This window comes from Hymenobacter armeniacus (assembly GCF_014699055.1).
Lineage (GTDB): Bacteria > Bacteroidota > Bacteroidia > Cytophagales > Hymenobacteraceae > Hymenobacter > Hymenobacter armeniacus.
The window spans coordinates 400,962-458,632 of the sequence record NZ_JACXAC010000004.1 but is presented as its reverse complement, the minus strand read 5'-3'; the positions used below and the strand labels follow the sequence as shown (position 1 = coordinate 458,632).

General features: G+C 62.8%; 40 protein-coding genes and 2 tRNA genes (2 of these 42 cut by a window edge). 13 read left to right on the top strand and 29 right to left on the bottom strand.

The features are described 5' to 3' along the window. The 7 genes from IC234_RS13395 to IC234_RS13365 form a co-directional block, all read right to left on the bottom strand. Positions 1-217: the start of a beta-mannosidase gene (locus IC234_RS13395; RefSeq protein ID WP_190925420.1), read on the bottom strand. It extends 2,636 nt beyond the left edge of the window; only the first 217 of its 2,853 coding nucleotides appear in the window; its start codon is at positions 215-217; its stop codon lies beyond the left edge, outside the window. Positions 218-362: 145 nt separating this feature from the next. After that, the gene (locus tag IC234_RS13390; RefSeq protein WP_190925418.1) at positions 363-2,456 is read right to left on the bottom strand and encodes a DUF4962 domain-containing protein; all 2,094 of its coding nucleotides are present in this window, start codon (positions 2,454-2,456) and stop codon (positions 363-365) included. A 30-nt stretch (positions 2,457-2,486) separates the two neighbouring features. Next, positions 2,487-4,295 (bottom strand): RagB/SusD family nutrient uptake outer membrane protein, encoded by a 1,809-nt coding sequence (locus IC234_RS13385; RefSeq protein WP_190925416.1) that lies wholly within the window; start codon positions 4,293-4,295, stop codon positions 2,487-2,489. A 35-nt stretch (positions 4,296-4,330) separates the two neighbouring features. Then, on the bottom strand, positions 4,331-7,231 hold the full coding sequence (locus IC234_RS13380) for a SusC/RagA family TonB-linked outer membrane protein (protein WP_190925414.1): 2,901 nt from the start codon (positions 7,229-7,231) through the stop codon (positions 4,331-4,333). 22 nt (positions 7,232-7,253) lie between these two features. Further along, positions 7,254-9,194: a RagB/SusD family nutrient uptake outer membrane protein gene (locus tag IC234_RS13375; RefSeq protein WP_190925412.1), complete on the bottom strand. Its 1,941-nt coding sequence runs from the start codon at positions 9,192-9,194 to the stop codon at positions 7,254-7,256. A 39-nt stretch (positions 9,195-9,233) separates the two neighbouring features. After that, complete coding sequence (locus IC234_RS13370; protein ID WP_190925410.1) at positions 9,234-12,428, bottom strand: SusC/RagA family TonB-linked outer membrane protein; 3,195 nt, start codon at positions 12,426-12,428, stop codon at positions 9,234-9,236. Positions 12,429-12,954: 526 nt separating this feature from the next. Continuing rightward, entirely contained in the window at positions 12,955-14,538 is a 1,584-nt protein-coding gene (locus tag IC234_RS13365; RefSeq protein ID WP_190925408.1) for a sodium:solute symporter, read from the bottom strand. Positions 14,539-14,676: 138 nt separating this feature from the next. Between IC234_RS13365 and IC234_RS13360 the strand changes: the two genes are divergently transcribed. Continuing rightward, positions 14,677-15,600, top strand: coding sequence for an AraC family transcriptional regulator (locus tag IC234_RS13360; RefSeq protein WP_190925406.1), 924 nt, complete (start codon positions 14,677-14,679; stop codon positions 15,598-15,600). A 197-nt stretch (positions 15,601-15,797) separates the two neighbouring features. Here the strand turns inward: IC234_RS13360 and IC234_RS13355 are convergent, their stop codons facing one another. From IC234_RS13355 to IC234_RS13285, 15 genes are all read right to left on the bottom strand, one after another. Continuing rightward, a complete protein-coding gene (locus IC234_RS13355) occupies positions 15,798-17,789 on the bottom strand; it encodes a hypothetical protein (protein ID WP_190925403.1) in 1,992 nt (663 codons plus the stop codon). A 62-nt stretch (positions 17,790-17,851) separates the two neighbouring features. Continuing rightward, a complete protein-coding gene (locus IC234_RS13350) occupies positions 17,852-19,648 on the bottom strand; it encodes a hypothetical protein (protein ID WP_223827669.1) in 1,797 nt (598 codons plus the stop codon). A 37-nt stretch (positions 19,649-19,685) separates the two neighbouring features. Continuing rightward, positions 19,686-20,186, bottom strand: a complete 501-nt coding sequence (locus tag IC234_RS13345; protein WP_190925401.1) for a cupin domain-containing protein — start codon at positions 20,184-20,186, stop codon at positions 19,686-19,688. 36 nt (positions 20,187-20,222) lie between these two features. Then, positions 20,223-21,152 carry an ROK family protein gene (locus IC234_RS13340; RefSeq protein ID WP_190925399.1) on the bottom strand — a complete coding sequence of 310 codons (930 nt, stop codon included), beginning with the start codon at positions 21,150-21,152 and terminating at the stop codon, positions 20,223-20,225. A gap of 37 nt (positions 21,153-21,189) precedes the next feature. Next, complete coding sequence (locus IC234_RS13335) at positions 21,190-22,482, bottom strand: sugar MFS transporter (RefSeq protein ID WP_190925397.1); 1,293 nt, start codon at positions 22,480-22,482, stop codon at positions 21,190-21,192. 162 nt (positions 22,483-22,644) lie between these two features. Beyond that, on the bottom strand, positions 22,645-23,442 hold the full coding sequence (locus tag IC234_RS13330; protein ID WP_190925395.1) for a hypothetical protein: 798 nt from the start codon (positions 23,440-23,442) through the stop codon (positions 22,645-22,647). 169 nt (positions 23,443-23,611) lie between these two features. Then, positions 23,612-24,880 carry a hypothetical protein gene (locus tag IC234_RS13325; protein ID WP_190925393.1) on the bottom strand — a complete coding sequence of 423 codons (1,269 nt, stop codon included), beginning with the start codon at positions 24,878-24,880 and terminating at the stop codon, positions 23,612-23,614. A gap of 49 nt (positions 24,881-24,929) precedes the next feature. Then, positions 24,930-26,894 carry a sialate O-acetylesterase gene (locus IC234_RS13320; protein WP_190925391.1) on the bottom strand — a complete coding sequence of 655 codons (1,965 nt, stop codon included), beginning with the start codon at positions 26,892-26,894 and terminating at the stop codon, positions 24,930-24,932. Between the two features lie 123 nt (positions 26,895-27,017). After that, positions 27,018-27,365, bottom strand: a complete 348-nt coding sequence (locus IC234_RS13315) for a hypothetical protein (RefSeq protein WP_190925389.1) — start codon at positions 27,363-27,365, stop codon at positions 27,018-27,020. Positions 27,366-27,650: 285 nt separating this feature from the next. Further along, entirely contained in the window at positions 27,651-28,205 is a 555-nt protein-coding gene (locus IC234_RS13310) for an RNA polymerase sigma factor (RefSeq protein ID WP_190925387.1), read from the bottom strand. 411 nt (positions 28,206-28,616) lie between these two features. Next, on the bottom strand, positions 28,617-29,828 hold the full coding sequence (locus tag IC234_RS13305) for a DUF4861 domain-containing protein (RefSeq protein ID WP_190925385.1): 1,212 nt from the start codon (positions 29,826-29,828) through the stop codon (positions 28,617-28,619). A gap of 12 nt (positions 29,829-29,840) precedes the next feature. Beyond that, a complete protein-coding gene (locus tag IC234_RS13300) occupies positions 29,841-30,611 on the bottom strand; it encodes an SDR family NAD(P)-dependent oxidoreductase (RefSeq protein ID WP_190925382.1) in 771 nt (256 codons plus the stop codon). An 18-nt stretch (positions 30,612-30,629) separates the two neighbouring features. Further along, the gene (locus IC234_RS13295; RefSeq protein WP_190925380.1) at positions 30,630-32,216 is read right to left on the bottom strand and encodes a carboxylesterase/lipase family protein; all 1,587 of its coding nucleotides are present in this window, start codon (positions 32,214-32,216) and stop codon (positions 30,630-30,632) included. 1,422 nt (positions 32,217-33,638) lie between these two features. Next, positions 33,639-33,713 (bottom strand) — tRNA-Val (locus IC234_RS13290). A 100-nt stretch (positions 33,714-33,813) separates the two neighbouring features. After that, a tRNA-Val gene (locus IC234_RS13285) sits at positions 33,814-33,888 on the bottom strand. Between the two features lie 239 nt (positions 33,889-34,127). Between IC234_RS13285 and IC234_RS13280 the strand changes: the two genes are divergently transcribed. Further along, entirely contained in the window at positions 34,128-35,021 is an 894-nt protein-coding gene (locus IC234_RS13280) for a TerB family tellurite resistance protein (protein WP_190925378.1), read from the top strand. Between the two features lie 171 nt (positions 35,022-35,192). Here IC234_RS13280 and IC234_RS13275 read toward each other — a convergent pair whose 3' ends face one another. Both IC234_RS13275 and IC234_RS13270 read right to left on the bottom strand, forming a co-directional pair. After that, positions 35,193-36,311, bottom strand: a complete 1,119-nt coding sequence (locus IC234_RS13275; protein WP_190925376.1) for a mechanosensitive ion channel family protein — start codon at positions 36,309-36,311, stop codon at positions 35,193-35,195. Between the two features lie 78 nt (positions 36,312-36,389). Beyond that, positions 36,390-37,649: an ABC transporter permease gene (locus tag IC234_RS13270; protein ID WP_190925374.1), complete on the bottom strand. Its 1,260-nt coding sequence runs from the start codon at positions 37,647-37,649 to the stop codon at positions 36,390-36,392. Positions 37,650-37,907: 258 nt separating this feature from the next. Between IC234_RS13270 and queA the strand changes: the two genes are divergently transcribed. The 3 genes from queA to IC234_RS13255 all read left to right on the top strand — a co-directional run bounded on the left by queA (position 37,908) and on the right by IC234_RS13255 (position 40,654). Further along, positions 37,908-38,957 (top strand): tRNA preQ1(34) S-adenosylmethionine ribosyltransferase-isomerase QueA, encoded by a 1,050-nt coding sequence (gene queA, locus IC234_RS13265; RefSeq protein ID WP_190925969.1) that lies wholly within the window; start codon positions 37,908-37,910, stop codon positions 38,955-38,957. An 84-nt stretch (positions 38,958-39,041) separates the two neighbouring features. Continuing rightward, complete coding sequence (locus tag IC234_RS13260) at positions 39,042-39,773, top strand: 2-C-methyl-D-erythritol 4-phosphate cytidylyltransferase (protein WP_190925372.1); 732 nt, start codon at positions 39,042-39,044, stop codon at positions 39,771-39,773. A gap of 80 nt (positions 39,774-39,853) precedes the next feature. Beyond that, positions 39,854-40,654, top strand: a complete 801-nt coding sequence (locus tag IC234_RS13255; protein ID WP_223827668.1) for an enoyl-CoA hydratase-related protein — start codon at positions 39,854-39,856, stop codon at positions 40,652-40,654. 60 nt (positions 40,655-40,714) lie between these two features. Here IC234_RS13255 and IC234_RS13250 read toward each other — a convergent pair whose 3' ends face one another. Both IC234_RS13250 and IC234_RS13245 read right to left on the bottom strand, forming a co-directional pair. After that, a complete protein-coding gene (locus tag IC234_RS13250; protein ID WP_190925368.1) occupies positions 40,715-43,462 on the bottom strand; it encodes a T9SS type A sorting domain-containing protein in 2,748 nt (915 codons plus the stop codon). Positions 43,463-44,355: 893 nt separating this feature from the next. After that, complete coding sequence (locus IC234_RS13245; protein ID WP_190925366.1) at positions 44,356-45,210, bottom strand: hypothetical protein; 855 nt, start codon at positions 45,208-45,210, stop codon at positions 44,356-44,358. A 192-nt stretch (positions 45,211-45,402) separates the two neighbouring features. On the opposite strand from IC234_RS13245, the gene IC234_RS13240 reads away from it, so the two are divergent. The 4 genes from IC234_RS13240 to IC234_RS13225 all read left to right on the top strand — a co-directional run bounded on the left by IC234_RS13240 (position 45,403) and on the right by IC234_RS13225 (position 48,429). Further along, on the top strand, positions 45,403-46,005 hold the full coding sequence (locus IC234_RS13240) for a DUF4142 domain-containing protein (protein WP_190925364.1): 603 nt from the start codon (positions 45,403-45,405) through the stop codon (positions 46,003-46,005). 74 nt (positions 46,006-46,079) lie between these two features. Next, complete coding sequence (locus tag IC234_RS13235) at positions 46,080-46,676, top strand: DUF4142 domain-containing protein (protein ID WP_190925362.1); 597 nt, start codon at positions 46,080-46,082, stop codon at positions 46,674-46,676. Between the two features lie 223 nt (positions 46,677-46,899). Further along, entirely contained in the window at positions 46,900-47,625 is a 726-nt protein-coding gene (locus IC234_RS13230) for a DUF4142 domain-containing protein (protein WP_190925359.1), read from the top strand. A gap of 117 nt (positions 47,626-47,742) precedes the next feature. Next, positions 47,743-48,429, top strand: coding sequence for a TMEM175 family protein (locus IC234_RS13225; RefSeq protein ID WP_190925357.1), 687 nt, complete (start codon positions 47,743-47,745; stop codon positions 48,427-48,429). A gap of 7 nt (positions 48,430-48,436) precedes the next feature. Here the strand turns inward: IC234_RS13225 and IC234_RS13220 are convergent, their stop codons facing one another. Both IC234_RS13220 and uvrA read right to left on the bottom strand, forming a co-directional pair. After that, the gene (locus IC234_RS13220) at positions 48,437-48,871 is read right to left on the bottom strand and encodes a hypothetical protein (RefSeq protein ID WP_190925355.1); all 435 of its coding nucleotides are present in this window, start codon (positions 48,869-48,871) and stop codon (positions 48,437-48,439) included. Positions 48,872-48,940: 69 nt separating this feature from the next. Then, positions 48,941-51,976 carry an excinuclease ABC subunit UvrA gene (gene uvrA, locus IC234_RS13215; RefSeq protein ID WP_223827667.1) on the bottom strand — a complete coding sequence of 1,012 codons (3,036 nt, stop codon included), beginning with the start codon at positions 51,974-51,976 and terminating at the stop codon, positions 48,941-48,943. Between the two features lie 262 nt (positions 51,977-52,238). Here uvrA and IC234_RS13210 point away from each other — a divergent pair, with 262 nt between their 5' ends. Together IC234_RS13210 and IC234_RS13205 are read left to right on the top strand one after the other, a co-directional pair. Then, on the top strand, positions 52,239-52,658 hold the full coding sequence (locus IC234_RS13210; protein WP_190925353.1) for a hypothetical protein: 420 nt from the start codon (positions 52,239-52,241) through the stop codon (positions 52,656-52,658). Positions 52,659-52,776: 118 nt separating this feature from the next. Further along, positions 52,777-53,247, top strand: a complete 471-nt coding sequence (locus tag IC234_RS13205) for a hypothetical protein (protein WP_190925351.1) — start codon at positions 52,777-52,779, stop codon at positions 53,245-53,247. Positions 53,248-53,315: 68 nt separating this feature from the next. On the opposite strand, the gene asnS is transcribed toward IC234_RS13205, so the two are convergent. Further along, complete coding sequence (gene asnS, locus IC234_RS13200) at positions 53,316-54,710, bottom strand: asparagine--tRNA ligase (RefSeq protein WP_190925349.1); 1,395 nt, start codon at positions 54,708-54,710, stop codon at positions 53,316-53,318. A 178-nt stretch (positions 54,711-54,888) separates the two neighbouring features. On the opposite strand from asnS, the gene rpoN reads away from it, so the two are divergent. Continuing rightward, on the top strand, positions 54,889-56,472 hold the full coding sequence (gene rpoN / locus IC234_RS13195; RefSeq protein WP_190925347.1) for an RNA polymerase factor sigma-54: 1,584 nt from the start codon (positions 54,889-54,891) through the stop codon (positions 56,470-56,472). Positions 56,473-56,530: 58 nt separating this feature from the next. After that, on the top strand, positions 56,531-57,671 hold the 5' end (the start) of the coding sequence (locus IC234_RS13190) for a response regulator (protein ID WP_190925345.1). Its footprint extends 1,610 nt past the window's final position; 1,141 of the gene's 2,751 nt are visible here — the first part of the coding sequence; it begins with the start codon at positions 56,531-56,533; its stop codon lies beyond the right edge, outside the window.

The following is a 57,671-nucleotide window of genomic DNA, read 5'->3' as shown; positions in this document are numbered from 1 at the left end:
CGTCCGGCGTGGGGGTCAGCGTGGGGCTCGGAGCTACTTTGGGCTTGCGGGTGGCGGTGGACAGCGGAGCCGCCGCCCGGGGCAGCAGGCTGGCTTCCTGGGGCTCTTTCAGGCCGTAATTCAACTTGTATTGGGCCTGGGCGTGGGGCCCGCTGCCCAGGCCGAAGGCCGACAGCAGCAGGACAACACGCAGACCGGAAGACTCGAAAAACTTCATTTACAGGTAGAATAAATTGCGCTACTAATTGTCATCGGCTGACCGAATACCGGCCCGTAGCAAGCGCACCCAAAACCGGTGCCTCTATCCCACCAGAGGGCACCCGACGCTTCGGGGCGCTTGCTTTAATCGGCCATAAGCAGGGTTAATTGGACGTGGTCCAGGAATTAAGGGCAGTGAGGGCGGGCGTGGTCGCCGTAGCGGCTTTCACGAAGTCGACCCGAATGGTGGTGGGCACGTTGGGCGCCAGGGCATCGAGCTTGATTTGGAGCTTGCCGTACCACTGGTTGGGCGTGTTTTCGCTGGCCATGATGCCGGCGAAGATGGGCGCCGTTTCGGGCAGGTAGTTGATGGTGCTGGTGGAGCGGTCGACTTTGGTGAACCGCGCCCCGGCCGGCGCCTTGATGACGGCGTAGTAGGTTTTGCCGTTTTTCGTCATGGTGGCCGTCTGGCCGTCGGTGCTGATGAGCAGGCCGTCGGTGGCGGGGCTGTGCATCAGCCAGTACACGGTGGAGCCGCGCACCGGCGTAAACTCGTCCTGCACGGTGACAATGCCGCTGCTGCGGTTGAGCTTGATGCCGCGCTTGTAGGCCGTCACGTCGCGGGTGTACACGTCAGCCAGGTTCAGCACGTAGAAGCCGCCGGTGTTATCGGCCTGCTGGGCGGCCACGGTGGCCACGCCGGTGGGGGTTTGCTCGGGCCGGGCGTCGGGGTTGAAAACCAGGCAGTTCTTGCCTTCGGTGCGCACCCGGTAGTAGTAGAAGCGGCCGCGTGTGCCAGCCACGGTGGTGGCGGGCGCAGTGTACGACGGGCCAGAATTAGTAAAGTAGTCGCGCGGATAAGGGTTTTCGGCCCCCAGGTTGCCCTGGGCCCAGGTTTCGCCCAACGCCTGCAGGTAGAACGAGCCGGCGTCGAGGTGGCCGTGGCTAGCGTTGTTGTCGCCGCCGTGCATGGCCACGTAGAGGGCTTGGTCGCTGGTGTTGTTTTCCTGCACGTACAGGTAGTCGATGCCGCGCACGTAGCCATTCAGCGGGAAGCTGGCGGCGCTGCCCTGGTTCACGAGCTGGCGGTCGTAGTAGAGCAGGTCGAGCCAGCCGTTCATTTTCACGGGGCGGCTGGCGTTGCGGGCCGAGGCGGCGTCGTACTGCGCCCGGGCCAGGCCGGGGTCATTGAGGTGCTTGGCAAACCAGAAGTACGAGAGGAACTTGTTGTCTTTGCCGCTGTAGATGTAGTCGTCGCCCATGGTGGCCGTGCCCACCGGGCCCGACACGTTGAACGGAAACCAGCCGGTTTTGCGGAAGCCGTTGCCATCGGTCAGGCCGTAGGTCGTGCTCAGGATGCGCTTCATGGCATCGAAGGCCAGCACCGTGTTCGACAGCCCGTAGCTCCAGTACGACATGCCCTCCTCGCTGGCCCCGTCGGGCTCCAGCGAATCCATGTATTTCTTGGTGCCGTTGGCGCAGATGGCCACCACCTGGCTCATGAACGCCGGGTCGGTTTCGTACATGGCCAGGGCCGCCGAAATCATGCCGCCGTGGCAGATGCCGTTCCAGTTGTCGTTGGTCAAATACCACTTGAAGCCGCCGGAGCTGGTTTCAATCTGGGTTTTGCCCGGCTCCAGCACGAAGGTGCGCACCGCCGTCACCAGCTGCGTGCGCTGGGCGGGCGTCAGGTAATCGTACAGTCCATCGTAGGCCATGGCCACGCCCTTGGCGGCAATGCCGGCGTCGAGGAAGTGGCGGTTGGCGCCCCAGTCCGGGAAGGCGCACATGCGGTCGAGCTGCTGCCAGCAGCGCAGGGCGTACTTGGGGTCTTTGGTGAACTGGTAGGCCAGCACCAGGTAGGGCAGCTGCTCGTTGCTGAAGGTGTGGATGTTGGTGATGCGCAGGCCGGCCCCGTCCAGCCCATAGCCCAGCAAGGGCGCGGTGAGCACGGCATCGGCCTTGGCCAGGACATCGTTGTAGGTGCCGGTGGCAAACGCGTCGCTCTGCCCGGTAGCCTTCACGCGGGCAATGTCGGCGGCCGTAAAAAACAGCCTCGGGTGCACGTCCTTCAGCCCGTTGCCCTGGAAGCACTGGTCCACCACGTCGCTCCGGATGGGCACCACCGCCGTGGAAACGAAGGGGCCGGTCGGGCCTCCTCCCCCACCCTTGCTCGGCGCGGGCGGGTTGTCGTTCGGCGACTCCTTGCACGAGAAGCACAGCGCGAACAGCAGGTATAAGAGGAAGTGCTTCTTCATGATGGATAATGCTTTAGCTGGTAGCCAGTGCTACCACCCCGGGTTTTGCGTGAGCGAGCCGTTGCTGTTGGCGATGTCGTTGTAGGGGAAGGGGTAGAGGTACATCTTGGGCCCCACGAACGTGCGCTGCTCCACCACGAAAGGCTGGTAGGTGAAGGTGGTAGCGCCGGTTTTGACGACGCGCATACCCAGCAGCGGCTGGTTTTCGGTCACGTCGGCAATTTTCCAGCGGCGCACGTCGAAGAAGCGGTGCTCCTCGAAGGCCAGCTCCACGCGGCGCTCGTTGCGCAGGCGGTCGCGGAAGGCGGCTTGGGCCAGGCCCAGCGGCAGGGCCGGCATGGTGGCGCGGGCCCGCACCAGGTTCACGGCCTCGCGGGCCGAATAGGTGGCGGCCACGCCGTTCAGGCTGGGCTTGGCGTCGGGGCCGTAGGCTTCGTTCATGGCTTCGGCGTAGTTGAGCAGCACCTCGGCGTAGCGCATCAGCACCCAGGCTTTGGGCTTGCTGTCGGCCTTGGTCACGTCGAAGTTGGTCACCACCATCTTACGCAGGTAGTAGCCCGTGGTGGTGGCGCCGGCCTTGGCCCCGATGGCGTCGGCCCCGCCCTCGTAGGACTGCGTCAGGCGGTTGGAGTTGTCGATGTTGCGGCCCATCACCGAGTTGGCCACCACCACCGTGAAGTCGAGGCGCGGGTCGCGGTTGAGGTAGGGCCGGGTGGGGTCGTAGCCGGAGCCCGCGGCCGCAATGGGCAGGCCGGTGGTTTTCATCTCAAAAGCATCCACCAGGTTTTGCGAGGGGGCCGTGACGCCCAGGCCGCCGTTGGTGATGCCCACCGGGTAGTTGGCCCGCTCAAACGTGTTGCCGTTTTTCTCGAAGGGTCGGGTGAGGATGATGCCGGAGTTGGCGCCTTTGCGGGGCGTGAGGTTGTTCACCGTGTTCTGGGCCGTGAACAGGTCCGGGAAGCTGGTATTGAGCACGCGCACCTGGGCGGTGTTGGGGTCGGAGAAGAACTGCTGGCCAGCGGCGGCGGCGGCTTCCCAGCGGCTGCGCAGGTTGCCGTCGTTCTGCAGCGGGCTGGCGGCGTAGAGCAGCGCCCGCAGCTTCAGGGCCAGGGCGGCGGGCTTTTCCACGCGGCCGAGGCGGGTGTTGTCGGTGCCGCCGTCGCCGCGCCCCACGCGGCTGCCGCTCGGCAGGCCGTAGTTGGTGTAGTGGTTGGTGAGCACGGGGTACACCTCGTCGCACTCCTTCACGATGAAGCTCACGCACTCCTGAAACGTGTTGCGGGCCACGCCCTTGGCGCTTTCCTCGGTCAGCACGGTGGTCACCAGCGGCACGCCGCCGTAGCGCTTTATCAGCTCCATGTAGTAGTAGGCCCGCAGGAAGCGCACTTCGGCCCGGAGCTTGGTGAAGTCGTCCAGGTTCTGCACGTAGATGGCCCTGTTGGCGGCGTTGATGGTGTCTTTGATAATCAACGTCTTGTAGTCCACCGTCTTTTCCAGGAACAGGTTGGCGTGCCGGATGGCCTTATAGTAGTCCCCGAACACGTCGTCGGGGTTGTCGAACGGGCCCCAGGCGCCGGTGTTGAAGCGCTGAATGGGGGTGGCGCGGGCAAAATCGGCCTCGTCGCTGGCGCCGGCCAGCAGGGCGTTCGAGCCGTAGCCGTTGAGCTGGGGCAGGTAGTTGTAGGTGCCCATCCCGAAGGCCTTCAGGTTGTCGAAGCCGGAGTTGATGAACAGCTCCTCGTCGTAGTTCTGCTGCAGGTTGGTGTCGAGGAAGTCCTTTTTGCAGCTCCCCAGCGCCACGGCCAGCAGGAGCGAAAGCACGGTCAGGTATTTTTTCATAAGGCGAAAAGTTCTGCGCGGTGAAAGGCCCGGGGCTACAGCTGCACCGAGAAGCCGAAATTGTAGCTCTTCAGCGAGGGGTGCACGAAGACGTTCATGATTTCCGGGTCCACGGTCAGCTCCTTGATGCGGTCCCAGGTGTAGAGGTTGTTGCCGCTCACGTACACCCGCACCGTCGAGAGCTTGAGGCGCGAGCTCACGCTCAGGGGCAGGGTGTAGCCCAGCTCCACGTTGCGCAGGCGGATAAAGGAGCCGTCGCGCTGCCAGAGCGTGGATGGCCGGTAGTTGTTCGGGTTGGCCTCGGTGGTGAGGCGCGGGAACTGCGCCGCGTTGCCGCGCTCGGGGGTCCAGTAGTTGTCGCGCACCCAGGGCGTGGGCTTCACGCCGCCGTTGAGGAAGGGCACCACGTTGTTGTTGTCGAGCAGCGACACGCTGCGGCTGGCCGCGCCCTGGAAGAACACGTTCAGGTCGAACCCTTTGAAATCGAAGCCCGTGCTGAAGCCGTAGTAGAAGTTCGGCACGGCGGTGTTGCCGATGGCCACCCGGTCCTTGTCGTCGATGAAGCCGTCGTTGTTCTGGTCCTTGTACTTCACGTCGCCGGGCCGCACCTCGCCGAAGAGTTGCTTGGGGCTCTGGTCAATTTCGGCCTGGTTCTGGAAAAAGCCGATGGACTCCAGAATAAAAGGCTGGTTGATGGAGCGGCCCTCGGCGCGCAGGTATTCTTCGGGCCGGTAGGGCTCCTCGATGTTGATAATCTTGTTCTTGGCGTAGGAGGCGTTGCCGCCCAGGCGGTAGCCCAGCGGGCCCACGGTGCCGCGGTACGAAAGCTCCACTTCGGCGCCCCGGTTCTGGGTTTCGCCGCGGTTCACGTTGTTGAACGTGGCCCCCACGATGGACGACACGAAACTGGAGGGATTGAGGAAGATGTCGGTGCGGCGCTCCTGAAACACGTCCACCGATACGCTCAGATTCTCGTAGAGCACGGCATCGAGGCCGACGTTGGCTTTGAGGGATTTTTCCCAGGTCACGGCGGGGTTGGCCAGGTTGCCCTGGCGGAAGGTGGCGGCCGTCACGTCGTAGTTGTTGCCCAGCAGGTAGCTGCCCGCGCCCAGGTAAAACTGGTTGTAGATGAAGCGGCCGGAGTTGCCGGCCCGGTCGTTGCCGAGCAGGCCCACCGAGCCGCGCAGCTTCAGGAAGCTCACGGCCTTGCTGCCGCTCAGGAAGCTTTCCTGGCTCAGCACCCAGCCGGCCGAGAGGCTGGGAAACACGCCGAAGCGGTGGCCCTTGGGGAAGTTCTCGGAGCCGCTCACGGAGTAGCCCAGCTCCGCGAAGTACTTCTCGCGGAAGTTGTAGCTCACCCGGCCCATGATGTTCTGCTTGGCGTAGGGAATCTCGTTGCCGGCCCCGTCGATGCGCTCCTGCAGGTACATGGCCGAGGCGTACACGGCGTGCGGCCCGAAGCTGCGGCTGTACTCGGTGCCGCCCACGAAGCTGGTCCGCGTGAGCTGGGTGCCCGTGCCCTGGGTGATGGCGAAGTTGCGGTCGGAGCTGCCCCGCACGGCGGCGTCGAACTGCAGGTCCTGGCCGGGCGCGGTGAGGTCGGGCCGGGCGGTGAGCTCCTGGTAGAGGTAGCCGCGGGTCTTGTTGTAGGTCGAGAAGTAGAAGTTGTTGAAGTTCACCTGCCCAAACACCGACAGCCCGCGCGTCAGGAAATCGAGCTTGCCAATGAGCTTCACGTTGGCATCCACCGTGCGGTCGTTGATGGAGTTGTAGCCCTTCTGGCGGATGGACGCGGCCGGGTTTTCGGCGTAGCCCTGGGCGCCGCCGTAGCTGCCGTCCGGCGTAAACAACGGGTAGGGGTTGAACAGGGCGATGTTGCGCCAGATGTCGGTTTCGGCCGCGTTCGGGAACGTCTTGTTCAGCATCGTGCCCCGCAGCTTGATTTCGGCGGTCAGAAACTTGGTGATTTCGGCGTCGAAGTTGGCGCGCAGGTTGAAGCGCTGCAGGTTGTAGTTGGAGCTGGTTTTGCGGTCCTTGTCGGTGTTGGCGTAGAGGCCGTTGTAGTCGGCATAGCCCAGGGCCACGAAGTACTTGGCGTCGGGCCGGCCGCCGCGCACCGTGAGGTTGTAGTCCTGGCTGGTGGTGCTGGGCCGGATGGTTTCGTCGTACCAGTTCACGTTGGGGTACAGGTACGGGTAAGCGCCCGACTTGAAGTTGTCGACAATCTGCGGGGTGCTGAAATAGCCCTGGCCGATGGTCTTGCCGTCGCTGAGCAGGCCCTGGTTGTAGAGGTCGGCATACTCGCCGTTCGACACAAATTCGGTTTTATAGGCCGGCGTCTGCACGCCGAAGCGCGAGCTGAACGTGATGGCGTTTTTGCCCGACGCCACGCCCCGCTTGGTGGTAATGAGCACCACGCCGTTGGCGCCGTCCAGGCCGTACACGGCCAGCGCCGCGGCATCCTTTAGCACCGTGATGCTCTCGATTTCCTCGGGCAGCAGCGTGGTGTAGTTGGTTTCGAAGCCGTCCACCAGCACCGTCACCGCGTTGTCCTGGAACGTTTGCACGCCCCGAATGGAGAGGGCCGGCGTGTCGTTGTTGCCCGGCGCGCTGCCGCGCTGCGCCACGTTCAGGCCGCTGAGCTGGCCCAGCAGGGTGTTGCCCAGGTTGGGCGTGTTGTAGCTTCGCAGCGGCCCGTTGCCGATGCTGGACAGGGCTGCGGTGGTGTTGCGGCGGCTGATGGTGGGCCCAAACGGCAAAGCCACCTGCTGCTCCAAAAAGCTGCCCGACTGCGCGGCAGCCCGCTGGCTACGCACCGAGTCCGAAGCCACGGCCCGGGTGGAGTCGGGGGTTTGGGCGGCGGCGGGCAGCGCCAGGGCGGCCAGAATGCCCGCCCAGACCGCGCCCGGCACGCGCTTGTGTACATACTGTTTCATGTCTCTCGCTTCGGTTAAGTAATTACCAGCCGGGGTTTTGCACCAGAAATCCCTTGTTCACTTCGGCTTGCGGGAAGGGGTAGAAATACATTTTGTCGTCCCACACCCGGGTTTCGAACTTCTCGATGCGGTAGGACAGCTTCTGGTCGTTGGCCAGGCGCTGGGCCGGCGTCATGGCGGGCGTGGGGTACACGTAGGAGCCTGTGCCGTTTTCGTGCAGGAAAATGCGGAAGAAGTCGCCTTTCATCACGCCGTCGTTGGCGGCAATCTTCCAGCGGCGCACGTCGAAAAAGCGGTGCTCCTCGCCGTAGAGCTCCACGGCCCGCTCCCGCTGGATGTAGGCCCGTATCCGGTCCTTGCTGCCCGCAATGCTGGCGTAGGTGGCGTTGCCGGGGGCCAGCAGCGGCAGGCCGGCCCGCGTCCGGATAGCGTTCAAGGACGTGAAAATGGCCGGGTCCGCGGGGTTCACTTCGTTCAGGGCCTCGGCGTGGTTGAGGTAGAACTCGGCCAGCCGGAAGATGGGCCAGTAGCCATCGAAGCGGCCATTGAGCGCGTTCACCAGGTTGATGAACTTCTTCTGGTGGATGCCGTTGGGCACGCCGTTGCCGAGCAGCTGGCCCGTGGTGGGCACCTGCTGGAAGGTACCGCTGGCGCTGCCCACTTTTATCAGGAATTTGGAGGTGTCGTTGCCGCCCACCGTGTTCATCAGGCCCGTGTTGGTGTACTGCGAGCCGGGCCACCAGGCCGTGGCATGAAAGCGCGGCTCCATGCGCCGCATGAGGTTCTTGAAGGCCGGAAACGAGCCGGTGGTGGGCAGGGTGATGTCGTTGCCGTTGCGGTCGCGGTAGGTTTTCTGGATGAAGTTCATCGGCAGCGCCATCACGCTGTTGCCCCAGGAGAAGTAGATGGGGCAGGCCCAGCGCACGATGTTGGCGCCGCCGGCCTGCTGGCCGTGGGTGTGGTCGAAGAACAGGATTTCCTTGTTTTTGGGGTCGAACACGGCCCCGGTGGCGTAGTTGTAGCTTTCGCTTTTGCCCAGGGTGGCGTCGTCGAGCAGGGCGTAGCCGTTCGAGGCGGCCCAGTCGAGCACGGCCTTGTTGGCCACCACGGCGTCCTGCCAGCGCTGCGGGTCGAAGCTTTGCATGCAGATGAGGCTGTCGGCGCCGAAGGACAGGTAGGGCGTGGCCGTGTTGTAGAGCGGGCTGGCCGCGTAGAGCAGCGTACGGGCCTTCAGGGCCATGGCGGCGCCCTTGGTGAGGCGGCCCAGGTCGGAGCTGGGGTAGCTGTTGGGCAGGTCGGCGATGGCCTCGTCGCAGCTGCGCACAATGAAGGCGATGGTGCGTTTCAGGCTCTGGCGGTTGGCCGAGGGCGTCACTTCGGCCTTGTTGATGCCGCCCACGTTCTTGATGACCACCTTGGGCACTTCCGAAATGATGGGAATGCCCCCGAAACGGCTCATCATGTCGAAGTGCATCAGGGCGCGCAGCACCTTGGCTTCGGCAATGGTCTGGGCCTTGAGCTGCGGCGTCCAGTTGTACTGGCCGGTGCTGATGAAGGGCACCTTGTCCACGTTTTCCAGAAACACGCAGGCGTTGCGCATGCCCTGGGTCACGCGCTGGATGCTGTACTCGTTCTGGTTGCTGGGGCCCCAGGTGCCGTCGTTGAAGCTGTTGGCCACGCCGCCGGTGCCCACCTGGTCGCCTTCGTCGGAGGCGGCCAGCAGCAGGCCGTCGTTGGTGCCGGCGTCGGAGCGGCCGTTGCTGCCGTCGCCGGTGATGAACCCGTTTATCTGGCAGGTGGCGTACACGTTGTACAGGGACTGCATGGCGTTGTCTGGGGTGCTGAACACCTGGTCGGCGGTAATCACCGCGTCGTCGGGCTGCTCCAGAATGTCCTTGCAGGCTGGGCTCACGAAGAGGCAGCTCGTAGCCAGGGCGGCTTTCAGATAGGAAAAGCGTTTCATGGGTGGGATGTTAGCGGTTGGCGGGAAGCGGCGGGCGGCTTAGAAGCGCAGGTTGGCGCCCACGTTGAACACCCGCACCATGGGGTACACCGACCCGTTGGAGTTGGCTATCTCGGGGTCGAAATATTTCATCTTCGTCCAGGTGTAGAGGTTTTGCCCGTTCACGTAGAGGCGGGCGCCCTTCAGGCCAATCAGGCGGACGAGGTTGGGGTTGAAGTTGTAGCCCAGCTCCAGGTTTTTGAGGCGCACGTAGGAGGCATCCTGCAGCCAGAACGACGACATGCGGTAGTTGTGCTTGTTGGCCTCGGGGCTGGCCGTCAGGCGGGGCAGCGAGATGGGCTGGCCGCTTTCGTAGCGCTGCTGCGACCAGCTTTCCTTGGCGTTTTCAAAGGCCGTTTTGGTGCCGGCCACGAACGGCCAGACGCTCTCACCAGTCAGGTACGTCGACACGTTGGCCGTGCCCTGAAACAGCACCGACAGCTCAAACCCCTTGAAATTCACCCCGAACGAGGTGCCGTAAATGATTTCCGGCACGTTGGGGTTGCCGATGTTCACCTGGTCGTTGTTGTTGATGATGCCGTCGCCGTTCACGTCCACGTAGCGGATGTCGCCGGGCTTCAGGTTGGGCTGCCACTCCGAGCGCAGCACGCTGGGCGAGGGAATTTCCTCCACCGTGTTGTAGATGCCATCGGCCAGCAGGCCCTTCAGCTGGCCAATGCGGCTGCCGGTGTAGGCCAGGCCCGGGTAGGGCTGCGGCGTTTCGTCCTGGTACACAATCTTGTTGCGGGCAAAGGAGTAGTTGGCGTTCACCCAGTAGCCCAGGCCACTGGTGCCCACTTTGTCCTGGTAGTTCAGGTCCAGCTCGAAGCCGTGATTTTCGGCCTTGCCGATGTTGTAGGGCGCCACCAGGTTAGGGTCACCGAAAGTCACGGGCAGGTTCAGGAAGTACAGAATGTCGTTCCGCACCTCTTTAAAGACGTCGCCCGACACGGAGAGCTTGTCCTTGAAGAACTTCAGGTCGGCCCCGATATTCCACTTCACGGCCCGCTCCCAGGTCACGTCGGGGTTGCCGAGCAGGCTCTCGGTGTAGCCGTTCTGGATGGTGTGGTTGAGGCCGGTGTGAAAGACGTTGTTGTTGAAGCTATTGGCCGTCACCAACCGGTACGAATCCGGCGTGAAGAGGAAGCGCCGGCCGCCGATTTTGTCGTTGCCCACGGCCCCGTACGAGCCCCGCACCTTGAAGAAAGTGAAGTAGTCGTTCTTGGGAAAGAAGGACTCCTGCGACACCAAATAGCCCAGCGAGCCCGAGGGAAAGAAGCCGAACTGCTTGCCCTTGGCGAAGTTCTCGGAGCCGTTGTAGCCAATGTTCAGCTCGGCGAAATACTTCTGCTGGTAGTCATAAGTGGCGCGGCCCACGAAGCCCAGCAGGTTGTAGGGCAGCTCGTTGCCGCCGCGGTAGGCACGCTCGGCGTTGGTCAGGGCCAGGGCGGTCAGGCCGTGGTTGCCGAAGGAATGCTTGTACTCCACGGCGCCCTCGGCGTACACCTTGCGGTACTTGGTGTAGTTGTCGGCCCCGAACACCACCGGCCCCTCAAACTGGTTTATAATGGGCACCGGAATGGGCGAGGTGGGGTTGGCCGGGTCGCGCTCCAGGTCCCAGAGCGGCACCAGCTTGCTGCGCCGCGAGTCCTGCAGGTAGTAGTTGTCGTAGGCCACCTGCCCCCGAATGGCCAGGCCGGGCGTAATCTGGTCCAGGTTGTAGCGGGCGCCCACGTTGGTGTTCAGGTTGCTGCTCAGCACGGAGTTGAACCCGTTGTTCAGCATCTGGTAGAGCGGCGTGTTCGACACCTGCAAGCCCGTGAGGCCCGACACGTTGCGCACCACCTTGCCGTCGTAGATGATGGGCGACATCATGGGGTTGGCCGACAGGATGGTCCCGAAAATGTCGCTGGTGGCGCTGCCCGAATAGTTGCCCTTGGTGATGTCGAAGCCGGACTTGAAGAACAGCGTCAGCTTCTTCGTCACGTTGAAGTCGAAGTTCGCCCGGATGTTGTAGCGCTTGTAGTTGGGGTTGGCGCTGAAATCATCGAAGAAGTCGCCAATTTTGTAGGCTCCGTCCTGGTTCAGGTGGCCCAGCGACACGAAATACTTGGCGTCCTTGTTGCCCCCGCTGATGTTGACGTTGTACTGCTGCTGCGGCGCGTACTTGCGCAGCATGTAATCGAACCAGTTCACATTGGGGTGGAAGTACGGGTCGTCGCCCGTGCGGAAGTGCTCGATGTCGCTGTCGCTGAACAGCCGGGCGTTGGGGTTCAGCGGGTCGTCGTTGCGGGCCGCCTCGTTGCGCAGCGTGGCGTAGTCCACGGCGTTCAGCAGCTGGGGCAGCCGAATGGGGTTCTGCACCGCGAAGTTGGTGGAGAGCGACACCTCCGGCTTGCCAATGGCGCCGGTTTTGGTGGTGATGATGATGACCCCGTTGGCCCCCCGAATGCCGAACACGGCCGTGGCCGAGGCATCCTTCAGCACCGAGAAGTTCTCGATGGTGTAGGGGTCGATGGAGGCCAGGCTGCGCTCCACGCCGTCCACCAGCACCAGCGGCTGCCGGTTGGCGCCCGGCGCGAAGGTGGCGATGCCCCGCACGTAGATGTCGGCCACGTCGCGGCCGGGCTCGCCGCCGCGCTGGGTGGTCACCACGCCGGGCGTACGGCCGGCCAGGGCGTTGGCCACGCTCGACACGGGCGCCTTGAGGATGTCCTGGGATTTAACGCTCGAAATGGCGCCGGTCACGCTCAGCTTGTCCTGGGTGCCGTAGCCCACCACCACCACTTCTTCCAGCGCCTGCTGGTCTTCGGCCAGGGTGATGGCCAGCGTCGTCCGGCCATTGACGGGCACCTCCTGCTTCACGAAGCCGATGTAGCTGAGCACCAGCACGGCATCGGCTTCGGGCACGTTGATGGAGAAGTTGCCGTTCACGTCGGTGCTTTCGCCCCGGTTGGTGCCCTTCACCTGCACGGTCACCCCAATCAGGGGCTCGCCCTTGGCGGTGGTCACGCGGCCGGTGATGGGGCCTTTGGCTTGCGCCGGCGCCTGAAAGGCCAGCGGTGCGGCGGCCAGACACGCGCCGCCGCCGGCCAGCGGCGGAGCCGCCAGCGTCAGCAACAGAAGCAGCGGAGCCTGCAGCGGTTTCGCAGACCGCTCCCGGTGAGCATTGGTAATCAACGTAAAAAAGTCCATGCGCTACTGGTTGAGTTGTGTCGGGAAGCGGGTGGGAGCATCAGCCCGGGGCGGCGCCGGGGGGCTTATTGCACCCGGGTGCCGGTGGCTGGCCGCGGGTTGTTCGGGCCGCGGGCTCGCCCCCTGCGCTCCTGCTGGCGGTACAGTCTGTCGAAGGGCCGGCAACCCTAAAGGCGGGCCACTATTTTTTTTGCGCTGGGGCAGTTTAAAACGACACCAGCCCGTCAGGCTGATTGATATTGACGACTTTCCAGAGCAATTCTCAATTTGTCGTACGGGGTAGAGACGCAATATTTTGCGTCTCGGCGTCCGCACCGCGTGGGTGCTATTCAACGCCAGTCGTTCAACGATGAGACGCAAAATATTGCGTCTCTACCCCGTTCTAATAGCCATCCACCAACCTAAAACCCGCTCTAAACAGCTTACTGGAACTCACGCGGCAGCATTCCACGCCCCGACCGCCACGCGGCCGGCTTTGCCTCTACCCTACTGCTTTATTTACCTCCAATACCTCCGTTGCCGAAGCCTAAAAAATAGCCAGCATGGCCAGGCACACCCCCACCAGCAGCGCTGACCAGAAGTAGAAGCTGTGGTGCCAGCGCACCGTTTTCAGAGCGGCCAGGTCCTGGCGCAGGATTTCGCCGGAGTAGGTGTAGGCGTCGGTTTTCAGCGGCGGCGGCGGGGCCGTGAGGTGGCTCACCACCACCATAATGCTGGCCGCGGCCAGAAATACGAACGGCGTGACCAGCAGGAAGTGCAGGTTGCCGAACACGGTGGTTTTGTAGAAAATCAGCAGCCCGGCAATCAACAAGCCGCCCATGAGGCCGGCAAAAACGCCCGTGCCGTTGGCTCTTTTGTAGAACAGGCCCAGGAAAAAAGCGGCCACCACCGGCGGGGCGATGTAGGAATGCATCTCCTGATAATACTTCACCAGCGAGCCGAACTTGCCGATGTTGGGGGCCCAAAGCGAGGCAATGAGCACAATGACGACGGCCGTAATTTTGCCCACCCGCACCAGCTCCCGGCTGCTCGCTGCCGGCTTGTAGGCGGCGTAAAAATCCAGGGTGAAGAGCGTGGAGGCCGAGTTGAGGATGGCGCTCAGCGTGGAGGTGATGGCTACCAGCAGCGCCGCGATGATGACGCCCAGCAGGCCCACCGGCATCCATTCCAGCAGCATGGTGGGGTACACCATGTCGGGTTTGGGCAGGTCCGGGAAGGCAACCTTGGCCAGCATGGCCGGAAACACGATGATGAAGAACGTGGCCACCGTGAGGAAGCCCGTGAGCAGCACGCCCTTGCGGCCCTGGTCGATGGAATCGGCGCTGAGCACGCGCTGCACCAGGGTTTGGTTGCTGCACCAGAAGTAGAACCCCAGGATGGGGATGCCCACAATCAGCCCCAGCCACGGCACCGAAGCATCGTCGAGGGGACGGATGAGATGGAGCATCTCGGTGCCCGCAAACCGGGCCTGCAAAGTGGCCCAGCTGCCCACCCTCGACATGGCCAGCCAGGTGAGAATGACCGAGCCGATGACCAGCACCACCGCCTGCACCAGCTCGGCGCTGATGGCCGACGACAGCCCGCCCGGAATGGTATAGGAGGCCGCCGCGAAAGCCAGCGCAAAGATGAGTACCGGCACGCTGGCCTCGGGCAGAATGCGCTGCATAACGAGGGCGCCCGCGTAGAGCGTGGAGGCGGCATCGAGGAAGATAGCGCCCAGGATGGTGAGGGCCGAAAAGTAGTACTTGGCGCGCCGGTCGAAGCGCCGTTCCAGGAATTCGGGCATGGTGAACACCCCCGACCGCAGGTAGAACGGCAGGAAAAACCAGGCGAAAAACACCAGCACCAGCACCGAAATCAGGTTGTAGTTGTACACCGCAATGCCCGTGCTGTAGGTGTCGCCCGACTGCCCGATGAGCGTGGAGCTGGAGATGCTGGCCGCGAACAGCGACAGGCCCACCGCGTACCATTTCTTGTTGCGGCCCGCCAGAAAGTAGTCCTTCGAGTTGCTGCTCTTCGAGTTCCGCAGCCCCCACCAGATGATGAAGAGGAAGTAGGCGGCAATGATGGCCACATCCCAGGGCTTCAGGTTAAAAGGTGTTTCGGGCATCAGCAGGCAAAAATTCCGTGTGGGCGGTGAAAATACGGGCGGCACCGCGCTCAGCCGCTACGCCTGCCTATCTTAGGCGTGCTTTGCCAGCGGCCGGCGCCCGGCGGCTGGCCCCCCGCACGCCTCAGCCGCGCCCCGATGAAGAACAAGAAAGTGGACGTGTTTCTGGAGAAAATCCCCATCTCCGAAGACTCGATTTTTGTGTTGACCCACGACGACAACGCCAAGTTCGACTACCCGCTGCACTACCACGAGGAGCTGGAAATCAACCTGGTGATGAACTGCCGCGGCAAGCGCGTGGTGGGCGACAACGTGGAAATCTACGACCTCTGCGACCTGGTGATGATAGGCCCGAACACGCCCCACTGCTGGTACCGCGACGACAAGCTGATTGCGCCCGAGGAGCACGCCAAGGTGATTACCCTGCAGTTCAAAGAAAGCGTGTTCTCCGACGTGGCCCTGAATTCGCTGGTCATGAAACCCATCAAAACCCTGCTGCTGGGCTCCAAGCGCGGGTACCAGTTCTACGGCGGCACGGAGCAGAAAGTCATCAAACTACTCCTGCGCCTCATCGAGCTGAAAGGCTTTGAGGCCTACCTGCTGTTCCTGGAAATCATCCACACCCTGGCCGAGTCCAAGGAGGTGCGCAAGCTGGCCATGCCGGGCTACATCGCCGAGCCCGACGAATCGAAAAGCACGCGCATCAACAAGGTCTACAAATTCATTTCCGAGAACTACCAGGAAACCGTTTCGCTGGCCGAAGCAGCCTCGCTGATTGGCATGTCGGAGTCGGCGTTTTCGCGCTTTTTCAAGAAGTTCACCAACCTGAGCTTCACCGATTACGTGAACTACCTGCGCATCGGCTACGCCTCGAAGCTGCTCATTCAGTCCAACCACACCGTGTCGCAGATTTGCTACATGAGCGGCTTCCGCAACGTGGCCAATTTCAACCGGCAGTTCAAGAAAAAGTATAACTACTCCCCCTCCTACTACCGCCTCCACTACAAGGAAAAGCGCAAAGACGAGCAGTTCACCGGCTACGACCGGCTGGTGCGGTATTAGGGTTTGTAGCACGTGTAGAGACGCAATATTTTGCGTCTCCTCGTTGAACGTTACCGGTCGAACGACAACGCATAGCCACCACCCAGAACTCCTCGTTGAACGTCATCGGTCGAACGACCCGAACGGCGCGGCCGACGAGACGCAAAATATTGCGTCTCTACCTCCAGCCGTCGAACCCAAGCCGCATCCAAAGCTAGCTACCAGCTTGCCATCGGCTGAAAGCCCGTGGGCTTTTTTGGTTTGGCGGTGGCGCCTGGGGTGATGGGGTAAAATTCCACCCGGATGTTGGCCGCATCCACGCCTTTCAGCTCGATGGCCAGCTTCCGGAAGCCGGCATTGGGGGAGTTTTTGGTGAGCGGAAATGCCTCGCCGGGCAGGTAAGTGGCCGCCAGCACTTGAAACGACGCCGGGCCGGGCGACACGATGCGGGCGCCCATCTTCTTATCGCCCAGCCGGAGGATGGCCCCGCGCCCGTTTTCCGTCACCTCAATGGCGGCCTTGGTGTGCATGCTCCACCAGATGTCAGCGCCCTGCCGGGCCTTCAGCTCGTCCTGCACCGTGATGGTGCGGCGGGTGCGGTCCAGCAGAATGCCCCGGTGGTAGGACGTCACGTCCCGCTTATAGGGGCTCGACAAATCCACGACAAAAAAGCTTTTCTGCTCCGACGAGCCGGAATCCAGTAGCGTGGCCGCGCCCATGGGGTCCTGGTCGGGGCGGGTGCCGGGGTTGAACGCCAGGCAGTTTTTGCCCTCGGCCCGCAGGCGGTAGAAGTGCCAGCGGCCGGCTTCGGCCTGGGCGGCGGGCGCGTCGGTGTAGGCCGGCTGGGTGGTCTTGGAAAAGTAGCCGGGATAGGTGTAGTTGTCGCTGCCCAGGGCGCCGTAGGCCCAGGTTTCACCCAGCGCCTGAATGTCGAAGGTGCCGGCGTCGAGGTGGCCGTGGTTGGCGTTATTGTTGCCGCCGTGCAGGGCAATGTACAGGGCGTCCTTGGTCCAGTTTTCCCGCAGCGACATCACTTCAATCTTGCGAATGTGGTTGTCGAGGCTCACCTTCTTGCCGGTGGTGGCCGCCTTCACCAGCGCAGGGTCGTAGTACAGGATGTCGTGCCACACGGGGGCCTTGTTTTCCAGGGCCAGTTCGTATTGGGCCTTGGCCAGGGGCGCGTCGTGGTAGTGCCGGGCAAACCAGAAAAACGTGGCGCCGCGGCTGTTTTTCAGCGGGTCGTCGCCGATGCTCAGCCCCACCGCCGGCCCCGACATGTAGATGGGAAACCAGCCGGCCTTGCGCAGGCCGGGCCGGTCGGCCAGGCCGAAGCTGGTGCCCAGGGCCCGCTCCATGGCTTCCAGGGCCACGGTGGTGTACATCAGGCCGTAGCTCCAGTACATCAGGCCTTCCTCGCTTTGCCCATCGGGCTCGAACTCTCGCAGGTACAGCGGCAGCGCGTTGGCGGCCAGCGACACCACTTGGCTCATGTTGGCCGGGTCGGCTTCGAACATGGCCAGGGCCGCCATCAGCAGGCCGCCGTGGCAGATGCCGTTCCAGTTGTGGTTGGCCTTGTGCCACCAGGCGTTGCGCTCCATCTGCTGCTGGCCGGGCTGGAGCGCGTGCCGGAGCACGCCCGCGCGCAACTCGGCCCGCTGCGCCTCCATCAGGTAGTCGTGCAGGCCGTCGTAGGCCAGGGCGAAGCTGAAAGCCCCGATGCCGGTGTCGAGAAAGTGCCGGTCGGCACCCCAGTCGGGGTAGTGCGCCTGCTTTTCCAGCTGGGCCCAGCAGCGGTCGGCGTACTTTTTCTCGCCCGTGAGCTGGTACATGAGCACCAGCTTGGGCAGCTGCCCGGCAAAGCGGTGAATGGCCGGAATGCGGAGCTTGGCATCATCGAGGGCATAGTCCAGCAAGGGCTCCTTCAGGGTCGCATCGGCCTCCTGCTGCATTTGCTCGAAGGCCATGAGCACAAACGGGTCGCGTTGTTGGCGCAGGGTTTTGATGCGCTGGATATCGGCCGCGGCAAAGAACAGCCGGGGATGCACGCCGGCTTGCCTGGCCTGGTCGAAGCGCAGCCTGACCTGGGCAGGCGTGATGGAGTCGGCCGCAGGTGCGGGCACTGTCGGCTTTGCCCCGGCAGCGGTGGCCGCCGTGGGCGAGGCCAGCAGCGCGGCCGCCGCGGCAATGGTGAACAGAGCGTGTTTTATCATTTCAGTGGGAAGCGGGGCGGCCGGGCGAGCGGGGCCGTTGGCGCCAGGTTCGCCGGTTAGGCTCAGCTTGGGTTAATCAGTTTCCAGTTGCCCGAGTAGTAGGCCTTGTCCAGGGTTTTGAGCAGGGCTTTGTCGTTTTTCAACCGGGCCAGGTGGCGCAGGTCCTGGTAGAGGTAAAAGTTCAGCCAGAAGCCGTACTCGTACTGCTGGTGCAGGCTGTGCGGCTGCTGGTAGAAGGCGTAGTGGCTGGTGCTCAGGCCGTGCTTGCGGGCAATGGCCACGGCCTCGTTGGCCCGCGCCCACATGCCTTCCGCCACGCCCTTAAACAGGCCTTGGAAGTCGGCATACTCGTTTTTACTGGTTTTGATTACCTCGCGGCGGTCGTCCAGGCCCAGCTGTTTCAGGGAGACTTTTTCCTCAAACTTGGTATCGCCGTCGAGGTCGTACTCGATAACGTCAAGAAAGCCGTTGTTATCGGAATCTGTGTACTTGATGGTGGCAAAACCCTCCGGGTCGCGCTGGCTGCGCTCGGGCCGGTAGCGGTTATACAGCCCCCCAAAGCCCTGGTAGGAAAAGGCCATCTGGTCGGTGCGCCAGGCACCCCACTCGGCGCCGTACAGGTGCAGGCGGCCATCAAACGCGCCCACGTACAGCTGGCCCTGACCCGAAAAGTCCGCGTCCCACTCGCCCCGGTCGCCGGCCGCGTCGGCCTGCGGGTTGTTATCGAGGCCGCCGTTGTTTTTGCCTACTTTGAACAGGTCCTTGGGCTCGTAGAACTCCACCCGCTCCCAGCGGTTGCAGTCGTCGTCCTCGTCAAACACGAAGGTGCACTGGTTCCACTGGCCGCGGCCGAAAATCAGGCCCCAGGCCGCGTCCTGGTCCGGGTAAATCAGCTCGCCGCCCTGGCGCCAGCGGGCGTCGTAGAAGAATTTATCGGCGGCCGGCAGGCCCTTGAGGCTCTTGAAGGGGTGCTTCTGGTCGCTGTAGTCGAAGCCGGGGCCGCGTAAATTCAGGCTCAGGTCGAAGTCGAACTCGTTGCCGGGGGCATTGTCGTTGTCCAGGTCGAAGGTCATCGACACGTGGTCGATTTTCTGCCCGAACTTGATGGCCACTTCCTCCTTCTGCCCCTGAAACAGCGGGTCGTCGCCGGTGGCTTTTTTGAAGATGGGCGTATCGACCAGCCGGATGGCCATTTCGCTGAGGCCGTCGCCGTCCTTGTCGTAGAAGATGAACGGGTTTTCCCAGTTGTAGCGCAGGTCGGCGATGCGGTAGCTGGAGCCGTGCATCTTCAGAAACAAGGAGTTGCCGTGGTAGTCGGTGAAGAAGTTGCTGATGCCGTGCTTATCCCAGGCCTGCACATTTAGCAGGTTCCAGTCGATGAAATTGAGGATGTGGTCGTGGTCGAAGTCCATGACATACATGAAATCGGCGCCCCAGTCGAAGTAGTTTTCCTTCGAGGGCTTGTCGTTTTTCACCACCAATTGCACGTCGGCCTGGCCGTCGCCGTCCTCGTCGTTCCAGTCGATGCTGATGTCTTCCGGCCCGGCAAACACGCCGTTGCGGTTCAGGTCCAGCAGCAGGCAGTCGCTGTCGGTGTCGCCCTCCAGGTCGCCCTTTTTCATGTCGTCGTCGTCGTCAATCCAGAGGAAGGGGACGGATTCGTTCATCACGCCTTTCAGCACGTCGGGGTCGCCGTCGTGGTCGAGGTCGAGGTATTCCAGGGCGCTGAGCTTGGGCGTGAGCGGCGCCCGCCAGGGAATCAGCTTGGTGTTCTGGTTCCAGTAGCGCAGCGGCTTGGTGGGCTGGGCGTGCGCGCCCAGGGCAAGCAGCAGGCCGCAGAGCGTGAGGCGTTTGACCATTACGGGTAACGAGGATTAGGGAAATTGACGGCTAAGGCTAGCGGCCGTAATCGTCCTGCACGCGCACAATGTCGCTTTCATCCGACGGATTTTCGGCGTCAGTATGCTGCCAGATTTCGGCCAGCACGCCCCAGCTCTGCAGACCCACGAGGCGGTGCCGCTCGCCCTGCCGCAGCACGATGCGCTCGCCGGCCGCGTAGCTTTTCACCGCGCCCTGCTCGTCGGTGTCGCTGGTGGCCACGCCCACGGGGCCGTGCACCACCTGCCAGATTTCGGCCCGGCGGTGGTGGTACTGCCACGAGAGCCGCTGCCCGGGGGCCACTATCAGAATTTTGGGACTGAGCTTGCCGGCAATGCGCAGCGAATCAGCCGACAAACCCTCAAAATAGGCATCGGCAAACGCCTGGGCCTGGGCTTCGTCAATCACAAAGAAGCCGCCCCAGGGCCGGGCATCGTCCTGCGCGGCAATGGCAAAGCCCTGGTCCTGGAGGTGGGCGGCCGTCCGCTGAAATAGTGCTTGCTTAATCGGGTTATCCATTCAGGAATTGAAAATTAAAGACAAGAAAATACGGACCTACGCCACGAGGTAGGCCGCGCCAAACACGCCGGCGCTGTCGCCCAGCTGGGGCTTCACGACGGGCGTTTCAAACACGTGGTCGAACACGTAGAGCGCTACCTGGCTCACGCCCTCGGTGTAGAGGCGGTCGATGTTGCCCACGCCCCCGCCGATGACGATGACGTCGGGGTCGACGATGTTGACCACCGTGCCCAGCGCCCGGCCGAAGTAGCTGACCAGGCGTTGCACGGTGGCTTCGGCGGCTGGGTCGCGGCCGGCGGCGGCGCGCTCGGTGATTTCCTTCAGGGAGCGGGGATGGCCGGTGAGCGTGGCGTAATGGCGCTGTAGCGCCGGGCCGGCCAGGATGCTTTCGTTGCAGCCGGTTTTGCCGCAGTGGCAGCGCGCGCCGTCGGCTTCGTTGAGGAAATTGTGGCCCCACTCGCCGGCCAGGCCGTGGAAGCCTTCCAGCGCGTGGCCGTTCACCACCAGCCCGCCGCCCACGCCGGTGCCCAGAATGATGCCGAACACCACTTTGGCGTGGGGAAACTGCTGCCTGACCACGCCCAGCCGGGTTTCGGCCAGCGCGAAGCAGTTGGCATCGTTGGCCATTTCGACCCGAATGCCGAGCCGCTTTTCCAAATCCGCCTTCATCGGCTGGCCGTTGAGGCAGAGTGCGTTGCTGTTTTTCATTAGGCCGGTGCGGGGCACCAGGGTGCCGGGCGTGGCCAGCCCCAGGCTGCTGGCCTTGCTGCCCACGGACTGCTCCATGTGCTCCACCAGCTGCTGAATCTGGCCCAGCACGTGCTCGTAGCCCTTGTCCGCGCCGGTGGGCAGCCGGTCGCGGAACAGGACTTCCGGTTCCTGCGCCGATTTGAGGACGATGCCCTCGATTTTAGTACCTCCCAGGTCCAGGCCCCAGAGGGTGGCGTTGCGTTGAAAACCGTTCATGCAGGTAATAGATGCGCGTTTGCGCGGGTAGTAGAAATCAGGCGGTTTTGTGCGCCACTTTGTAGAGCCGCGCGCCAAACAGGGCGATGAAAGCGTAGCAGATGATGGGCAGGTAATAAGCCGCCGCGATGTCGTGGTTGGCGATTTTGCCCATCAAGTAGGGGAACACGGCCCCGCCCGCCACGGCCATCACCAGTATGGACGAGGCCTGCGGCGTGTGCGGCCCCAGGTCCTTGATGCCCAGCGAGAAAATGGTGGGGAACATGATGCTGAAGAAGAAATTAATCAGCAGCAGCGCGATGAACGAGGGCCAGCCCCAGCTTTGGGCCACGATGACGCACATCAGCACGTTGGCCAGCGCGAAGGCCGCCAGCAGCTTGTTCGGCGCGATGTAGCGCATCAGGAACGTGCCCACGAAGCGCCCGCTCATCATCAGCACCATGAAGAGCGAGAAGTAGCCGGCCGCCGTGGCGTCGCTGAAGTGCATTTTCTCCACCCCGTAGTTGATGAAAAAGGCCCAGGTGCCGCCCTGCGCCGCCACGTTGAGAAACTGCGCCAGCCAGGCCCAGCGGAAGTGCGCGTGCTGCAGCAGCTTCCGGGGGGCGGCCACCGTTTCGGGCGTGCCGGCGTAGAAGCCGGCCTCGGTTTCGGCGTGTGCCTCGGCGGCGTGGGCGTCCTGCAGGGCCGGCACCTTCAGGAAGGCGAAGGCCACGGCAATGGCCAGAATGACGCTGCCAATCACCACGTACAGGGTTTTGACCGAGGTTAAATCGCCGGTAGCGGAGGTGCCGTTCAGGATGAAGTAGCTGCCGAGGAGCGGCCCAATTACGGCCCCAAGGCCGTTGAAGGACTGCGCGAAATTCAGCCGCTGGTCGCTGGTGCGCTGGTCGCCCAGCGCGGCCATGAAGGGGTGGGCCACCGCTTCGAGCGTGGCCAGCCCGCAGGCCAGCACAAACAGTGCGCCGCGGAACAAACCGAACGAGCCCGCATTGGCCGCCGGCACGAACAGGAACGCACCCAGCGAATACAGCCCCAGGCCCAGCAGCACGCCGTTTTTGTAGCCAAACCGCTTCATGAACAGCCCGGCCGGGATGCCCATCACGGCGTAGGCGCCGAAAATGGAAAACTGCACCAGCCCCGAATCGGCCTTTGACACCTGCAATACGTTCTGGAAGTGCTTGTTGAGCACGTCGCCCATGGTGATGGCAATGCCCCAGAGCATGAACAGCGAGGTGACGAAAACGAGCGTCGGGACGTATTTCCGCTCAATGAACGAGGGCGCCGCCGCGACGGACGGCAAGGCGGGGGAAGGGGTAACGGCGGTTTGCATAAGTGGGGAAGGTTTCAGCGGGAATAAGCCGTTTGGCAATTCGGCAATGGCTTGCTTAGCTCGTCATGCAGAGCGTAGCGAAGCATCTCGCGTGGGGCAACTAACTCTTTTGATTGAGTTACTACCCCACGCGAGATGCTTCGCTACGCTCTGCATGACGTTTTAGTAGGCATCGGTGTAGAGGTAGTACAGGCCGATTTTGGCGTTGTGGGCGCCCACGTAGGACGCGTAGCAGCCACCTTTCCACTGGATTTGCTGGTTGGCCGAGGGGAAAATGGTGGGATAGGTGACGCCGGAATAATTAGCCGCCGTCATGTTCACGCCGTCGAGGTTGGCCTGCACGAAGCCGGTGCTGCCCTTGCTGAAGTTGATTTTCAGGGCCAGCTCGATGGTTTGGCCGGCCATGACGCCGGTTTTCAGGTTCTTGATGATGGGGTAGCCGGGCTTGGGCACGGGGTGGTTGTTGGCGTCCCACTCGTAGTCGTACACCAGGTAATCGACCCGGTCTTTCAGCATGCGGGCCACCACCAGGGGCTTGTACTGCGTCACGCCGGCGGGGTCCTGGAAGCTCCAGGCCATGGATTGCAGAATCCAGCCGCCCAGGTTCTCGTAGCCGTCGGCGGTGGTTTCCATCTTGAATTTTCCCTTGATGGTCACCGTGTTGTCCACGCCGTTGTAGCGGGTGAGGAAGCGCGACACCTCGGCCCGGCCTTTCTGGGTGGCCGTGGAGTGAATGATGGCCCAGTTGATGCCCGCCGCCGACTGCCACCACCAGCTGCCGCCCTCCAGGTCCTTGGTCCAGCCGGCGTCGAAATCGTCGGTCATGAAATCGGTGGTGTTCTGCGTGAGCGGGCCCTGGGGCGCGGCGGTGCGGGGGGCAGGCTCCGCGCTGCGCTCGCAGGAGGAAAAGGTGGTCAGGGCGGCCAACGCCAAGGGCGTCAGTTTTTTCAGCACGTTCATGGGGAAAAAAGGGTTAGGTGAAAAAAGAAGCCTGGAGAAGCCGGCCGGGCCGGAAAATCAGCCGCCTGCGGGCGGGGTGGTGCGGGAGCATTTTCAGAAAATGCCCGTGCACAACAGGCTGCTTCTGACTAGGCCGTGGGGACTCATTTTTCACCAAATCGCGCCGGGGCTAGGGCTGCTGGCCGCCGGCTTGGGCGGTGGCGTCCTGGGGCCGGGGCAGCTTGCCGCCGGCGTGGTGCAGCAGCTCGTCGAAGTAGTTCATCACGTAGCTTTTGGTGCCGTCGGGCCTTATCAGCCAGAAGCCGTTCAGGTCGCGGTTGGTGGTGGTGGCGGCGGGCTGAGCCAACTGCACGCCGGGCGCGGTTTCGTTGCAGAAAAGCTCCCACTGCACCATGAACGGCAGGCCCTGGGCCAGCACCACGCCCACGTAGGCGTCCCACCGCGCCCGGAATTCCTGCGGCTGGTTCTTGGTGGCCATCTCCGGGATGCCGATTTCCCCCAGAAACACGGCGTCCTTTTTTTCCACGGCGCCGGTCAGCTTCAGGTGCTGCCGGATGAAGTCGATGCCCTTGTAGAGGTCCACGCCCGATTTATCGAAATCGGTACCGTCGTAGGCCGACCAGGACACCATGTCGGTTTCCACGAACGGCAGCACCTGCGTGGTCACGGCCGGCACGCCGTACATGGCATCGAGCACCTTGTTGACTTCAATGGCGTGGTACACGCGGCATTTGGTGCCGGGCACCGCGGCGCGGGCGCGGCTCACGCCGGCCTGCCGGGCCCGGAAAAGCGCCCGCATGCGTTCGAGGCGGGCGGGCACGTCGGCGGGCGGGGCCACGCGGCCCCAGTGCGCCTCCCAGGTGGTGCCGCCCCGCAAAATCCAGTCGCCCTCCCAATTGTGCAGCACAAACCGCACGTCGCGTTCGCGGTACTGCTCCAGCAGGTGCCGGGCGAGGTCGTAGTATTCGGCTTCCTCGCGCTTAAGGCCTTCGGGGTCGGTGGGCAACTTGTCGTTCACCTGCTCGGCGCTGGTGCTGAGCAGGATGGTGGAAAACGGCTGGGCAAAAGCCGCTTGGTAATACGGGTGCTGCGCCAGCTGCTTCAGCGTCACGTTCGCGGGCAGGTTCCAGCTGGAATTGTACTGGTAGCCGCTGGGCCGCTTGTAAAACCAGAGCTTGATGACGCCAAAGCCCAGCTCGGCCATCTTCTGGCTGCCCTCCACCAGGTAGGGCGCGGTGGTGAAATGGTACTTGCCGCCCACGTGGGTGGCGCCCAGCCGGTGCTTGATGTTGGCCGGAATGGTGGCCCCCTGGGAAGGCCGGTGCCGCTGGATGATTTTCAGAATCTCCGCGTCGCTCTTCGGGTTGGCCGGCTGGGCGTGGCCCGGTTGCGCCAGGCCCAGCAACAGCACCCAACCTAATGTAAGCCAGCGGACCATATCGGAAAGTTGAATAATGAGCGGCGAATCAGACAGGCCAGCGACGGGCTTATTTCACCCCCACGGTGAGGCCCGGCCAGGTGTCGGTGCGGAAGGAAATGGCCGGCAGGCCCTGCTTGTTGTAGAGGTTGGCCTGGTCGGGGTTGTCGGCCCAGGCGTAGCGCACGGCCACCGGCTGGGGCACGTCCTTGCTCCACACCACCACCTTGTCGCCCTCGATTTTGGCGTCGGCCCACACAAACTTTTTATCGGCGCCCGCAATGGCGAAGGCCAGCGGCTTGTCGCCCTTTTTCACCATCAGCCCGCCGCCGGTGTTGGCGAAGGAAAGCACCGCTTTGCCGCCTTCTACTTGCAGGCGCTGGTACACCGGGCCCGAATACACCACCTTTTTGTCCTGGTAGGCTACGTGCTCGGCGGCCAGGGCCAGGCGGGCCCCCACGTCCTTTTTGTTGAGCGGGTGGATGTCGTTCCACTCCCCGATGTCGTGGATGGTGGCCATACCCGTAGCCGGCAGCGCCAGCGTCATGGTCTGGGCCTCACGCAGCTCGGCCCAAGTGCTTTCGCCGGGCTGGTCTTTGGCCGGCAGGTAGTTGGCCAGCTGCACGTAGAGAAACGGAAAGTCGCCCTGCTGCCACCGGGCCCGCCAGTCGGTGATGAGGGCCGGAAACAGCTTCTGGTACTCGTAGGCCTTGCGGGCGTTGGACTCGCCCTGGTACCAAATCACGCCTTTGATGGCGTAGTTGGTCACCGGCGCCACCATGCCGTTGTAGAGGCCGGCGGGCTGGTAGGCCAGGTTCACGCGGTAGCCCATGGGCGGGGTGGCCACGCCGATGCGGTACTTCCACTCCCCTTTCAGGTCGATGGTGGCGCCGGCCAGCTGCAGCTGGTAGGGCTTGTCGGGGATGAAGCCGCCGTTTTCTTCGGTGTTGATGACGCGCACCGTGATGACGTTCTTGCCCGGCTTCACCAGGTTGGCCGGCACCTTGTACTTGCGCAGGTTGTAGCGGTCGTACATCCAGCCCACAAACTGACCGTTGAAATAGGTGGAATCCTGATTGGAGATGTAGCCCAGAATCAGCTCGGCGGGCTGGCCGGCGGCCGTGGCGGGCACCTCCACCTCCTTCTTGTACCACACAATGCCGTCGACTTCTTTCACGCCCTGCTGCTCCCAGTAGCCGGGCACCGTGATTGGCTTCCAGGCGTCCTCGGGGCCGGGGGCCTGAAACCAAGCGGGCGCGTTGAGCTGGCGGCCCTGGTCGCCGGCTTTGGCCGCGCGGTACCAATCCTCGCTCACCACTTTGTTCTTGTCCAGCATGGCCTTCACGTTGGCGGGGTCCTGCACCTTGGCGTAGGCCTTGGCGTAGCCCTCGAAGGGCTTCAGGCTTTCCGGACTAATCCAGGCCTCGGCCGGCGTGCCGCCCCAACTGCTATGAATCAGCCCCACGGGCACCTTGTATTTGTCGTACAGGTCTTTGGCAAAAAAATAGCCCACGGCCGTGAAGGCCAGTACGTTCTCGGGGTTGGCGTTTTTCCAGCCATCCGACGCCACGTCGTCCAGCGGCCCGGTAAACGAATGCTTTTTAGTAACGAGAAACTGCCGGATTTTCGGGTTGGTGGACTGGGCGATTTCCGTGGCGTATTTCTCCTTCAAGTTCCGCATCGGAAACTCCATGTTCGACTGCCCCGAGGCAAACCACACGTCGCCCACCAGCACGTCCTTAATCGTCAGCTCGTTCGTGCCCTTCACGCTCAGCGTGTAAGGCCCGCCGGCTTTGAACGTGCCCAGGTTGATGGTCCATTTGCCGTCCGGGCCGGTAGTGGCCGCCAGGGTTTTGCCCTGAAACGTCACCGCCACGGCCTCGCCCGGCGCGCCCCAGCCCCACACCTTCAGCGGCTGGCCACGCTGCAGCACCATGCCGTCGCTGATGAGGCGCGGCAGCCTGACAGTGGCCTGCGCAACAGAAGCGCCCAGCCAGGCGCTGATAAAAAGCAATAAGGTAATTCGCTTGTACATGTGCGATTGTTGGATGCTGATTCAGATAGAAGTATAGGTGGCTGACGCCAAGCCAGGAGCGACGCTGGTTCCACTCTCGCTTTCCGCCGCTGGCTGCGCAGAATCCGAGGGCTCCAAAGCCACTTAAGCCACTGTCGGCCCCGTGGAAACGTCTCCTTCTACCACGGGCAGCGCCGCGGTCGGCGGCATGGCGGCGGGGCCGCCCGCCGTTGCCAGCCCATTGGCGAGCTTTCGATTTTCGAATACGGCCTGCCGGTCAGGGGCTTTTTCGGCGGGCCGGCCGGCTTTGATGCGGGCCCACATGGCGGCTTTGGTCTGAGCTAGCTGCTGGGTGGTTTCGACCGCCACCGCGCCGGCGCCGACCAGGCCGTCGTACCACTGCTGCACCCGCTGGTGTTCCTCGGGGGTGGCGCGGCCGTCCAGGTATTTTTGCAGCAGCTGGTCTAGCTGGTCCTTGTCGTGTTTCTCCATCTGGTCGGCTCCCCTACCCGAGCGCTGGTTGATTCGAGGGGATAGTCTCCCAAGAGCCCGCCAACCCTAAAAAAGTCCGGCGAAAAAATAACCTTCGCCCAAAATCCCCCCGCGCCGGGGCTTGCCAACCGCGTTTGCCTGTGGTTTTAAGGCTGGTCGATGTAGGGGCGGGGCTTGCCCCCGCCCGCCGTTAGCTTCGCTGACTATCAGTTGAGCGGAATTGTTGCTTGCGGCGCTAACGTCCGGGCGGGGGCAAGCCCCGCCCCTACATCGTTTAGCTGCCCGCTACGCCGCGCAGTCTTTAAGTATCACCCGAAACAGCTTGAGGGCTTTGGATATGTGGTATTCCACGGCCTTTTCCGTCAGGCTGAGCGCGGCGCCTATTTCCTTGTTGGACAGGTTCTCGAACCGGCTCAACGTAAAAATCTGCCGGGATTTTTGGGAAAGGCTCAGCAAGCCCTGCTGAAACGTCGTGCTTACGTCGCCAAAATCAACAACATGCTCCGTGAAGTTGCCAGCGCCCGAGGTTGTTTTGAGCTGCTGCCGGGCGTAGCTGTCGCGCACCATGCGGGCCTTGTAGTACTTGATGACCTTGTACTTCACGGCCGTGAACAGGTACGTTTCCAGCGACGAAGTGAGCTGTAGCTGCTGCCGGCCCGCCCAGAGGGTCAGAAACAAGTCCTGTACGATTTCCTCGGCGGTTTCCTTGCCGTCGGTTTTGTAGCGGGCCAGGGCGTACAGCCGCTGCCAGTAGCGGTTATACACCTCCTCGAAGGCCGCCTCGTTGTCGTTTTTGATGCCGGCCACCAGGGCCTCATCCGTCCAGTTCCCGATGTTCATCGCGCGGCACGGTTGGCGGTGGACAGGAAGGACGCATGGCCGCGGCGGGCGTTGCCAGCCGGGGACGGGGCGGGAAGTGGCTGCGTTGGGTGGGAGGGACAGCCGAGAACGTTTTTCATGTTCTGTGGGATTGAACGAGTGCAGAATCCTCCCGGCGCCGGCGGAGCCCTTGCAGGGGCGCCGCTACCGCTTCAACTTCCCTCAATCAGGAGTGCATGAAGCGCGGGTGAATTCAACATGTCAAACCTACAGTTTTCTAGAAGGCAGAAAATATACTTTCATGCTTACAACCGATACTTTAATGCGCATTCCGGTTATTGCAAACGATTTGGAAGGCAAAAAGCCACCACCAAGGCCCAAACAGCCCGAAATAGGCCTGTCGCAACGGCTTCCATCCGGCCCGTTTTGCCGCTACTGCCAGCGCACTTCCAGCGGAGCCGCAAGGCCGCGCGCGAAGGCGGCCAGGTACTCGTCCCAGGCTTGCGCCGAGGCAAACTGCCCGCTTTTCTGCCAGCCAAACCCGGCGTAAAACACCACCCGCCCAGCGTCGGGCCGGGTCACGACATAAAGCTGGCTTTGGTCCTTGAAGGCCGCGCGGTGGTCCTGGTAATCGGTGATGGAACGCGGCGCGACTACCACGCCCGTGCCGACATAAGAGTCGTCGATTTTTTCCCAGTAGCGAAACCAGCCGGCCGGCCGGTCCGCCTTCACCTCTCCCTTTTGCTCGTGCAGCGTCAGGCCAATGGTGCAGTTGGGCAGCGGCTGGTCGGCCGAAAGCTGCTCCTCATACCGGGTTAGGTTGCTGCCCAGGTCCAGCGAGATGCGCTTTTTCTCCGTCACCGTCCGCCCGTTGGCATCCCACGGGGCATACATCAGCTCGAAGACGGTGCGGATGGGCCCCGTGGCCAGCACCCGGTAGCTGGTGAAGTTGCGCGAAACGTACAGCTGGCCCTGGTCGAGCACGCCCGTGCCGCCCGTGCCGCGGCTGGCGCCCACGTGGTAGGGGTCGTAGCCTTCGCCGTGGTCGTGGTGGTAAAAGCCGCTTTCCCGCACGTTGCCCGCGTACCACTTGTCGATGATGGGATAGTCGACGCGCTTGAGCCAGCAGTCCATGCCGCTGGTGAGCGTGCCGTTGGGGTCCTTGGCCACGGCCAGCCGCTCGGCCACCGGGCCGTAGGTGCGGAACGCCACCCGGTCGTTTTCCCAGGCAAAATCATCGGTGCGCTCCGGCACGAAGCGCGCAAAGGTGGTGCGGCTGCTGGCGGGCACCCCCGCGCCCCCGGCCGCCGGAACGAGCGTAAACGTCTGCCGCCCCTGGCCCGGAATGTCGGTTTGAAACAGCAGCTCATCGGGCTGCCCATCCGCATCGTTATCCATCAGCTGACTGACCAACACGGTTCCCGCCGCATCCAGCACCCGCAGCCCGGCGGGGCTTAGCCGGCGGGCCGCCGCCGGCAGCCGGGCCAGCGGCAGACTGATGGTTTCGGCGCGGCGCGCCTGCGCCAGCGGGTTGCGCACGGTGATGGTAGCGGCGGGCCGGGGCGCGGGCGGAGTGGCGCTGCCCAGCAAGAGGGCCGCCAGCGGCCAGGCGCAGCCGCGCAGAGTAGTATGCTTGGTCATCATCAGCGAATGGATTTACCGCCCCATCCAGCCGCCGTCGACGGTGAGCAGGGTGCCGTGCACGTAGTCGGAAGCGGCGGAAGCCAGGAACACGGTGGGGCCTTTGAAGTCGTCGGGCGTGCCCCAGCGGCCGGCCGGAATGCGGCCCAGGATGGTAGCGGAGCGGTCGGGGTCCTGGCGCAGAGCTTCGGTGTTGTCGGTGGCGATGTAGCCGGGCGCGATGGCGTTCACGTGCACGCCGCGGCCGGCCCATTCGTTGGCCAGCGCCTTCACCAGCGAGGCAATGGCCCCTTTGCTGGCCGCGTAGCCCGGCACGTTGATGCCGCCCTGAAACGACAGGAGCGAGGCGGTAAAGATGATTTTGCCACTCCCCTGCTCCAGCATTCGGCCGCCAATAGCGCGGGCCAGCCGAAACGGCGCATCGAGATTGGTATCCAGCACCTCGTCCCAAAAGGCGTCGCTGTGCTCCGCGGCCGGTGCGCGGCGAATGGTGCCCGCGTTGTTGATGAGGATGTCGATGCGCGGGAAACCCTGCTGCACCCGCGCCAGAAACGCATCCACCTGCCCGCGCTGGCTGAAATCGGCTTGGTAGGCGTGGAACCGGCGGCCCAGCGCCTGCACCCGCAGACCGGTTTCGCTGCCCTGCAACGGCAAGGAGGCGGAAACCCCGATGATATCGGCGCCGGCTTCGGCCAGGCCCAGGGCCATGGCCTGCCCAATACCGCGCGTGCAACCCGTGACCAGCGCCAGCTGGCCGGTCAGGTCAAAAGAAGAAAGAGTAGTCATTCAAGGAAGAAAGTGTCACTACGGCGTTTGCAGCTTGTCCAGCAGTAGGTACCGGTTGCGGTGGGGCTCCGGCTCCACCACCGGCCTCACGTCCAGGCGCAGCACGGGCACGGGGCTGGTTTTTTCCAGGGCAGGCCAGGCGAGCAGGCCGGCCCCGTTGGGGTTGCCGGTTTTGATGAAGTTGACGAAATAAGCCTGCATCGTTTTCGATACCTGGTAGTCCTCCGGCGTCCAGGCGTAGGCCTTATTTAGCGGCAGGTTGCCCAGGGCATATTCTATTTCGGCGGAGTGCACCGCGCCCCGCGGGCCGGGTGTCTGCTGGCCGGATGCGACCAGCTCGGGGCGCGCCCGGGCGAAGAGGTAACGGTACACGGGCTGGCCGGCGGTCTGCCGGTGCAGCTCCAGCCACTTCCAGGTCGAATAGCCCATGAACCGGTCGCCGGCCAGGTCGGTGGCCGCTGTTACTACGGCGGCGGCGCTGGTGGCTAGGTAAGCTTCCAAGACTTCCTCGGCGGCCGGGCCATACGCGCGCCGCACGGCATTTTCGTAGCCAGCCACCGTCGGCGGCTCCGAACCCAGCAACGTCTTGTAGTTCATTTCCTCGGAATTCCAGCCGGCCAACAGGGGCACCCGGGCCTGCTGCCCGGCGGCGTAGATGACGGCCGGGCTTTGCGGCAGAAAATAGCCGTCGATGGTGGAAGGAAAATGGCGGCCCGGGCCCGCTGCCGCCAGCAGCCGCTCAGCCGGCAGGGCCCGCAACGCCGCTACCGACGGCGCCCCCACGCCGCTGGCAAACCCCTCCCCTGCCGCCTCGGCTTTGGCCAACGGCACCGGCGCCAGAAACGACGCGAAAGCGGCTCCGCTCTCACCAATGGCCCCGGCCACCAGGCCTTCATTCAAAGGCGAGGCCAGCTGCAAACTCACGGAGATGGACCCGGCCGACTCGCCGGCGATGGTGACCCGGGCGGGGTCGCCGCCGAAAGCGGCGATGTTCTGCCGCACCCAGCGCAGGGCCGCGGCCTGGTCCAGCAAGCCGTAATTGCCGGAGGAATGATGGGGCGACTCCCGCGTGAGCTCGGGGTGGGCCAGGAAACCGAAGACGCCCAAACGGTAGTTCACCGTGACGGCCACGATGCCCTGCCGCGCCATTTGCTCGCCGTCGTAGCGCGGCTCCGAGCCGTCGCCGGTGCGGAAGCCGCCGCCGTAGAAATACACCAGCACCGGAAGCCGCTCCCGGGCTGATTTGGCGGGCGTCCACACGTTCAGGTAAAGGCAGTCCTCGCTCGTGCCGGCGGCGCGAAACACCATGTCGGCATACTCGGGCAGCTGCATGGCCCGCGGCCCAAATGCCTTGGCCTGCCGCACGCCCGTCCAGCTTTTCGGCGGCTGCGGCTCGCGCCAGCGCAGCGCCCCCACCGGCGGTTGGGCATAGGGTACGCCCTTGAAGCTGCGGATGCCGCTGGACTCGGCCGTGCCTTCCACTACGCCATGGGCCGTGGTGGCGCGTGGGCCTGCCAGCGCGCCAACAGGCCGTGAATGTCCGGCTTTAACACCTGAAGGTAAAAGGGTAACAAGAAAAATCAGGGAGAAAAAGTGTGCACGCATGAACCGCAGCAGGGTGATGACCCGGTGGATTCGCCCGCCAAGCCAGCAATTGGTTGTCGAAAGAAATTAGCAAAGTTCGCCATTGGCCTAGCTCGACCATCCGGTATGCTAAAACCTACGTTGATGGTATAGTCTACTTTAGAGGTCGTAACCCTAAATACAACAGATAAACCAGACTATTTTTAAGCCCTGCCCACCTCTGCAGCATGATTGTTGGCCTTGCTCATATGTGCTTGGCTTCTGGTTGTGAGCGCAATTGCGGGTTAGCCGAGCACAACTTCGCAAGCGGCTGGGGGCCGCCCACACTTTTAAGCCCGAACCCGTGGTGCGCAACGGGACTAATCGAGATGCATTCTGTCTGTGTGCAACTGCCCACCGCAACCATGCATCTGGGGCCAGCGCATCATGCTGCCGCTGCTGGTCGTTGAACGCGACCAACCCGCGCTGAGGAAGTGCAGGCCAGCGCGCTGTGGCAATGTGCCAGGCGTCATTTACTCTGCTCCTTTGAGCCTATTCACTCCGTGGCCCTGATTAATAGGTTGGTATAAAAGCTAAACAGACTTTTAGGCACTGGTTAATACGTAACGGGGATTTGCCAAGCTTGATTACGCCTTAGAGAAGTCAGAAAAGCACGCCTTTTATAACCTCTTCATAACCCACGCCGAGCAGGCCGAAAAAGCGCATTGTGCTGGGTCAAAAATTAGATTCGGAAAGTTGTTGCGGGTTAACTTGATGAGTAATACTTTCTGAGCCAATCCACTAATCAGGTTAACCTTTAACCACGTGCCTCACGCATAGACAGAATGAATTGGCCTCTAACTTAAAAATGGTCGATTGAAGAAATTACCCACACGTTAAAAAAGTCGTGGCTGTTGCAGAACGCCGCGCGGCCCTGTTAAACAAGGAAATCAATAAACTAAACGAGCCATTAAAGGACCAGTTGTCTTCAATGAGGCTTGCCGACGGGGCGTTGATGCGCCAGTGACTGCCCAGCTACGCGAATGTTGATAAACCCAGTGAATGCAACGACAGCAAAAAAATCAAGTATCCGAATGTATACTTGATACAGACGAACCCAACGGCTTAAGATGCGCGCCATGCGCGAAGAAGTCAATGGCGATGCATGAAGCGCATCGAAAGCGCATAATATTCACACCGCGCGAAAGCGACCAACGTGAAGGGCCAAAAGCATTGTTTCCGCCGATATCTGCTGTTCGGGTGAGTTGGGCATCGCTCGCAACTCCTGATGCAACGCTATCTGTCGGCAGCTTGGTGAAGCCTGTGACTAGCTTGGTTGAGGATTCAACGCAATGAACCTGGCGCACAACCAACCGTACATATGGCCCACAAAATTTAAACTGTCGCTTAACCCAAAAGCAAAACAGCCACCCCGCAATGAAGCTAGGTGGCTGTTGATGGATGTGGGAAGTAAAGGGCTCGAACCTTCGACCTCTGCTGTGTGAAAGCAGCGCTCTGAACCAACTGAGCTAACCTCCCAATGACCAAGCACGAGTGCCAATCGCACCTGTGTAATCTAACGTGTAATTCAAATCAAAACAGCCACCTGGCTTTGCAGCTAAGTGGCTGTCTTTTAGTGTGGGGGATGTAGGGTTCGAACCTACGACCCTCTGCTTGTAAGGCAGATGCTCTGAACCAGCTGAGCTAATCCCCCGTGGGTATTCCCGTTTGGGATTGCAAAGATGGGAGGTGTTTTCGGAAGCTCCAAACGAAATTCTGCTTTAGGGCACAGAATTTTGCCGCTGCATGCAGCAATGACTTCATTTTCAGGCCAAGAATTTTTGCGGCGGAAAGGCAAAAAATACGCGCTGGCAGCCGCTAGTTGGCAAGCAACGTATTCGGGCCGCTCCCGTTAAGGTTCCGAAATCGCTCACCAACCAACCTTTCTTTCTCATGGACACCCAACTCCTCCAAAACTATTCCGAAGCGGAGAAAACCGCTTACCTGAGCGCCATTGCCAGCCTCGCCACCGCCGACCGCCAAGCCTCAGGAGCTGAAACCCAGTTTCTGCAGGCCATGGCTCAGCAGGCGGGCCTCTCGGGCGGGGCCACGCAGCAGGTGCTGGCCGCCGCGCAGGACGCCACCAACCAAACCATTCAGCAGAATCTGGACGCGCTCAAAAGCAGCGACCTGCGCTTTTCCCTCATCACCGACCTCATCAGCTTCGCCCGCGCCGACGGTGCTTACGCCAACGACGAAGAAGCCATGATTGGCAAAATGTCGCAGTACCTGGGCATCAACCCCGAGCAGAAGCAAACCCTCGAAACGGTGGTTGACCAAGCCGCTACCGTGGCTCACGACCCACAAGACCCCGCCAAACAAGGCTTTTTCGACCGCATTGGGGACAAGCTCTCCAGTGCTGGCATTCCCAAAACGGCCCTCATGACCGGCCTGCTCGGCGTGGTGGCCCCCATGGTGATTTCGCGCGTGATGAGCGGCGGCAACAACCAGAGCCAAGGCGGCGGGCTGATGGGCGGCATGGGCGGCGGCGGCACCCTGGGCGGCCTGCTGGGCGGTGCGGCCCACAGCGGCTTGGGTGGCATGCTCGGCGGGCTGCTGGGCGGCGGCATGCTGGGCGGCCTGATGGGCGGCGGCCAGGCTGCCAACTATCCGCAGCAGGGCTCGGCCATTGGCAGCGGCGGCTTGGGCTCGATGATGTCCATCCTTGGCGGCCTGGGCGGACGTCCCAACTCGCAGCCGGCCAGCGCGGGCGGCGGCGGCCTGGGTGGCCTGTTGGGCGGCAGCAGCCTGGGCGGCATGCTCGGCGGCCTGTTCGGCGGCCGGTAAAGTCTGAGCCACGGATTCGGGCGGATTTTTCGGATTTTGTGGACGGATACCCTACTTCTCTACATGCAAAAAGGCCACTCGTCGGAGTGGCCTTTTTTAGTAACCTTCGGCCGTCCGCTGGCGCCGTCCACAAAATCCGCGAAATCCAATAAATCCGCCCGAATCCGTGGCTCAGACTTTACCGGCCACCGGCGCGGGCGCGGGGGCCGTGCCCGCAAACGCACCGCCGTACTGCTCCACCACTTCAATGATGCGGTAGTTGAGGTCTTCCTTCACGTTGAGGTATTCATCGTAGCTGGTGGTATCCACGAAGTATTGCACCGTGACCTCCTTGCCGGCGGGCGTGAGGGCGTTGAACTTCATTTGCACGTCCTGCGTGACGAGGGGGTGGGCCTGCATGGCTTCCAGCGAGCCGGCGATGATGGCGTGGAGCTGGGCGCTGGTGGTTTTCTGGTCGAACACGAGCGTGAAGCCCACCCGGCGCGAAGTGCGCAGCGAGAGGTTGTCGAGGGGCTTGTCAATCATGCTTTTGTTGGGCACGGTCACGTAGCTTTTCTCGGCGGTGCGCAGGCGGGTGCTGCGAAAGCCAATCTTCTCGACGGTGCCGCTCACGTCGCCGGCCGTCACGAGGTCGCCCACGCCGAAGGGCTGGTCGAGGAAGATGGTGAACGAGGCAATGAGATTCTCCAGGCTTTCCTTGGCGGCAAAGGCCACCGCCAGCCCCCCAATGCCCAGGCCGCCAATCAGGGCCGTCACGTTCACCCCAAACACCTCGCCCAGCACCACCATCAGCCCAATGATGATGACCAGCACTTTGAGCAAGTCTTTCGCAAAGGGCAAAAACTGATGGTCGAGCCGCCGAATGGCCGGGGTTTCGCGCAGCTCGCCCCGGCGCTGCACCACCAGCAGGGCAAAATCGACCAGGCGCAGCGCCACCCAGGTGATGGTGGCAATGACGCCGAGCAGGAACAAGCGCAGCAGCGCCACCTTGGGCCAGGGCTCCACGCCGGGCACGGCATCGGGCGGCAAGGGGTAGCGCAGCACGCTAAACGCGAGGTACAGCGTGGCCAGCAGGAACAGCACCGACAGCGGCTGAATGAGCAAATCGTGGAGCTCGCGCTCCGTCACGCCGGCCGTGTAGCGCTTGGTGAGCCGAAACAGCACTTTGCTGAGCAGGCGCGACAGCAGCTGGCGCAGGCCCGCCCCCACCAGCAGAATGAGCGCCGCAATGAGGTATTGGCTCAGGGCATTGCCCAGCACTTCGCGGTGCAGAAAAGGAGGAAACGTCATTAACAAAAGCAATGGTGAACGCCGGTAAGACGCAACTTCGCGCCGCCTTGTTGGGCCCGCTGGCCGGGCCGGCGGCTCCTACTTGGCCCGAATGGCAATAACCGGGTCGAGGTTGGCGGCCACGGCGGCGGGCACAATGCCGGCCACCACCCCAATGGCCACCGAAATGAGCAGGCCCAGCACAATGCGGGCGGCCGACATGGTGAGCGGCAAGGCGTCCTGCGGAAGCAGGGTAATGAGCCAGACCAGGAAAAGGCCCGCTCCGCCCCCGATGAGGCACAGGCAAATGGCCTCGAACAGAAACTGAAACAGAATGAAGAAATTCTTCGCCCCCAGCGACTTCTGAATGCCGATGATGTTGGTGCGCTCGCGCACCGACACAAACATGATGTTGGCAATGCCGAAGCCGCCCACCAGCGTGGCCAGCCCGCCAATGATGGCCCCAATCACGCCGATGCGGCTGAACAGCGTGCTGATGACGGAAGCAAACATCTCAGGCCGGTTCAGCGCAAAGTTGTCTTCCTCGCGGGGCTTGAGGCCGCGAATGTTGCGCATCACGCCGCGCATTTCGTACTCCAAGTCCATGAGGCCCGGGTCGTCGTCGCGGCCTTTCACGCCCAGCGAGGCACTCGGCCCGCCCATTCCGTTCGTGCTCAGGGCGAACATTTTGGTAAACATGGAGAACGGTATCAGGCAGTTGGAGTCGTTGCTAGGCGTGTCAAGAATCTTTTTGCCCTCCTTTTCCATCACGCCGATGACGATGAATTTTTGGCCCCGCACCTTGAATTCGCGGCCCACAGCGCCGCCCTGCGGGAAAAGGTTTTCGGCGATGGTGGCCCCGATGATGGCCACCGGCCGGGCGGCGTCCATTTCCAGATTGGTGAAATAGCGGCCTTCGGCAATGGGCACGTTGCTCACTATCCGGTACTCGTAGCTGATGCCTTGCACGGCGCAGTCGCCCACCGAATTGGAGCCAGCCGTGAGGGTGTTGCTGCCATTGGCGGCAAAAATGGCCACGCCCTTGTGGTTGGGGCCCAGCTGCCGCTGCAGCGCCTGAAACTCGCGCAGGTTGGGCACCGGGCGCTTCACGTACTTCCACCACGGGTAATCGGGCCCAAAGGTCCAGGGCCATTTGGCCACGTAAATCACTTTGTCGCCCACAAAGTCCATGCTGTGGCGAATGCTGGCTTCCAGTGAGTCGACGACGGTGAAGACGGCGATGATGGAAAAAATGCCCACCGTGACGCCCAGCAGCGACAGAATGGTGCGCAACAAATTGGCTTTGAGGGCGTCGAGGGCGAAGCGAAAGCTTTCGAAGGTGAGGCGCAGGGCTAGCATGAGAAAGAGACGGGTGCAGAAAAGGTGGAGCGCAACGGGCAGCAACTGCAAAAGTGCAACGGAACATTTTCGCCAACGGCGGCGCTTTCCCATAAAGCGGCTTTACGAACTCAAAAGACGGAAACCCACGGGGAAGTTGCTGACGGTGAAAGCACGCCCGGCAACGGCGCGCGCACTAAAAAGTAGATTCTCCCGGAAAAAGCCGTACTTTTGCCTCCCCAAATTTCCGTAACTTCCCCCAAATACTGCCCTATGGCGATGAAATTGCACGAGTTCAAATTTGAACTCCCCGAGGAGCTGGTGGCCATGCACCCGGCCCGCAACCGCGACGAGAGCCGCCTGATGGTGGTGCACCGCGCCACCGGCCAAATTGAGCACCGCAACTTCAAAGATATTCTCGATTATTTCAACGAGGGCGACGTGTTGGTGTTCAACGACACCAAAGTGTTTCCGGCCCGCCTCTACGGCAACAAAGAAAAAACCGGCGCCAAGATTGAAGTGTTCCTGCTGCGCGAGCTGAACAAGGAGCTGCGCCTGTGGGACGTGCTGGTGGACCCCGCCCGCAAAATCCGGGTGGGCAACAAGCTGTACTTCGGCGAGTCGGACATGGTGGCCGAGGTGATTGACAACACCACCTCGCGCGGCCGCACCATCAAATTCCTGTTTGATGGCACCGACGAGGAATTCCGCAAGGCGCTCTACGAGCTGGGCGAAACCCCGATTCCGAAAGAAGTCATTAACCGCGAAACCGAGCCCGCCGACAAGGAGCGGTACCAGACCATCTACGCCGAGCACATCGGCGCGGTGGCGGCCCCCTCGGCCGGCCTGCACTTCACCCGCGAGGTGATGAAGCGCATGGAAATCAAGGGCGTGGAGCCGGCGTTTGTGACGCTGCACGTGGGCCTGGGCACCTTCCGCACCGTGGACGTGGAAGACCTGACCAAGCACAAGATGGACTCGGAGAACTTCATCGTGACGGCTCCGGCCTGCGAGGTAGTGAACAAGGCCCTCGACGCTAAGAAGAAGGTGTGCGCCGTGGGCACCACCACCATCCGCGCCATGGAGGCGTCGGTGTCGGCCAATGCCCGCATGAAGCCCACCCAGGGCTGGATTGACCGGTTCATCTTCCCGCCCCACGATTTCAAAATCGCCAACTGCATGCTCACCAACTTCCACATGCCGGAGAGCACGCTCATCATGCTGGCCTCGGCCTTCGCCGGCTACCCGCTGCTGATGGAAGCCTACAAGGAAGCCATTAAAGAGAAGTACAAGTTTTTCAGCTACGGCGACGCCATGCTGATTCTGTAAGCAGTTCAAGCCGTCGGGCTTCGCGAACGCCGGAATTCCTTGTCAGGGGTTCCGGCGTTCTTTTTTTAACAGAACTTCGCGCCAATGAAAGCCCCTACCCTTCCCAAGCGCCAAGCCCCCGAACTTCCCGGCCCTCAGGCGCCGCGGCTCGCCATTCTGGTGGCGGGCGGCAGCGGCACCCGCATGGGCGCCAACCGCCCCAAGCAGTTCCTGCTGCTGCGCGGCGAGCCCGTGTTGCTGCACACCCTGCGCCGCTTTGCCGAGCCGGCGCTGGGCGTGCAGGAGATTGTGCTGGTGCTGCCCGCCGACCAATTCGATACCTGGCAGGCGCTGTGCGCGCAGTTCAGTATTGACATTCCGCACCGGCTGGTGGCGGGCGGGGCCACGCGCTGGGCCTCGGTGAAGGCGGGCCTGGCCGCGCTGAGCGAGCATCCGGAGGGGCTGGTGGCCGTGCACGACGGCGTGCGCCCGCTGGTGTCGCGCCAGGTGGTGGAGCGCACTTACGCCGCCGCGGCCACCCACGCCGCCGCCGCCGCCGCCGTCGTGCCCAAAGACTCGGTGCGGCTGGTGTCGCAACACGGCTCGGCGGCCCAGAACCGCAGTCGCCTGCGCCTGATGCAAACGCCCCAGACGTTTGAAATTGACCTCCTGCGCCGCGCCTACGCCATGCCCGAGCTGGCCTCTTTCACCGACGACGCCACGGTGGTGGACGACCTGTGCCGCGTGCAGCTGGTGGACGGCGACTACCGCAACCTCAAAATCACGACGCCGGAAGACCTGGTGGTGGCCGAGGCGCTTTTTTTACTGGGTGAATGAGTGAGTGGGTGAATGGGCGAATGAGAAAATTGCAGGACCTTATTTTGCATTCACCCATTCACCCACTCACTATTCACCCATTGACTTACACCAGCCTGCTTTACGACGTGCGCCCCAACGGCGTCGCCACCATCACCCTGAACCGTCCGGAGGTGTTCAACGCCTTCAACGACCCCATGAGCTACGAGCTGCAGGATGCCCTGAAGCAAGTGGGGCGCGATGCCGCCGTGCGGGCCGTGGTGCTCACGGGCGCCGGCCGGGCCTTCTGCTCGGGCCAGGACCTGAAGGCGGCGCAAGAAGCCGCGGCCGCCGAAGGCAAGCCCCGCTCCTTCTACGACTCGCTGCACCAGCGCTACAACCCCATCATCCGGGCCATGCGCGGGCTGCCCAAACCCATCATTTGCCGACTCAACGGGGTGGCGGCGGGCGCGGGCTGCTCGCTGGCGCTGGCCTGCGACGCCATTGTGGCCAGCAGCGAAGCTTCCTTAATTGAGGTGTTCATCAACATTGGGCTGGTGCCGGACTCGGGCTCGTCGTGGTTTTTGCCGCGGCTGGTGGGCACGCTCAAGGCCTTTGAGCTGTGCAGCCTGGGCTCGAAAGTGCCGGCCGACGAAGCCTTGCGCCTGGGCCTGGTCAACCAGGTGGTGCCGGCCGAGCAACTCGACGAAGCTGCCTATGCACTGGCAGCTCGCTACGCCTCGGCGCCCACCAAATCCATTGGCCTCATTAAGCAAATGCTGAACAAATCCGGCGCCGCCACCCTGGACGAGATGCTGGACTACGAAGCCCATTGCCAGCAGATTGCCGGCGAATCAGCAGACTACCTCGAAGGCGTGAAAGCCTTTGGGGAGAAGCGCAAGCCGGTGTTCACGGGCCAATGACCATTGCCAAAGGCCCGCTCACAGGTGTGAACGGGCCTTTTTACAACCTGTACCAGCGCCTCACCTGACGAGGCTCACGCGGTTGGTCTTGGCTTTGCCGTTGGCCATCACGCGGTAGGTGTAGGTGCCGGCAGCCAACTGTGCCCCTTTTAGCTGAAGGGTTCGGGTTTCGCCGCCCACCACTTGGCCATCGAAAAGGGTGGCCACGGGCACGCCAATGGCGTTGTAGAGCTGCACCACCACGTGCCCCGACGTTGGCACCGTGAAATTGATGGTGGCGTCGCGGGTGGTGGGATTGGGGTAAGCTTCGGTTTGAATGCTTCCTTGCAAAGCAGATGGAATGGTGGTGGGCTCAACCGAGGCCGACCGGATGGCCGGGGGGGCGGGACAGGATTCGGCTTGGCCGCCGCAAACCGTGGCGGCCGAGATGCACCCGCCCGCGGCGGCCGAGGCCGTGGCCGTGATGCTAAACCCTTTGCCGGCCCGCATCACGAATACCAGCGGGCCCGCGCTGTACGTCGCGGTTTGGGGATTGGTGCCGTCGGTTTCGGTCACGCGGTAGGTGGTTCCCGCCACGGGGTTGCACACCGTGAGGGTGGGCGCCGTGAGCGCGCCGCACAAGGAAGCCTCCTGCACGGTGACGGTGGGCCCGGCGGGTTTCGCGTTCACGGTCACGGCCACGTCGCTGGTGGCCGTGCCGCAAGACGGCGTGGCGTTGCTGGTCACGGTCAGGCGCAACGTCACGGTGCCGCTGCCCCCGCTCACGGCCACGCTCGGCGTGTAGGTGTCGCCACCGGTGATGTTCACGGAAAGGCTGCTGGGGTTGTTGAACACGGCCCACGAAGGCGTGCCATTGGTGCCCGAACCCGACAAGGAGAACGTGTTGCCGTTGGCGCTTAGGCATTGAGCGGCGGGCGCGGTGCCCGCCTGCGCCGTCGGGTTGGGGTTGACGGTCACGGCCACGTTGCTGGTGGCGGCGGTGCACACGGGGTTGGCCGTGCTGGTCACGGTCAGGCGCAGCGTGACGACGCCGCTGCCCCCGCTCACGGCCACGCTCGGCGTCAGGGAGGTTTCGCCGGTGATGGTCACGGCAAGGCTGCTGGGGTTGCTGAAAACCGTCCACAAGGGGGTGCCGTTCGTGGCCGTGCCGCTCAGCGAGAAGGTGTTGCCCACCAAGGCGGCGCACTGGGCGGCTGGCGCTGTGCCGGCGCCGGCAGTGGGGTTGGGGTTGACGGTCACGGCCACGTCGCTGGTGGCCGTGCCGCAAGACGGCGTGGCGTTGCTGGTCACGGTCAAGCGCAGCGTCACGGTGCCGCTGCCCCCGCTCACGGCCACACTCGGCGTGTAGGTGTCGCCACCGGTGATGTTCACGGAAAGGCTGCTGGGGTTGTTGAACACGGCCCACGAAGGCGTGCCATTGGTGCCCGAGCCCGACAAGGAGAACGTGTTGCTCGCCGCGGCGCATTGGGCGGCCGGCGCGGTGCCCGCCTGCGCCGTCGGGTTGCCGTTTACCGTCACGGTCACCTCATCGGGAGGCGAGGAGCAGGTAGAGCCTATCTTGGTCACGGTCAGCTTGTATGTAGTAGTAGCGGCCGGGCTTACCGTCACTTCCGCCGTGGTGGCAAACGGCGACGCATTGCCAATCGACCACGCGTAGCTGTAGCCGGCCACGGCCGTAGCCCCAATTTTCGCCGAACCGCCGGCGCACATGGCTTTGTCGGCCCCGGCATCGGCCACCACGTTGATGTTGAGGTCCAGGGGAATGGGCTCCACAAAATCCGTCATGTTTGCCGACGACGATTGCGACGACTTCGTCACCACCCACAGCGTCGATATCTTGCCCACGCAGGTGGTCTGCACCCCCCGGTACACGGCCGAAATGTCGACGGACACTTCCGCGAATAAGTTGGCCTCGTAAAGCGTGCCCCCAAACGGTGCATACGGCACGTTGGTCAGCGCCACCCCGTTGGTGCGGCCGAAGGCCGCGCCCGAGGGCGGGTTGGCCAGTTGCACCCACGTGAAGCCGGTGCCGGCCGGCCGCCACTCTTCGTAGTACAGGTTGGGCACCGTGCCGCCGTTCACGAACTCGGCCGTGACCTGCACGTCCCCCACCGTGCGGCCCCCGTCGGTGCCCGCACTGGTGAAGGTGCCATCGGCGTTGCGCACAAGCGTTTTTTGCAAAAATTGAAACGCCAGAAAGCTGTTGCCTTCTTTGGTGGCGCGGTCGCCGGCCATCGTCACCCACGTATCGCCAATGACGATGCCGGCCCCCGTCGACGCCGTGCCTTCCTCAATGTACACCATGGCATTGTTGATGTCGTTCTTGGACGGATTTGGCCCACCGGTTTTCCAGGTCACCGACGTGTTGGGGTTAGAATCAATCTTGCTTCCGCCCGCAAAAATGTCGTCCGTGGCGCCGTAGGCGTCGGTTTTGTGAATAATGCGCTTGGACCCCACCGGCGCGGCGCCCGTCGCCGACAACGCGCCCCCGTATCCGGCCGCGGTTAGCGGGTTGGGCAGCCAGTCGCCGGCGTTTCTATAGGCTGCGGCGTCGCCGTCGTAGGCCGCGAGGTCGCCGTCGATGGCAAAGCCGGTGGTGGCGCCGGTCGGCCGGGGATTGGGAAGGAGCACCGGCACCACGCCCGGCGGCACGGCATTTTGAGCAAAGGCGGGGCAGCTCAGCAGCACCAACGCCGTGAGCAGCGCGGGCCGCAGGCCGCGGCCCAACCCGTTGAAAGCTTGCAGAAAGCGGCGCAGGTCACCGAAAGCGGTGGGCCCGGTGGGAAGTGTGCGATAAGAAAAGTTCATGGTAATGCGTGTTGTGAGTGAACGACTAACGCCAGCATCGTGAGAGGGCCGCAAGGCGGCCGGCCAAGGCCCTCGGTGGAACCACGGCAAAAGGAGGCCAGAAACGGCAAGGCAGCAACGCCTCATTCCGAAGCCAGTGGCTCGGAAAACCCTATGCATTCGTAAGGGTGGCTACTTGCCAACACGCAGCCCCACGGGCAGAAACTCCCGGGCAGAATGTGCAAGAAGCGGAGACCACACCCAGCGGGACCGGTGCTCAAGCCGGCCCTGCTATTCTATCACTGCCGTTGAGCATGGGCAGCACGCGGAGCACAAACGCAGCCCTTTTCAGGGGAACTTTTACGATTAATCTAATAATAGTTAAATGTATATATTTTTCTTTATAATAAATAAACAATTTAATTTTTTTCTGATTTATTCTAATACAACTAGGCCAGCACCGGTGCGTTGAGGCGAAAAAACATTTGCCATTTGGGCTTTGAGCCCTGCAAAAAGCAGCTAGTAGTGCGCAAGCGGCAACAATCGAGCACCTATGCGGTCCTGTTCGTTGCCCAAGTCGCGGAAACTCCGCGGCAATACCGGGTAGCAACGCGCCGCGGGCGCCCCACGGGGCGGCGGGCCAGCGCGGAGAAGCGCCGGTAGCAGTGCCGCAGTAACGCCAGTCGTCGTCGTCGCATAGCAAACGACCAGCGGGCGGCCGTAAGCCAGCAGTCCGCAAAAAGCCCGCCTCGGCAGCCGAAACGGGAAGCGGGCTGGCCACTGGTTACGGCTGCATCACATAGTCCCCAAAAGGTGGCATGGCAGCAATGCAAAACGCCCCATCCAGCGCAGCGGGTGGCTGCCTAGAGGGGGCGTCGAAGGGAGCGTCTGCCCGGTGCCGGGCAACGGCGGGCTTACCGCAGGGTGATGGTGCGGGTGCGGCCGTTCACGGTCACGCTGGCAATCTTGTCGCAGTCGTGGGTGCCGCTGGGGTCGTAGTTCAGCACCAGCGTTTTGCCGTTGGTGTTGGTCAGGGTCATGCTGCCTTGCACGTAGTATTTGGGGCAGTCGCCGCGCTTGATGAGGGGGTTATTCGTGTCGATGGTGGTGGTGTAGCCCACGCTTTTGCGGTTGGTGCCGGCGGCCGAGCCCGTCACCGTGAACACGTCGTCGGCGAAGGTGGCGGTGCCGTAGCCCGCCGTTTGGGTGAAGGTCCAGTTGGCGGTCCAGGAGTGGGTGCCGCCGTTGTTGGCGCGGATGATGCTGGCGCCGGTCACGTCGACCGAGAAGGAGCCCTGGCCCAGGTCGGTGAAGGTGCGGGTGGCGGTGTGCTGGTTGTCGTTCACGAAGTAGTTGACGCGAGTCACCACGGCGCCGGCGCGGCGCTTGAGCACATCGGTGGTGAAGGCCACCCGAATCTGGCCGCGGCGGTAGCGGCCGTCGGCGCACAGGCAGTTGGTGGTGCCAAAGTCAATGGTCAGCACGCGGGCCTGGGCGTCGTAGGTGCGGGTGGCGCAGGAGCCAAAGCGGGCGCGGAAGTCGGCGTCGGGAATAGCGAAGGCGGGAGCGGTGGAGCTGAAATCGGCCGGGCCGGCCAGGTTCATGGCATCGGTGCTGATGGCGGTTTCGATGTTGTCTTCGCTGCGGTCTTCGGCGGTGGTGATGTCGTCGGGGGCGGCGTCGTCGGATTTCCGATTGCAGCCGGCGGTGAGAAGCAGGCCGCTGGCCAGGCAGGCCAACGTGAGGGAGCGGAATGAAAAAGTACGCATGGCGAAGGTGAGAAAAATAGGAATATTAGAGATGAGAACTGTGTGTTTGGCCGGTTGGAAGAACCGCGGGGGTACAAGTTTAAAGGCCTTGCCAAAAAAGTTCAGTCGCGGCCTAAAAAAACCTGACCCACAAGGCCTCGTATAGCGGGCCACTGCTACTTGCCCACTACACCCCACCCGTTCGTCATGCTCATGCTGCCATTTGCTTTAGCGCCCCTGCGGCGGCTTTTTTTGGGCCTGGCCCTGCCGGTGCTCGGCGTGAGCTGCTCTTCGCCCTCGGGCAGCGACGACGCCGTGAACTCCGCAACGGCGCAGAACGAACAGAAAATTGACGCCGCCGACACCACCGAAAAACAGGAGGCCGACGCCGAGTTTCTGGTGCGCGCCACCAGCAGCTCGCTCCTGGAAGTGGAGCTGGGCAAGCTGCTGCAGGCCCGGGCCACGGTGCCGGCCGCGCGGGCCTACGGCGCCGCCGTTGTGCAGCAGCGCTTGGAGTTGCTGACGGCCCTGCGCGCGCTGGCGGCCACCAAAAAGCTGGCCGTGCCGCCGGCCCTGGGCGGCGACGAGCAGGCCGCCTACCACGAGGCCAGCACCCAGCCCGGCGCCGAATTCGAAAAGCGCGCCGTGGCGCTGCTGGTGAAAGCCCAGGGCCAGGACGAGGACGCTTTCGACGACATGAAGGACGACGCCTACGACGGCGACATTCGCGGCTTTGCGGCCAAGTACCACCCGGCGGTGGAAGAACTGTTGGACCGCGCCAAGGACGTGGCCGACGCCGTGGACAAGCGGCCCTAGCGACCGCGCGGGGCGCTTCATCTGCATTTCACTCAGCGCTTGCTTTTTGCGTATTCATCAACCCTTTCCTCGCCATGAAACATCTCCCTGTGCTGCTCAGCACCGCGCTGCTGCTCAACGCCACGGCCTGCAATTCCAACGACTCGGTGAAGCAGGCCCAACAAGCCAACGAAGCCAAGGCCGACACCGCCACGGCCGCCACCGAAACCGGCAAGTTGGAAGAGAAAAACATGAACTACGACTCCGAATTCCTCACCAAGGCTGCCAGCGGCGGCATGCTGGAAGTGGAGCTGGGCAAGCAGGTGGCCGCCCGTGCCCTCACGCCCGAAGCCAAGCAGTTTGCGCAGCAAATGGTGTCGGACCACACCAAATCGAACGCCGAGCTGATGGCCCTGGCCACCAAGAAGAACATCACCCTGCCCACTGTTCTCGGCGACGACCACGCCAAGGTGCTGAAGGACGTGACCGAGGAAAAAGGCATCAAAATGGACCAGGAATACCTGAAGGAGATGCTGAAAGACCACCAGGAAGACGTGAAGGAATTCACCGACGCCTCCATCAAAGCCTCCGACCCCGACATCAAGGCCTTCGCGGCCAAGAACGTGCCCGTGCTGCAAATGCACCTCGACATGGTGACCAAAATGAAGCCCGCCGTGGATGCCCGCAAATAACCCGGCCCCGCCACCGGCAGTGCCTGAAAGCCCGCTTTGCGAAGCGGGCTTTTTTTGTGCCCGGCAACGGTTCTGCTTACCCCACCGCGGCGGATAAAATACGGGCCGCCGCGCAACAACTTGCCCGTAACGCCCCGTATTACTTGCACTTCCACCTGCCCGGGGCCTCTTCCCGGGTATCCGGGGCAGACTCATCTTCCTTTCCACATCCAACTCCCCTTCCATGAAACGCATCCTCTTTCCTTTGCTGGCCACGGGCCTGTTTGCGCTGGCCTCGTGCGGCGATAACAAAGGCGCCAGCGCCGAAAACGGCAACGCCAGCGACAACACCATGACCAGCTCGGCCACGGGCGGCGACACCGTGTCGGCCACCATGCCGGCCGGCTCCGAAAAACCCGAAAACCAGCCCGGCGCGGCCGGCTCGGCCAAAAGCGACAATGGCAACGGCGCCATGAACGGCACCGAATCGGCCAGCAGCGGCCAGGCCATGGGCGACCCCAACGGCCCCACCGGCCCTCACAAAGACGACAAAGAATTTATGATGACGGCCGCCCACAGCGACCAGAACGAGATTCAGCAAAGCAAAATGGCCCTGGCCAAGGGCGTGACCGGCATGGCCAAGGACATGGCCAACAAGATGATTGCCGACCACACCAAGTCGACGGCCGACCTGAAAGCCATTGCCGCCAAGAAAGGCGTGACCCTGCCCACCGACATGGACGCCGAGCACAAGGCCATGAAACCGGCCATGGAAAAACTCTCGGGCAAGGAGTTCGAAGCCAAGTACATCTCGCAGATGCAGGCCGACCACCAGAAGACGGCCAACACCATGCGCGCCCACGAAAAAATGACTCAGGACCCTGACCTGAAGGCTTTCATCGGCAAAACCGTGCCCGTGGTGGAGCAACACCTGGGCATGGCCATGAAGAGCAGCGACATGAAGATGTAGGCATCAGCTCATCGTTCTATCACCGCACAAAAAAGCCGTTTCGGGAAACCGAGACGGCTTTTTCATGCAGCGCAAATGCTATATTGCGGCATCTGCCTTTGGGCGGATGGCAACTGTATGGATGGCAACGAGAAGGCCCAGCACAACCGCGACGCGTTTCAACTGGAACGCCTGATTCTGTTCACCGATGCGGTGTTTGCCATTGCCATCACGCTGCTCGTGATTGAGCTGAAAGTGCCGGAGTTGGAACACCGCACCGAGCACGAAGCCACCAGCGCGCTGCTGCGGCTGATTCCGAAGTTCATCGGCTTTCTCATCAGCTTCTTCATCATCGCCATTTACTGGACGGCCCACCACCGCATTTTCCGTTTCGTGCGGCACCTCGACAACTCACTGATTTGGCTGAACATGGCGTTTCTGCTGAGCATTGTGCTCATGCCCTTCACCACGGCCTACCAGAGCGAATACGGCATGCTGGCCACGCCCTGGGTGCTCTACAGCGTCAATATCATTGCGACGGGCCTGCTGCAGGCGCGCATCCAAACCTATTTGCGGCACCCGGGCCACGGCCTGGTGGCCGCCCACGAACGTGGCCACCCCGACCTCGACCTGGTGCGCCCGATGATGACGCCCCTGGTGTTTGGGGTGAGCATCGTGCTGGCCTTTTTTGTGCACCCGTGGATGCTGCGCATTATTCCGGGCATTGTGTTCCCGCTGCTGGGCTTTTATTTCGGTCGGCGCCGCCGTCACCTGGAAAAAGCCTATGCCGCGCAGATGGGCGCCACCCACGCGGCGCACGCCTGACCCGTTGCTACTTGCGGGCCGGCCCCACGGCCACGGCTTCCCACTGCAGCTCGTAGGAGTCGCAGCGCAGGGCGTTGATGTTCATGCGGAAGCGGCCGGTAGCGGTTTTGCCCGCAATCTTGCCGCCCAAATCGAAGCACCACGCGGTGGCTCCGCCATTCGGTGGCTCACAAATGCGGCCCGCAATGGTGCCGTTGCTCACGGCAAAGGTGCCTTTGGTGGGGCCGGCGGCGCCCAGCATCTCCAGCTTGCCGTCGCAGCGCCAATAGCCTTTGAAAGTGACGTCGCTGATGGTCTTGCCGTCGGGCGCCAGCACGAAGCTCAAGGTGTTGCCCTTGAGCCCGTTGGTGAACTTGCCCTCGAAGCGGGTGCCAGCCGGGGGCGTGGCGGGATGGGCGGCGCTCAAGGCCGCCAGCAACAGAAACAATAGCATTGCACGCATGGAATGAAAACAAAATGAGGCCGGCAAATAACCATTTGCCGGCCTCATTCGCAACATACCAGGTTGGGGCTAGGCCGTGGCGTACTTGCTGGTGCGCAGCTCCTCGGCCAGGAAGCGGGCGGTGTGGCCCTTGCCGGCCTTGGCCACCTGCTCGGGCGTGCCCTGGGCCACGATGGTGCCGCCGCCCGCGCCGCCCTCGGGGCCGATGTCGATGACGTGGTCGGCTACCTTAATCAGGTCGAGGTTGTGCTCGATGATGAGGACGGTATTGCCCTTGTCGGCCAGCTTCTGGAGCACGTCGGCGAGGTGGTTGATGTCCTCGAAGTGCAGGCCGGTGGTGGGCTCGTCGAGAATGTAGAACGTCTTGCCGGTGTCCTTTTTGCTGAGCTCGGTGGCGAGCTTTACGCGCTGGGCTTCGCCGCCCGAGAGCGTGGTGGCCTGCTGGCCCAGCGTGAGGTAGCCGAGGCCCACGTCGTTCAGGGTCTTGATTTTGCGCAAGATGCGGGGCTGGAACTCGAAGAATTCTACGGCCTTCTCCACGGTCATGTCGAGCACATCGGTGATGGACTTGCCTTTGAAGCGGACTTCCAGCGTTTCGCGGTTATAGCGGCGGCCTTTGCAGGTTTCGCAGGGCACGTGCACGTCGGGCAGGAAGTTCATCTCGATGGTGCGGATGCCCGCGCCCTCGCAGGTTTCGCAGCGCCCGCCCTTCACGTTGAAGGAGAAGCGCCCCGGCCCGTAGCCCCGGATTTTCGCCTCCGCCATCTCGCCAAACAGCTGCCGGATTTCGGTGAACACGCCGGTATAAGTGGCCGGGTTCGAGCGCGGCGTGCGGCCGATGGGCGACTGGTCCACCTCAATCACCTTATCTACCAAATCCAGCCCCTCAATGCTGCCGTAAGCCAGCGGCTCCTTCTTGGAATTGAAAAAGTACTGGTTGAGAATGGGATACAGCGTGTCGTGGATGAGCGTGGACTTGCCCGAGCCCGACACGCCCGTGACGGCCACCAGCTTGCCCAGCGGCACTTTCAGGGTCACGTTTTTCAGGTTGTTGCCCTTGGCGCCTTTCAGCACCAGCTCAGTGCCTTCGCCCTTGCGCTTTTTCTTTTGCAGCTCGATGTGCTTTTGCCCGCTGAGGTACTGTGAGGTGAGCGAGCCCGAGTTGAAAATCTCCTGCGGCGTGCCCGAGGCCACGATGTGGCCGCCGTGGATGCCCGCGCCGGGACCAATGTCGAGCACGTGGTCGGCATTGAGAATCATGTCCTTATCATGCTCCACCACAATCACCGAGTTGCCGATGTCGCGCAGGTGCTGCAGGGCCTTGATGAGCCGCTCGTTATCGCGCTGGTGCAGGCCGATGCTGGGCTCGTCCATGATGTAGAGCACGCCCACGAGCTGGGTACCAATCTGGGTGGCGAGGCGGATGCGCTGGCTTTCGCCGCCGCTGAGCGTGCGCACCGGGCGGTGCAGGTTCAGGTAGTCGAGGCCCACTTCTAGCAGAAAGCCGATGCGCTTGCGGATTTCCTTAAGCAGCTCGCGCGCAATCACGTTCTGGCGGTCCGTCAGACGGTTCTCCAGGCCTTCAAACCAACCAGCCAGCTCGTTCAGGTCCATCACCGACAGTTCGCCGATGTGCTTGCCGTCCATCTTGAAGTGCAGGCTCTCCTTTTTGAGGCGGTAGCCCTGGCATTCCGGGCAGGGCTGGGCCTGCGCGTACTGCGCAATCCATTCCCGAATGTTGTCCGACTCCGAATCCATCTGCCGCCGCAGGAAGGGAATAATGCCCTCGAACGGCTCCGTAAAAGTGCCTTTGCCGCTGTCGGCCTCGTCTTCCGAAATGCCGTGCAGCAGGCGTTTGAGCAACTCTTCGGGCAGCTTTTCAATCGGCGTGTTCAGCGTAGCCTTGTTCTTTTTGAGGATGAGCGAGAGCTGCTGAAAAATCCAGATGTCGCGGAATTCGCCCAGCGGCGCGATGCCGCCGCGCGCAATGCTGAGCTTGCGGTCGGGCAGCACGCTGTCTTCCGTGATTTCCTGCACCTCGCCCAGGCCGTTGCACGTGGGGCAGGCGCCGTAAGGCGAGTTGAAGGAGAACGTATTGGGCGCCGGGTCGTCGTAGGCGATGCCGGTGGCCGGGTCCATCAAAAAGCGCGAGAAGAACTGCGGCTGGGCTTTTTTGGCGTCGGGGTCGAGCACCAGCATGGTGCCTTTGCCGTGCGTGAGGGCGTTTTGCACCGAGCCGCTGAGGCGAAACCGGTCCTCCTCCTTCACCACCAGCCGGTCAATCACGATTTCAATGTCGTGGATTTTGTAGCGGTCCACCTGCATCTTGGGCGTGATGTCGAGAATCTCGCCGTCGACGCGCACTTTGGCGAAGCCCAGCTTGGCAATCTTCTGGAAATCTTCGCGGTAGTGGCCCTTGCGGCCTTTCACCACCGGCGCCAGCACCACCAGCTTCTTGCCGTCGAAGTGCTTGAGGATGTAGTTGATAATCTGGTCGTCGCTCTGCCGAATCATCTTCTTGCCCGTAGCGTAGCTGAAGGCTTCGGCCGTGCGGGCGTAGAGCAGGCGCAGGAAGTCGTAAATCTCGGTGATGGTGCCCACCGTGGAGCGCGGGTTGCGCGAGGTGGTTTTCTGCTCGATGCTGATAACCGGCGACAGGCCCTCAATCTTGTCCACGTCGGGCCGCTCCAGCCCGCCCATGAAGCTGCGCGCGTAGGCCGAAAACGTCTCCATGTAGCGCCGCTGGCCCTCGGCGTAGATGGTATCGAAGGCCAAGCTCGACTTGCCCGAGCCCGAGATGCCCGTGAACACCACCAGCCGGTTGCGCGGAATCTGCACGCTCACGTTTTTGAGGTTGTGCTCGCGGGCGCCGTACACTTCAATGAAAGGCGCTTCGAGGTGCTGCGAGGCGGGGCTGTGCCCGTTGAGCTGGCCGTGCACGTGCCCAGTGGTGGGCCCGGCAGCCGGCATTTCGGCGATGTCGCGCACGGCAGCAGCCGTATCGGCCGCAACGGCGGTAGCGCCGTTTTTGACCGTAGTTTTCGGAGCGGCAGCTTTGGCTTTGGGGGCGGGGGCAACCGGGGTAGCAGTGGATTTTTTGGCCATTCAGGAACGCAGCGAATAATTCTGCAAAAGTACGGGAAACGCCTGCCGCAGGCTAACGTGAAATCCACAGCCGGGAATCCGGCAGTCGGCGGGGCGTCGGCGAACAACACCCACGGGCGCACTTTTGTGCCCGGTTTTTTCAGATGCCGCTGGCGGCCTCCCGGCAAATGTCAACGCCGGGACTTTTATGGCGTACAAGGACGCAGCCTGGCACTGTCCTTGCGTATGCTAGGTTGTTCACCCTTGTTTTTTGCTCGGTCTCATGAAAAAGCTCCCTAATATTCTCTGCGCTTCCTTGGTTGGCCTGTTGGCCCTGAGCGCAGTTCCGGCCCAGGCCCAGGTCAAGCTGCCGCCGTGGCTCGACAAAAACGCGCCCGCTTCGCAGCCAGCACCCCAACCCCAGACCCAGCCCACGGTCATCATCGGCGGCACCAACCCGGTCATCGTCGACCGCGTGCCCACCGACGACCGGTACCGCGACGGCCGCTACCGCAAGGGCATGCCCCCCGGCCAGGCCAAAAAATACGGCTACCGCGCCAACCCCAGCAACGGCGGCCTTCCCCCCGGCCAAGCCAAGAAAATGGGCAGCTACTATCGTGACGACCGCCGCTACGACGACCGCCGCTACAATGACCACGACGACCACGGCCATGGAAAAGGCCACGGCAAAGGCAAACACTAGCCCCGCGCCGCTCGCTAATTGGCAAAGCCCCGCTCCGAAAGCGGGGCTTTGTTGCGTCATAAGGTTTGGCACTTTCCTTGCAAATCAGGCTTAACACTGTTTTTTTTCTGCAAACGCAATGAGCTCATTACCTAAATTTTTGTGCGCCGCGCTGCTGGGCCTGCTGGTGCTCACTGCGGCACCCGCCGCCCAGGCCCAGACCTACGGCCCGCCCGCCTGGGGCCCGCCCGTGCCGCAGGGCACGCAGTTCTACTACATTCCCGAGATTGATGGGTACTACGACCTGTATGCCCAGCAGTACATCGTGTTCCAGAACGGCCAATGGGTGGCGCTGCCGCCCAGCTACTACGACCCCTACCCCTTTCACCCGGTCATTCTCGACTACCGGGGCCGCCAGCCTTGGGTGTTTGTGAATGCCCACCGGGACCGGTACCCGCGCCGCGTGGTGGTGGTGCAGCCGCGCCGCGCCATTCCGCCGGGCCAGGTGCGCCGCGCTTACCGCGACGGCTACCAGCAAGGCCGCTACGAGGACAACCGGGGCCACGGCCACGACAACAACAACGGCCGCGGCCGCTCCCGGCGCGACTAGCCATCCGTGCCGACACAAAAAAGCCCCTGCCAGCGAGCAGGGGCTTTTTTGTGTGCCAGAATGCAGAATTAAAACGCCGCGTTTTTGGGATAGCGCGGGAAGGGAATCACGTCGCGGATGTTGCTCATGCCCGTCACGAACAGCACGAGGCGCTCGAAGCCCAGGCCGAAGCCGGCGTGCGGGGCCGTGCCAAAGCGGCGCGTGTCGAGGTACCAGTCCAGCTCGTCGGCGGGCACGTGCATTTCGGCCATGCGGGTCGTGAGCTTGGCGTAATCCTCCTCGCGCTGCGAGCCGCCGATGATTTCGCCGATGCCGGGAAACAGCACGTCCATGGCGCGCACGGTGCGGCCGTCGTCATCCAGCTTCATGTAGAAGGCTTTGATTTCCTTCGGGTAGTTGGTCAGGATGACGGGCTTCTTGAAGTGCTTCTCCACCAGGTACCGCTCGTGCTCGCTCTGCAGGTCGGTGCCCCAATCGACGGGAAATTCAAACTTCTGCTTGGCCGATTTCAGGATATCCACGGCCTCGGTGTAGGTGAGGCGCTGGAAGGCGTTGTCGATGACAAAGTTGAGGCGGCCCAGCAGCTCCTTGTCGTACTGGTCGTTGAGGAACTGCAGGTCGTCGGCGCAGTGCTCGAGGGCGTAGCGCACCAGGCTTTGGAGGAAGTCCTCGGCCAGGTCCATGTTTTCTTCGAGCTCGTTGAAGGCCACCTCGGGCTCAATCATCCAGAACTCGGCTAGGTGGCGGGCGGTGTTGGAGTTTTCGGCCCGGAAGGTGGGGCCGAAGGTGTAGATGCTGCCCAGGGCCATGGCCGCCAGCTCGCCTTCGAGCTGGCCGCTTACGGTGAGGTTGGTTTGCTTGCCGAAGAAGTCTTCGGAGAAGTCCACCGAGCCGTCGGCGGTGCGGGGCGGGTGCTCGGGCGGCAGCGTGGTCACGCGGAACATCTGGCCCGCGCCCTCGGCGTCGGAGCCGGTGATGATGGGCGTGTGCACGTAGTAGAACCCGTGGCGGTTGAAATAGTCGTGGATAGCAAAGGCCAGCGCGTGGCGCACGCGCAGCACCGCCCCGAAAGTGTTGGTGCGGGGGCGCAGGTGGGCAATCTCGCGCAGGTGCTCCAGCGAGGTGGCTTTCTTCTGCAGCGGGTAGGTTTCGGCGTCGGCCGTGCCCAGCACGGTGATTTCGGTGGCCTGAATTTCCACCGCCTGGCCTTTGCCCTGCGAGGCCACCAGCTGGCCCCGAATGGCCACGCAGGCGCCGTTGCTCACGTCTTTGAGGGTTTCCTCCGGAAAGTTCTCGGCGGCGGCCACGGCCTGAATGGTGTGGATGGTGGAGCCGTCGTTCACGATGATGAACTGCACGTACTTGTTGCCGCGGCGGGAGCGAACCCAGCCTTTGACGAGGACTTCGCGGTCGAGGTCCTGGCTGGCCAGGAGCTCTTTGACGGTGGACCGTTTGAGGGACATATCTTGCGGGGAAGCGGATGAATCGGCAAAGGTAGAACCGTAGCGTGGACTCTGCGAGTCCGCGCCATGCCCAACGTTCGCCCAGGCGCGGACGCGCAGAGCCCACGCTACATCAACTTTTCATGCCAAGTTTTAGTAAAATTGACCGCCGGCCCCTCCTTTCCGTAATTTCGCTACTATGCAACGCCTCGACCTCAAACAGCTCCTTTCCCAAAAGCTTAGCCCGCAGCAGATTCAGTTTATCAAGCTGCTGCAAATTCCGACGGCGGAGCTGGAGACGCGCATCAAGGAAGAGATGGAGGTGAACCCCGCGCTGGAAGAAGACGAGCCCGACGAACCCGAGGACCTGGACCGCGACAGCGACGACGCCGACGATAGCGACGACCCCGACGCCAGCCTCGACAACGACGAGAACACCCTGGACGAGGACTTTGAGGACCGCAGCGGCCAGGACTCGGCCGATGAGATGCCCGAGCCCGACCTGGCGGCGAAAGAAGACCTTGCTTCGACCGACGACGCCCCCGACAACACCGACCTCGACCTGAGCGACTACCTCAACGACGACGAAATAGCCGGCTACAAGATGCAGGGCGACGGCCCCGGCGAGGAAGAGGAGCGCGACACGCCCCTGGCCGACACCAGCGGCTCCTTGCTGGATTCGCTGCTCGACCAGCTGCACTTTGCCGACCTCGACGAGCGCCAAGAGGCCATTGGCCAGCAACTCATCGGCTCGATTGACGGTGACGGCTACATCCGGCGCGACCTCTCGGCCATTGCCAACGACCTGGCCTTTAGCCAGAACCTGGAGGTGACCGTGCCCGAGATTGAGGCCGTGCTGCGCGTGGTGCAGCAGTTCGACCCGCCCGGCATCGCGGCGCGCGACCTGCCCGAGTGCCTGCTGCTGCAGCTGGAGCGCCGCCCGCAGGACGAGAACACCGTGAACGCCGAGCGGATATTGACCGAGACGTTTGAGGAATTCAGCAAGAAGCACTACCCGCGCATTCAGCAGAAGCTGGATTTGGAGGACGACGAGCTGAAGGAGGCCATCAACGTGATTCTGAAGCTGAACCCCAAGCCCGGCGGCAGCGGCCCCAGCGGCCTGGGCAAGACGCAGTACCTGATGCCGGACTTCATTCTGACGAACGACAACGGCGTGCTCAACCTGACCCTGAACGCTCGCAACGCCCCCGAGCTGCGCGTGAGCCCGGCCTACACCGAGATGTTCCGGACCTACGACAAGGCGGCCAAGAAGGACACCAAGATGAAGGAGGCCGTCACGTTCGTGAAGCAGAAGCTGGACTCGGCCAAGTGGTTCATCGACGCCATTCGGCAGCGCCAGAACACGCTGCTGCGCACCATGAACGCCATTGTGGAGCTGCAGCGCGACTTTTTCTTGGAAGGCGACGAGGGCAAGCTCAAGCCGATGATTCTGAAAGACATTGCCCAGCGCATCGGCATGGACATTTCGACGGTGAGCCGGGTGGCCAATTCCAAATCCATTCAGACGGAATTCGGCATCTACCCGCTGAAGTACTTTTTCTCCGAAGGCATCGCCACCGACTCGGGCGAGGACGCCAGCAGCCGCGAGGTGAAAAGCATTCTGAAAGACCTCATCGGCAAGGAAAACAAGGAGCGCCCCCTCAGCGACGACAAGCTGGAAAAGATGCTCAACGCCCGCGGCTACAACATTGCCCGCCGCACCGTGGCCAAGTACCGCGAGCAGCTGAACATTCCGGTGGCGCGCCTGCGCAAGGAGTTGTAGGGAACGGGCGGCGTCTGTCCTGCTTCTTCATTAAGCCGCGCGTCGGCATATTTACGGAGTGAAAACCGACGTCCTGCCCACCGACACTGCCGAGCTGCGTGAATTACTGCTGGCTGAGCGCGCCCGCCGCGAACAAGCCGAGGCCGAGCTGCGGCAGTACCACGCGCTCAGTCGCATCCCGTTGCTGAACCCCAACCCCATTCTGCGGCTCGACGCCACCGGACGGTTGCTGTTTGCCAATGACTCGGCCAGGATGTTGGCCCAGGAGCTCGAAACGACCGGGCCCTCGCGGGTGCGGCCCCAGCTAACGCACGCGGCCACCCAGGCCCTGCGCACGGGCAACGTGGCCCACAGCGAAGTGACGGCCAACGGCCGCCACTACCTGCTCTTCACGGTGCCGGTGGTGGAAGACGAGCACGCCATGCTCTACCTCACCGACGTGACGGCCCAGCGCCAGGCCGAACAGGAAAACCACCAGCAGCGCAACTTCTACGAGACCATTCTGGCCCACCTGCCCGCCGTGGTGACCGTGCTCGACCCCGACCAGCGCTACCGCTACATCAACCCCTATGCCGAGCCCGACCCGGCCAAGCGCCAGGCCCGCATCGGCCTCTCGTTTGCCGAGCACGCGGCCTCCATTGGGCTGCCCGATGCCCTGGTGACGCGCCGCCACCGCTTGTTTGAGCGCGCCGTGAGCAGCCGCGAGATGGTGAGTTGGGAGGAGCGCTGGCCCGGCCCCGACGGCCAAATACAGCTCTACTGGCTGTGCTACTACCACCCCATATTTGGGGCCGACGGGGTACTGCGCGAGGTGATGTGCTACGGGCTCGACATCACCATCCGGCGGCAGGCCGAAGCGCGCATTCGGCAAAACGAGGTCGAAATGAAGGCCCAGCAGGCGTTTACCAACTTGGTGCTCGACCTCAACCCCAACCTCATCTGGGTGCGCGACGCGCAGGGCCGGACCGTGTTCGAAAACGCCGAGATGCGCGCCCAACGCCGCCACATTGCCGAGGTGGCCGGGGCGCCCTCGATGGAGGCGGCCATGAGCAAGGACGAAATTCAGGTGGCCATTCTGGCCGACCAGCAGGTGCTCAACACCGGCCAGTCGCTCACCACGCAAATGTCGGTGAAGCTGGCCAACGGCGAAGTCAAATGGTACCAGACCGTGCGCTGCCCCCTGGTGCCGGCCGACGGCA

Bases quoted from the DNA above. Each gene is read 5' to 3' on its own strand.
- IC234_RS13390 (WP_190925418.1), bottom strand. From the start codon at position 2,456: ATGAAGAAGCACTTCCTCTTATACCTGCTGTTCGCGCTGTGCTTCTCG.
- IC234_RS13385 (WP_190925416.1), bottom strand. From the start codon at position 4,295: ATGAAAAAATACCTGACCGTGCTTTCGCTCCTGCTGGCCGTGGCGCTG.
- IC234_RS13380 (WP_190925414.1), bottom strand. From the start codon at position 7,231: ATGAAACAGTATGTACACAAGCGCGTGCCGGGCGCGGTCTGGGCGGGC.
- IC234_RS13375 (WP_190925412.1), bottom strand. From the start codon at position 9,194: ATGAAACGCTTTTCCTATCTGAAAGCCGCCCTGGCTACGAGCTGCCTC.
- IC234_RS13370 (WP_190925410.1), bottom strand. From the start codon at position 12,428: ATGGACTTTTTTACGTTGATTACCAATGCTCACCGGGAGCGGTCTGCG.
- IC234_RS13365 (WP_190925408.1), bottom strand. From the start codon at position 14,538: ATGCCCGAAACACCTTTTAACCTGAAGCCCTGGGATGTGGCCATCATT.
- IC234_RS13360 (WP_190925406.1), top strand. From the start codon at position 14,677: ATGAAGAACAAGAAAGTGGACGTGTTTCTGGAGAAAATCCCCATCTCC.
- IC234_RS13355 (WP_190925403.1), bottom strand. From the start codon at position 17,789: ATGATAAAACACGCTCTGTTCACCATTGCCGCGGCGGCCGCGCTGCTG.
- IC234_RS13350 (WP_223827669.1), bottom strand. From the start codon at position 19,648: ATGGTCAAACGCCTCACGCTCTGCGGCCTGCTGCTTGCCCTGGGCGCG.
- IC234_RS13345 (WP_190925401.1), bottom strand. From the start codon at position 20,186: ATGGATAACCCGATTAAGCAAGCACTATTTCAGCGGACGGCCGCCCAC.
- IC234_RS13340 (WP_190925399.1), bottom strand. From the start codon at position 21,152: ATGAACGGTTTTCAACGCAACGCCACCCTCTGGGGCCTGGACCTGGGA.
- IC234_RS13335 (WP_190925397.1), bottom strand. From the start codon at position 22,482: ATGCAAACCGCCGTTACCCCTTCCCCCGCCTTGCCGTCCGTCGCGGCG.
- IC234_RS13330 (WP_190925395.1), bottom strand. From the start codon at position 23,442: ATGAACGTGCTGAAAAAACTGACGCCCTTGGCGTTGGCCGCCCTGACC.
- IC234_RS13325 (WP_190925393.1), bottom strand. From the start codon at position 24,880: ATGGTCCGCTGGCTTACATTAGGTTGGGTGCTGTTGCTGGGCCTGGCG.
- IC234_RS13320 (WP_190925391.1), bottom strand. From the start codon at position 26,894: ATGTACAAGCGAATTACCTTATTGCTTTTTATCAGCGCCTGGCTGGGC.
- IC234_RS13315 (WP_190925389.1), bottom strand. From the start codon at position 27,365: ATGGAGAAACACGACAAGGACCAGCTAGACCAGCTGCTGCAAAAATAC.
- IC234_RS13310 (WP_190925387.1), bottom strand. From the start codon at position 28,205: ATGAACATCGGGAACTGGACGGATGAGGCCCTGGTGGCCGGCATCAAA.
- IC234_RS13305 (WP_190925385.1), bottom strand. From the start codon at position 29,828: ATGATGACCAAGCATACTACTCTGCGCGGCTGCGCCTGGCCGCTGGCG.
- IC234_RS13300 (WP_190925382.1), bottom strand. From the start codon at position 30,611: ATGACTACTCTTTCTTCTTTTGACCTGACCGGCCAGCTGGCGCTGGTC.
- IC234_RS13295 (WP_190925380.1), bottom strand. From the start codon at position 32,216: ATGCGTGCACACTTTTTCTCCCTGATTTTTCTTGTTACCCTTTTACCT.
- IC234_RS13280 (WP_190925378.1), top strand. From the start codon at position 34,128: ATGGACACCCAACTCCTCCAAAACTATTCCGAAGCGGAGAAAACCGCT.
- IC234_RS13275 (WP_190925376.1), bottom strand. From the start codon at position 36,311: ATGACGTTTCCTCCTTTTCTGCACCGCGAAGTGCTGGGCAATGCCCTG.
- IC234_RS13270 (WP_190925374.1), bottom strand. From the start codon at position 37,649: ATGCTAGCCCTGCGCCTCACCTTCGAAAGCTTTCGCTTCGCCCTCGAC.
- queA (WP_190925969.1), top strand. From the start codon at position 37,908: ATGAAATTGCACGAGTTCAAATTTGAACTCCCCGAGGAGCTGGTGGCC.
- IC234_RS13260 (WP_190925372.1), top strand. From the start codon at position 39,042: ATGAAAGCCCCTACCCTTCCCAAGCGCCAAGCCCCCGAACTTCCCGGC.
- IC234_RS13250 (WP_190925368.1), bottom strand. From the start codon at position 43,462: ATGAACTTTTCTTATCGCACACTTCCCACCGGGCCCACCGCTTTCGGT.
- IC234_RS13245 (WP_190925366.1), bottom strand. From the start codon at position 45,210: ATGCGTACTTTTTCATTCCGCTCCCTCACGTTGGCCTGCCTGGCCAGC.
- IC234_RS13240 (WP_190925364.1), top strand. From the start codon at position 45,403: ATGCTGCCATTTGCTTTAGCGCCCCTGCGGCGGCTTTTTTTGGGCCTG.
- IC234_RS13235 (WP_190925362.1), top strand. From the start codon at position 46,080: ATGAAACATCTCCCTGTGCTGCTCAGCACCGCGCTGCTGCTCAACGCC.
- IC234_RS13230 (WP_190925359.1), top strand. From the start codon at position 46,900: ATGAAACGCATCCTCTTTCCTTTGCTGGCCACGGGCCTGTTTGCGCTG.
- IC234_RS13225 (WP_190925357.1), top strand. From the start codon at position 47,743: ATGGATGGCAACGAGAAGGCCCAGCACAACCGCGACGCGTTTCAACTG.
- IC234_RS13220 (WP_190925355.1), bottom strand. From the start codon at position 48,871: ATGCGTGCAATGCTATTGTTTCTGTTGCTGGCGGCCTTGAGCGCCGCC.
- uvrA (WP_223827667.1), bottom strand. From the start codon at position 51,976: ATGGCCAAAAAATCCACTGCTACCCCGGTTGCCCCCGCCCCCAAAGCC.
- IC234_RS13210 (WP_190925353.1), top strand. From the start codon at position 52,239: ATGAAAAAGCTCCCTAATATTCTCTGCGCTTCCTTGGTTGGCCTGTTG.
- IC234_RS13205 (WP_190925351.1), top strand. From the start codon at position 52,777: ATGAGCTCATTACCTAAATTTTTGTGCGCCGCGCTGCTGGGCCTGCTG.
- asnS (WP_190925349.1), bottom strand. From the start codon at position 54,710: ATGTCCCTCAAACGGTCCACCGTCAAAGAGCTCCTGGCCAGCCAGGAC.
- rpoN (WP_190925347.1), top strand. From the start codon at position 54,889: ATGCAACGCCTCGACCTCAAACAGCTCCTTTCCCAAAAGCTTAGCCCG.